40 protein-coding genes and 1 pseudogene are annotated in these 44,252 nt (G+C 41.4%); 28 read left to right on the top strand and 13 right to left on the bottom strand.

Annotated features, from left to right (window positions below; genetic code table 11):
* A pseudogene (locus AB4329_RS20425) lies at nt 1–313 on the top strand (UDP-4-amino-4,6-dideoxy-N-acetyl-beta-L-altrosamine N-acetyltransferase); the annotation flags it as partial.
* A complete protein-coding gene (gene pseI / locus AB4329_RS20420; RefSeq protein WP_372139166.1) occupies nt 306–1,355 on the top strand; it encodes a pseudaminic acid synthase in 1,050 nt (349 codons plus the stop codon). The pseudogene AB4329_RS20425 and the gene pseI, both read left to right, overlap by 8 nt.
* A gap of 4 nt (nt 1,356–1,359) precedes the next feature.
* Here pseI and AB4329_RS20415 read toward each other — a convergent pair whose 3' ends face one another.
* From AB4329_RS20415 to rfaD, 4 genes are all read right to left on the bottom strand, one after another.
* Nucleotides 1,360–2,460 carry a hypothetical protein gene (locus AB4329_RS20415; RefSeq protein ID WP_372139164.1) on the bottom strand — a complete coding sequence of 367 codons (1,101 nt, stop codon included), beginning with the start codon at nt 2,458–2,460 and terminating at the stop codon, nt 1,360–1,362.
* Complete coding sequence (locus AB4329_RS20410; protein WP_372125251.1) at nt 2,457–3,722, bottom strand: O-antigen ligase family protein; 1,266 nt, start codon at nt 3,720–3,722, stop codon at nt 2,457–2,459. Before AB4329_RS20410 ends, AB4329_RS20415 begins: the two co-directional genes overlap by 4 nt.
* A gap of 10 nt (nt 3,723–3,732) precedes the next feature.
* Nucleotides 3,733–4,689 (bottom strand): lauroyl-Kdo(2)-lipid IV(A) myristoyltransferase, encoded by a 957-nt coding sequence (gene lpxM / locus AB4329_RS20405; RefSeq protein WP_372139163.1) that lies wholly within the window; start codon nt 4,687–4,689, stop codon nt 3,733–3,735.
* Between the two features lie 134 nt (nt 4,690–4,823).
* The gene (rfaD, locus tag AB4329_RS20400) at nt 4,824–5,765 is read right to left on the bottom strand and encodes an ADP-glyceromanno-heptose 6-epimerase (RefSeq protein WP_010433822.1); all 942 of its coding nucleotides are present in this window, start codon (nt 5,763–5,765) and stop codon (nt 4,824–4,826) included.
* Nucleotides 5,766–5,917: 152 nt separating this feature from the next.
* Here rfaD and AB4329_RS20395 point away from each other — a divergent pair, with 152 nt between their 5' ends.
* Both AB4329_RS20395 and AB4329_RS20390 read left to right on the top strand, forming a co-directional pair.
* Nucleotides 5,918–7,081 (top strand): nucleotide sugar dehydrogenase, encoded by a 1,164-nt coding sequence (locus AB4329_RS20395; RefSeq protein WP_017071086.1) that lies wholly within the window; start codon nt 5,918–5,920, stop codon nt 7,079–7,081.
* A gap of 108 nt (nt 7,082–7,189) precedes the next feature.
* A complete protein-coding gene (locus AB4329_RS20390; protein ID WP_017063104.1) occupies nt 7,190–7,828 on the top strand; it encodes a TetR/AcrR family transcriptional regulator in 639 nt (212 codons plus the stop codon).
* A gap of 62 nt (nt 7,829–7,890) precedes the next feature.
* Here AB4329_RS20390 and AB4329_RS20385 read toward each other — a convergent pair whose 3' ends face one another.
* The 5 genes from AB4329_RS20385 to AB4329_RS20365 all read right to left on the bottom strand — a co-directional run bounded on the left by AB4329_RS20385 (nt 7,891) and on the right by AB4329_RS20365 (nt 12,247).
* Complete coding sequence (locus tag AB4329_RS20385) at nt 7,891–9,042, bottom strand: murein hydrolase activator EnvC (RefSeq protein ID WP_017066282.1); 1,152 nt, start codon at nt 9,040–9,042, stop codon at nt 7,891–7,893.
* A gap of 83 nt (nt 9,043–9,125) precedes the next feature.
* Nucleotides 9,126–9,947, bottom strand: a complete 822-nt coding sequence (gene cysE / locus AB4329_RS20380) for a serine O-acetyltransferase (protein WP_048612489.1) — start codon at nt 9,945–9,947, stop codon at nt 9,126–9,128.
* Nucleotides 9,948–9,994: 47 nt separating this feature from the next.
* A complete protein-coding gene (gene gpsA, locus AB4329_RS20375) occupies nt 9,995–11,059 on the bottom strand; it encodes an NAD(P)H-dependent glycerol-3-phosphate dehydrogenase (protein ID WP_372139161.1) in 1,065 nt (354 codons plus the stop codon).
* Nucleotides 11,060–11,238: 179 nt separating this feature from the next.
* Nucleotides 11,239–11,706 (bottom strand): protein-export chaperone SecB, encoded by a 468-nt coding sequence (gene secB / locus AB4329_RS20370; RefSeq protein ID WP_009847959.1) that lies wholly within the window; start codon nt 11,704–11,706, stop codon nt 11,239–11,241.
* A 106-nt stretch (nt 11,707–11,812) separates the two neighbouring features.
* The gene (locus AB4329_RS20365; protein WP_372139160.1) at nt 11,813–12,247 is read right to left on the bottom strand and encodes a rhodanese-like domain-containing protein; all 435 of its coding nucleotides are present in this window, start codon (nt 12,245–12,247) and stop codon (nt 11,813–11,815) included.
* A gap of 313 nt (nt 12,248–12,560) precedes the next feature.
* Here AB4329_RS20365 and manA point away from each other — a divergent pair, with 313 nt between their 5' ends.
* From manA to AB4329_RS20310, 11 genes are all read left to right on the top strand, one after another.
* Nucleotides 12,561–13,763, top strand: coding sequence for a mannose-6-phosphate isomerase, class I (gene manA / locus AB4329_RS20360; protein ID WP_371713990.1), 1,203 nt, complete (start codon nt 12,561–12,563; stop codon nt 13,761–13,763).
* A gap of 126 nt (nt 13,764–13,889) precedes the next feature.
* Nucleotides 13,890–15,290, top strand: coding sequence for a mannose-1-phosphate guanylyltransferase/mannose-6-phosphate isomerase (locus AB4329_RS20355; RefSeq protein ID WP_371713989.1), 1,401 nt, complete (start codon nt 13,890–13,892; stop codon nt 15,288–15,290).
* Nucleotides 15,290–16,669 (top strand): phosphomannomutase CpsG, encoded by a 1,380-nt coding sequence (cpsG, locus tag AB4329_RS20350; protein ID WP_372139159.1) that lies wholly within the window; start codon nt 15,290–15,292, stop codon nt 16,667–16,669. The genes AB4329_RS20355 and cpsG overlap by 1 nt, the downstream gene beginning before the upstream one ends.
* Nucleotides 16,670–16,768: 99 nt before the next feature.
* Nucleotides 16,769–17,563, top strand: a complete 795-nt coding sequence (locus AB4329_RS20345; protein WP_372139158.1) for an ABC transporter permease — start codon at nt 16,769–16,771, stop codon at nt 17,561–17,563.
* Nucleotides 17,560–18,783 carry an ABC transporter ATP-binding protein gene (locus tag AB4329_RS20340; protein WP_372139157.1) on the top strand — a complete coding sequence of 408 codons (1,224 nt, stop codon included), beginning with the start codon at nt 17,560–17,562 and terminating at the stop codon, nt 18,781–18,783. Before AB4329_RS20345 ends, AB4329_RS20340 begins: the two co-directional genes overlap by 4 nt.
* Nucleotides 18,780–19,709, top strand: coding sequence for an FkbM family methyltransferase (locus AB4329_RS20335; RefSeq protein ID WP_372139155.1), 930 nt, complete (start codon nt 18,780–18,782; stop codon nt 19,707–19,709). Before AB4329_RS20340 ends, AB4329_RS20335 begins: the two co-directional genes overlap by 4 nt.
* Before the next feature lies 1 nt (nt 19,710).
* A complete protein-coding gene (locus tag AB4329_RS20330; RefSeq protein ID WP_372139153.1) occupies nt 19,711–21,096 on the top strand; it encodes a glycosyltransferase in 1,386 nt (461 codons plus the stop codon).
* Complete coding sequence (locus AB4329_RS20325) at nt 21,096–22,286, top strand: hypothetical protein (RefSeq protein ID WP_372139151.1); 1,191 nt, start codon at nt 21,096–21,098, stop codon at nt 22,284–22,286. The genes AB4329_RS20330 and AB4329_RS20325 overlap by 1 nt, the downstream gene beginning before the upstream one ends.
* 145 nt (nt 22,287–22,431) lie before the next feature.
* Nucleotides 22,432–23,466, top strand: a complete 1,035-nt coding sequence (gmd, locus tag AB4329_RS20320) for a GDP-mannose 4,6-dehydratase (RefSeq protein WP_102540610.1) — start codon at nt 22,432–22,434, stop codon at nt 23,464–23,466.
* A 61-nt stretch (nt 23,467–23,527) separates the two neighbouring features.
* Nucleotides 23,528–24,412, top strand: coding sequence for a GDP-mannose 4,6-dehydratase (locus AB4329_RS20315; RefSeq protein ID WP_372139149.1), 885 nt, complete (start codon nt 23,528–23,530; stop codon nt 24,410–24,412).
* Nucleotides 24,402–25,592, top strand: a complete 1,191-nt coding sequence (locus tag AB4329_RS20310; RefSeq protein WP_372139147.1) for a glycosyltransferase family 4 protein — start codon at nt 24,402–24,404, stop codon at nt 25,590–25,592. The genes AB4329_RS20315 and AB4329_RS20310 overlap by 11 nt, the downstream gene beginning before the upstream one ends.
* A 1-nt stretch (nt 25,593) precedes the next feature.
* Here the strand turns inward: AB4329_RS20310 and AB4329_RS20305 are convergent, their stop codons facing one another.
* Together AB4329_RS20305 and AB4329_RS20300 are read right to left on the bottom strand one after the other, a co-directional pair.
* On the bottom strand, nt 25,594–26,715 hold the full coding sequence (locus AB4329_RS20305) for a glycosyltransferase family 4 protein (RefSeq protein WP_372139145.1): 1,122 nt from the start codon (nt 26,713–26,715) through the stop codon (nt 25,594–25,596).
* Nucleotides 26,716–26,730: 15 nt separating this feature from the next.
* Nucleotides 26,731–28,599: a polysaccharide biosynthesis protein gene (locus AB4329_RS20300; RefSeq protein ID WP_372139144.1), complete on the bottom strand. Its 1,869-nt coding sequence runs from the start codon at nt 28,597–28,599 to the stop codon at nt 26,731–26,733.
* A gap of 173 nt (nt 28,600–28,772) precedes the next feature.
* On the opposite strand from AB4329_RS20300, the gene AB4329_RS20295 reads away from it, so the two are divergent.
* The 9 genes from AB4329_RS20295 to AB4329_RS20255 all read left to right on the top strand — a co-directional run bounded on the left by AB4329_RS20295 (nt 28,773) and on the right by AB4329_RS20255 (nt 39,604).
* A complete protein-coding gene (locus tag AB4329_RS20295; RefSeq protein ID WP_372139143.1) occupies nt 28,773–29,717 on the top strand; it encodes a UDP-glucose 4-epimerase family protein in 945 nt (314 codons plus the stop codon).
* A 113-nt stretch (nt 29,718–29,830) separates the two neighbouring features.
* Nucleotides 29,831–30,379: a sugar transferase gene (locus AB4329_RS20290; RefSeq protein WP_372139170.1), complete on the top strand. Its 549-nt coding sequence runs from the start codon at nt 29,831–29,833 to the stop codon at nt 30,377–30,379.
* Nucleotides 30,380–30,647: 268 nt separating this feature from the next.
* On the top strand, nt 30,648–30,890 hold the full coding sequence (locus tag AB4329_RS20285; protein WP_372139141.1) for a hypothetical protein: 243 nt from the start codon (nt 30,648–30,650) through the stop codon (nt 30,888–30,890).
* A gap of 112 nt (nt 30,891–31,002) precedes the next feature.
* Nucleotides 31,003–31,707 carry a YjbF family lipoprotein gene (locus AB4329_RS20280; protein ID WP_372139140.1) on the top strand — a complete coding sequence of 235 codons (705 nt, stop codon included), beginning with the start codon at nt 31,003–31,005 and terminating at the stop codon, nt 31,705–31,707.
* 21 nt (nt 31,708–31,728) lie between these two features.
* Entirely contained in the window at nt 31,729–32,655 is a 927-nt protein-coding gene (locus tag AB4329_RS20275; protein WP_372139139.1) for a capsule biosynthesis GfcC family protein, read from the top strand.
* Nucleotides 32,655–34,919: a YjbH domain-containing protein gene (locus tag AB4329_RS20270; RefSeq protein WP_372139138.1), complete on the top strand. Its 2,265-nt coding sequence runs from the start codon at nt 32,655–32,657 to the stop codon at nt 34,917–34,919. The genes AB4329_RS20275 and AB4329_RS20270 overlap by 1 nt, the downstream gene beginning before the upstream one ends.
* A gap of 751 nt (nt 34,920–35,670) precedes the next feature.
* Nucleotides 35,671–36,804, top strand: a complete 1,134-nt coding sequence (locus AB4329_RS20265) for a polysaccharide export protein (protein ID WP_372139137.1) — start codon at nt 35,671–35,673, stop codon at nt 36,802–36,804.
* A gap of 72 nt (nt 36,805–36,876) precedes the next feature.
* Complete coding sequence (locus tag AB4329_RS20260; protein WP_372139135.1) at nt 36,877–37,317, top strand: low molecular weight protein-tyrosine-phosphatase; 441 nt, start codon at nt 36,877–36,879, stop codon at nt 37,315–37,317.
* 118 nt (nt 37,318–37,435) lie between these two features.
* Nucleotides 37,436–39,604 (top strand): polysaccharide biosynthesis tyrosine autokinase, encoded by a 2,169-nt coding sequence (locus AB4329_RS20255; RefSeq protein ID WP_372139134.1) that lies wholly within the window; start codon nt 37,436–37,438, stop codon nt 39,602–39,604.
* A gap of 439 nt (nt 39,605–40,043) precedes the next feature.
* Here the strand turns inward: AB4329_RS20255 and AB4329_RS20250 are convergent, their stop codons facing one another.
* Nucleotides 40,044–40,616: an N-acetylmuramoyl-L-alanine amidase gene (locus tag AB4329_RS20250; RefSeq protein ID WP_372129141.1), complete on the bottom strand. Its 573-nt coding sequence runs from the start codon at nt 40,614–40,616 to the stop codon at nt 40,044–40,046.
* Complete coding sequence (locus AB4329_RS20245; RefSeq protein WP_372139133.1) at nt 40,568–41,041, bottom strand: hypothetical protein; 474 nt, start codon at nt 41,039–41,041, stop codon at nt 40,568–40,570. The genes AB4329_RS20250 and AB4329_RS20245 overlap by 49 nt, the downstream gene beginning before the upstream one ends.
* Before the next feature lie 286 nt (nt 41,042–41,327).
* On the opposite strand from AB4329_RS20245, the gene AB4329_RS20240 reads away from it, so the two are divergent.
* From AB4329_RS20240 to AB4329_RS20225, 4 genes are all read left to right on the top strand, one after another.
* Entirely contained in the window at nt 41,328–42,503 is a 1,176-nt protein-coding gene (locus tag AB4329_RS20240) for a helix-turn-helix domain-containing protein (RefSeq protein ID WP_372139132.1), read from the top strand.
* Nucleotides 42,461–42,724, top strand: coding sequence for a hypothetical protein (locus tag AB4329_RS20235; protein WP_372139168.1), 264 nt, complete (start codon nt 42,461–42,463; stop codon nt 42,722–42,724). Before AB4329_RS20240 ends, AB4329_RS20235 begins: the two co-directional genes overlap by 43 nt.
* A gap of 375 nt (nt 42,725–43,099) precedes the next feature.
* The gene (gene pseB / locus AB4329_RS20230; protein ID WP_372139131.1) at nt 43,100–44,113 is read left to right on the top strand and encodes a UDP-N-acetylglucosamine 4,6-dehydratase (inverting); all 1,014 of its coding nucleotides are present in this window, start codon (nt 43,100–43,102) and stop codon (nt 44,111–44,113) included.
* Nucleotides 44,110–44,252, top strand: a 143-nt coding sequence (locus AB4329_RS20225) for a DegT/DnrJ/EryC1/StrS family aminotransferase (protein WP_372139167.1), incomplete at its 3' end; no start/stop codon positions are given. The genes pseB and AB4329_RS20225, both read left to right, overlap by 4 nt.

Genomic DNA, 44,252 nt, shown 5'->3' with positions numbered 1-44,252 from the left:
AAGTGTGCTCGCGCCCTGTGCGTCGCCCAACGCGGTAAGAGGCACCGGATCTTTGATGGAATATCGGGCCCTAGAGCATGCATTTACTGAATTAGATTTACACAAATTACGCTGTGAGGTTTTAGGCTTTAATCAACCAGTAGTGAAATTACACTCCAAATTTGGCTTTAAAGTTGAAGGTACTCATCGAGATGCTTTCTTCAATGGGACTGAATATCACGATGTAGTACATTTGGGTATCTTTTCACATGAGTGGAAAGATATTAGAAACCTTATGAAAGATAAATTGAGAGTATACGAAGAAAATGAATAAAAACATATACATCGATAATCGAGAAATTGGTCCTAATTGTCCTCCATATATTATTGCTGAGCTTTCTGCTAACCATAATGGTGATATAAACCGAGCTTTTCAGATTATGGAAGAAGCAAAAAAAGCAGGTGCTGATGCGATTAAACTTCAAACCTATACCCATGAAACTATCACTATGGATAGTGACTCGGAGGAGTTTCAAATTCATGGCGGTTTATGGGATGGCCAAACTCTGTATGAGTTGTATAAAGAAGCGCATATGCCTTGGGAATGGCACAAGCCTTTGTTTGAAAAAGCAAAAGAGTTAGGTATTACGATATTTAGTTCACCATTTGATTTTACCGCTGTAGATTTATTAGAGGAGCTAGACGCTCCCGCATACAAAATAGCATCTTTCGAAGTGGTTGATTTACCTCTGATTAAGCGTGTTGCTCAAACGGGTAAGCCGATGATTATTTCAACCGGAATGGCCAACGAGGAAGAGATTGCAGAAGCAATAAAAACAGCGCGAGATAATGGGTGTAAGGAATTGGTTGTATTGCATTGTGTAAGCGGTTATCCAGCCCCTGCAGAACAATATAACTTAAAGACGATTGCCGATATCGCAGAGCGGTTTGACGTTTTATCTGGCCTTTCTGATCACACTATCGACAATGCTACCGCCGTTGCTTCGGTTACTCTAGGCGCATGTTTGATTGAAAAACATGTCACAATGGATCGTAACGGGGGCGGTGCAGATGATAGCTTTTCTCTTGAGCCTCATGAATTAGCTGCATTATGTAAAGACACGAAAACGGCTTGGCAAGCGATGGGGCAAGTGAACTACGAAAGAACAGAAGCTGAAAAAGGTAATGTTAAGTTCCGTCGCTCTTTATATGTAGTAAAAGACATAGCGAAAGGTGAGTTATTGACGCCTGAAAATGTTCGTAGCATCCGACCTGGGTTTGGTTTAGCGCCAAGACACTACGAAGACGTTATAGGAAAAAGAGCTTTATCCAATATAGAAGCAGGAACCCCTTTAGCTTTTGGATTATTTAAATAAAATATTATGTCATTTTAGATAGCTGGATAGAGATTCTCTCTCGAAGGCTATCTTTGTTTATTTCTAATTTACTTATGATATCTACAAAGTTAGACACTTCGCTATCAGGAATTAACTTATATATGTTACAATACTCTTCCATACCGATACCCGCTGAAGAGTTAATTGATATTATGTTAACAGTGTCTGTACTAGATAGTAAATAAAGCTCTAAAGGCTGTTTGTTCGATAAGAAAGTTATCCCTCTTTCTTTGAAAGACAAATAATCTAATTCATTTTCTTTCGGATGTAATTTTAAAACTGGTTCAAATCCTTTACTTCTACTTTTCGATATTATCAAATCATAAATTTCATGAAAGAAACCGTTATCAATAAGCTTTCCCTTCAGTTTATTGAATGTTGGCTGCGTGGCAATAATTAGTGTTTTCCTATTTAAAATATGAGAACTATCAAACTTGAAGCAGCGGTGAATATTTAGAATATTCGTTTTGTTTTCAGATAAAACTAGTTTTTTACCTTTACTTATTACAGATCTAGGTAGTTTTTCTGGATGTATCGCATAAATATAATTACATTGTTTTCTCTCGCCAAACACATAGCGCTTCGGGTTTTTATTTGAGAGTAAGCGAAGGAGTTGTTTCGGTTTAGAGTCTATTTTGTGTTCAACATAATTGCCCATACCATCTTCAATCATTGAGTACGATGCCGATAGTAGTCTAAATAATCTAGACATTTTGTTATTGTCATTATATAGAAATAGGGTGTTGATTGTGCTATCAACATTCAAATTACCATCGTATTTTTTAAATAACATTATGAGGTAAGATTTTAAATTATCAGGTATGGACCAACCACGTAATGCACAGAATAAGAGGTATTTTCCTTTAAAACCACTTTCCTTCATATACATTACTAGCTGCTTTCTACTAACCAGGACTAGCTCAATATTATCTGGCAATTGTTCGCAACTTAAGCTTTTAGGGTCAACGTGTTGATAATCATAGAAAAAAATTATCATTGAAGATGTGGCACTACCTTGTGATTTATACAGACTAAAAAGTAGATGTCTTACGGTAGAGCAAATATATAGGTCCTTATTTTTCATCTTCCTCCCCTAACTTTACTAGACATAGCTGAACTCAAAATAATACTAGTCCAGACTAGATAAAAAATTGTTCCGGAATTGTGATTGAAAAAAGCTTGCGTGAGGCAATAACCAACCATAAGTATAACGCTTACTATTCCAAGTAGACTAAAGTTCTTAGCATTTTCACAAGACGATGAGCTGTTCAATATCTTAAAGAAAAGGAACAAGGGTACTAAAAATATAGCTATTAAAGCACTTAGTCCTATTATCCCTGTAACCGAAGCTGCCTCTAGAAATTGATTATGCTCATGGTAAGTCATTCGAGATACTTGCTTATCTATAATGCCAGCATCACCTAATGATTTTCTTTTTTCGAGTCTTCCATCAGTGCCAGCACCCACTAATGGGTTTTCTAAAAAAGTGATTGATGCACTTTTCCATAAGTTGAGTCGAATCCCCACTGAGGTAAAGGCATTGGTGCTTGAGTTGTACTGGCTGTAATCACTGATAGCTTCATTGACTCGAGAGGTAACAGTATCATTAGTACTAAGAGTAGCAACTGCAAGTGATATTGAAAAAAGAGTTAATAGGATAACTTTGATACGGAACAAGTTGAACTTGTAGTGGATAATTACAAGCGTAGCAACAGGAACGAGTAACCAAGAGCCTCTACTTTCAGATTGCAAACTGGCCCAAGATGCCAAGGCGAATGCAATCAAAGACATGATGGAGAATAGATAGTTCTTCTTTTTGATTTCCAATAACGCTATAGCTAGACTAGACATAGCAAATGTGGTGACCATGCCACCCGTCTGAATCTGCATGTAACCTTCAAACCAAAGGTTAGGAATACGCCCATCAAATGCTCTTAGTTCGGGATAATTTTGTAAAAAGTATAGGGCAACTACCGCTGAGCAAATTGAGGCTATATTTATCCCGACAGCGAGGCTCCTCCATGATGGTGGGTAGCGCAGTAGTGCAATAAAAATAGGAATAGTGAGCAGCGCTCTACTCGGCTTGTCTATAAAGCTCCACTTCTCACCATGGATAAGCTTTAATACGACAAAAGAGATGAAATAATAGCAAAGTGTATATAAAAAAAGCTTTTCCTCAGAGCTTAGTCGGGGTTTATGCCTTTTGAAACATAAGCTGGTAATACAAGCGAGCAGTAAGATAATACTGGAGTAGTTGTATCCCGAGCCATAAGCAATGCATATAACAGGAAAGCAAGCAGCAAAAAAGGGTACTGTTTTTGTCTTAGAAAAATGAGTAGAGGACATTGTATTGTGGTTAATTACTATAAGGGTTTACATTACTTTCAGGACGAGTCTTAAGCAGTCTTAAGATCCACATATATTGCTCAGGCTTTTTGCTTACGTAGTCTTCAATACATTGATTCATCATACGCGCGTCCTCCTCTTCGCCTCCTGTTGGGAATGGTAGAGCAGGGTAGAAGTCCAAGGTGTATTGGCCTGTACTGCTATCGTATTGAGCAAACAAGGGCACAATTTTAGCTTTACTCAGTTTTGATAGGCGACCAAGGCCTGAGATAGTTGCTTTTTGAGTCGCGAAAAAGTCAACGAAGACACTGTGCTCACGGCCAAGATCTTCATCAGGGAGGTAGTAACCCAGGTACCCATCACGTACCGACTTGATGAAAGGTTTGATACCACCACTGCGATCATAAACACGACCGCCGTATTGCACGCGTTGTCGGTGCATTAGCCAGTCACTGAGTTTGTTTTTTTGTGCTTTCGCCATCGCAGATACAGGTAAATTGCGTGAAGCTAATAATACCGCTGGGATATCGATAGCCCATGTGTGTGGCACCAGCAAGATCACATTCTCGCCACTGTCTGTAATATCGGTTAGATTGCTCAGGCCGTTTATCGAAGTATTATTCTCTAGCCAAGTTTTACTCTTGAGTGTCAGTGAAGCAAATCCCATCAAAAATGAGATGGAAGTAACGTATGACTGATAGAGAGTTTCTTCGCGCTCTTCGATAGATTGCTCAGGAAAGCACATCTCAAGGTTTACGCGAGCTCGGCGGTTAGCCTTATTCTTAATTTTTACAGCTTGCTTAGCCATAAACTTAGCTAATGCTAAACGAATGCTATTAGGTAAGAAGCAGACTAAAGACGATAACAAAACAGCAATCCAAGTTCCCCAGTATTTAGGTGCTAGAAAACCCCATTCAAACTCAGGATTGTAAGCTTTTGGATCAAAATCATTGCGTTGTGTGGTCATTCATTCACTACATTATTTAAATCAGAGAGTTAACTTAATATCGGTCACTCTGGGAATGATTATATTCGTTAGACATTCCCAATAATACACGCTAAAAGTAGGGTGTATTATTGGTCCTAATCTGAAATATACCGTTAAGCGTTTACGATCTTCATGTACTCAGCAACGCCATCGGCTACTGCTTTAAACTCGATATCGCAACCTGTACCGCGAAGCTTCGTTAGGTCTGCTTGAGTGAATTCTTGGTAAGCACCTTTTAAATGCTCAGGGAAAGGAATCGTTTCGATTTCGCCTTTACCATGGTGCTTGATAACTGCCTTGGCGACTTCTTCAAACGACTCAGCATTGCCAGTACCTAGATTAAAGAGGCCTGATACCCCATTCTCTAAGAACCACAAGTTTACAGCCGCAACATCACCTACATACACAAAATCACGCTTAAAGGTTTCGCTACCTGCGAACAATTTCGGGTTTTCACCGGCATTCATTTGGTTGTTTAGGTGGAAAGCGACAGAGGCCATGCTGCCTTTGTGTTGCTCGCGTGGACCATAAACATTGAAGTAACGAAACCCTACGATTTGCGAAAGCGTTTCGTTGTGTGCTGCTGCATCCGCGGTTAAGCGACGAACGTAGTTATCAAATTGTTGTTTTGAATAGCCGTAGACATTCAATGCACCTTCGTACTCTCGCTCTTCGATGAAAGTGTCGGTCTCACCGTAAGTTGCAGCTGAAGAGGCATACAAGAAAGGAATTTCACGCTCAACACAGTAATGAAGTAGCTCTTTTGAGTATTCATAGTTGTTGAGCATCATGTATTTGCCATCCCACTCAGTGGTAGCAGAGCATGCTCCTTCATGGAAAACAGCTTCAATATGACCAAAATCATCACCGGCCATGACTTGAGTTAGGAAGTCATCACGATCCATGTAATCCGTGATGTCTAGGTCTACAAGGTTCTTAAATTTCTTACCATCTTTTAAGTTGTCGACGACTAGAATATCGTTGTGGCCCGCTTCATTAAGCGCCTTAACAATATTGCTGCCAATCATGCCAGCACCACCCGTTACGATAATCATAATTTTCTAACTCTTTTGAATACAAAACTGTCACGAGTATAGCAAGGAATGGATAAAGCGGGCTAGTGGAATAATTCCCCAACCAGAGTATGATACGGCAAGCTAAGTTATAAATTATGTTGAGTTAATTACTCAAAACTATAGGTATTATCATGAAGATTGCAGTAGCCGGTACAGGGTATGTGGGTCTATCAAACGCTATGCTTTTGGCACAACATCATGAAGTCATTGCGGTAGATATCATCGATGAAAAAGTGGCAATGCTAAACAATAAGCAGTCACCGATTGTAGACAATGAGATTGAGCACTTTCTATCAAATAAGACGCTGAACTTCATGGCAACAACGGATAAAGCCGCTTACAAAAATGCTGAATTTGTCATCATTGCTACACCTACCGATTATGACCCTAAAAACAATTATTTTGATACCAGCTCTGTAGAATCTGTCATCAAAGACGTCATGGAGATCAATCCTGATGCGGTGATGGTTATTAAATCAACGGTGCCGGTTGGCTATACCGAGCGTATTAAGCAAGAGCTGAACTGCGAAAACGTCATGTTCTCACCGGAGTTTTTGCGTGAAGGCAAGGCCCTGTACGATAATCTACACCCATCACGTATTATCGTTGGTGAATGTTCTGAACGCGCTAAAGTGTTTGCGAATCTTCTTGTGGAAGGTGCGGAAAAAGAAAACATCGACGTACTGTTTACTCACTCAACGGAAGCAGAAGCAGTAAAGTTATTCTCAAATACTTATCTAGCGATGCGAGTTTCTTATTTCAATGAGCTTGATTCTTACGCGGAAGCGCATGGCTTGGATTCTCGTCAGATCATAGAAGGTGTTGGCTTAGACCCTCGTATCGGCAATCATTACAACAACCCTTCATTTGGTTACGGTGGTTACTGCTTACCAAAAGACACCAAGCAACTATTAGCAAACTATCAAGATGTACCAAACAACATTGTGGGTGCGATTGTTGATGCAAACCGTACCCGAAAAGACTTCATTGCGGATTCAATTATTAAGCGCTCGCCTAAAATTGTCGGTATTTATCGTTTGATCATGAAGGCGGGCTCTGACAATTTCCGTGCTTCTTCCATCCAAGGGATCATGAAGCGTTTAAAAGCCAAAGGCATCGAAGTCGTCGTGTTTGAACCGGTATTGAAAGAAGAGCACTTCTTTAACTCGAAAGTCTATTCTGATCTTGCTGAGTTCAAAGCGGTGTCCGATGTGATTGTTTCTAATCGAATGGTAGAAGAGATCGCAGACGTTGCAGATAAGGTGTACACACGAGATCTGTTTGGCAGTGATTGATTCGGCTCTATTTTAGCTAATGCTAATTAGACCAGATGTTAACAGCTCGATCTATCCGTTTAGTGGCGATATACTGAACCCCTAAACGGATAGGGATACTAATAACTAATGAAAACACGTGACAAGATTGTTTACGCTGCTCTAGAGCTTTTTAATGAGCACGGTGAGCGTAGTATTACGACCAATCATATTGCTGAGCATATCGAGATTAGCCCTGGTAACCTCTACTACCATTTCCGCAACAAGCAAGAAATTGTCCGTGACATCTTTACTCTCTATTCGACAGAGTTACTTGAAAGGTTCACACCGATTCAAGGCCAACAAGAAAGCCTGACGTTACTAAAGACTTACTTAGATTCTATCTTCACACTGATGTGGAAGTACCGATTCTTCTATGCGAATCTGCCTGAAATATTGTCACGTGATGAAAAACTCCACCTTGATTACATGGCCGTACAAGAAAAGCTGCAAACGAATCTTGTCGATATCATGCGAGCCTTCGTTGAGTTGAACCTGCTCAAAGCAACGGATACGGAAATGAAATCGATGGTCACTTCTCTTCACTTGATCGCATCGGGTTGGTTGGCGTATCAGTCTGCGATGTCTCCAAAAGCCCAAATTACCGAGCAAGTCGTTCATCAAGGAATGCTGCAGATGATAGCGACCGTTAAACCAATTGCGACCGCGCAAGGTTTTGAACAGCTGACATTATTAGAAGATGGTGTAAGGGCGTTGAACTCTAAATAGAAAGAGACGAGTAAGCGGTATACGGGATTCGAAGAAAGATACTCGCATCCCGTATCTGCTCTTTATCGAACTAACCAACTCTTCGGGTTTTGGGCTTGGCTGTTTCTGCGAATCTCAAAGTACAGTGAAGGGCGCGTTTGGCCGCCAGTGTCACCAGCAAGCGCAATCGCTTCGCCAGCTTTAACCTTGTCACCTTCTTTCTTTAAAAGTGCTTGGTTAAAGCCGTAGAGCGTCATATCACCTTTACCGTGGTCAAGTAGCACCACTAATCCATAGCCACGCAGATACTCTGCAAATACCACCGTGCCAGAGTAAACCGATTTTACCTGCTGACCGTACTTGGCGTTTATCACCATGCCTTTCCAGTTAATTTGCCCCGTTTGACGTGAACCGTAGTTATGTAGAACTTTATCTTTGATCGGCCAAGGCAGCTTACCTTTACGTTTTGCTAGGCCATCCATCGGGACTGCATTACGTCGTTCTCGAGCCGCTTTTTCTGCTTTCGCTATTTCAGCTTTGAGGCGTGTTTCATTTCGCTGAAGCTCTGCTAGGTAATTCTTGTCACCCGAGATGTTTTTCTTGATGCTGCCAACCGTTTTCTTACGCTGCGTTTGAGTTTTGGCTAACGTATCGCGCTTGGTGGTTTGCTGTTTTAGCAGTGTTGCTATCTGTTCTTGCTCAAGTTGACGCTGTTTGTGGCTTTCTTCTAATTCAAGTTGCGTCTGTTCAATCGTTTTAATGGTTGCGGAGCGAGCTTTGGCAAGGTGCTGGTAATAATGACTGATGCGATCTTCTTCTACACCGGTGTTGAGAATGTGAGAAGAAGCCTTAGCTCGACTCGTCATGTAGTAAGTCTGAATGAGCTGCTCTAACTTGTCTGTCTGGACTTTTTTCTGTGCAGTGAGCGCTTTAATCTTTGTGTCTAAATTAGCAATATTAGCATTAGCAGTATTGAGCTGCTTTTTACTGTCTAGAATCGCTTTTTCAAGTGAAGCGATGGACAGCTCCTGCTTCTTGAGGTTTGCCTGTAGGCTATCGAGTTTCTTTTGCTGGGAAGAGAGCGCTTTCTGTTGACGAGAGATTTCGCTTGATACGCCTTTCAGTTCACCTTGAGATGCAGCAAATGATGATGAAGACAAAAGAGCAACACCAAGGCTGGCAGATATCAAAAGAACAGTGCTCATTGATTGAACGGGTTTCATCATTATCGTCATTTTGCTCTTATTAATAATCAGCATCTGCTGCGAGTCTTTTCGCATCTCGGCTATCGGCTATTCGTCGGATCCCGAATCTGCTCTTAAATCCCATCACCATGGATGAAGTTCTGAGAGCGACCGTTAAACCCCTGATCCATGTCTAAAGATGGCTTATCAGTTTTCGGCTTTCCAACAATTTTTGCAGGAACACCAGCGACAGTCGTATGAGGCGGAACGGCTTGAAGAACCACTGAGCAAGAACCAATTTTCGCGCCTTCACCCACTTCAATATTGCCAAGTATTTTAGCGCCGGCACCGATCATTACACCTTCTCGGATTTTAGGGTGACGATCGCCACCTTCTTTACCCGTACCACCTAAAGTCACGTCTTGAAGGATAGATACATCATTTTCAACTACGGCTGTTTCACCAATCACGATACCGGTGGCGTGGTCGAGCATGATCGCTTTACCGATACGAGCGGCTGGGTGAATATCCACTTGGCAAGCAACCGAAATTTGGTTCTGTAGGTAAGTAGCAAGTGCAATACGCCCTTGCTTCCATAGCCAGTTAGCCACTCGGTAACCTTGCAAAGCATGGTAGCCTTTAAGGTAAAGTAGAGGCATTGAATACATCTCTACCGCCGGATCTCGTGTAACTGTTGCACAAATATCACAGGCAGCAGCATCAATAATCGATTGGTCCTGCTTGAATGCTTGTTCAACCACTTCACGCACTGCCATTGCTGGCATTGACGCCGTCTTTAGTTTATTTGCCAGGATATAACTGAGTGCAGCGCCTAAACTTTCGTGGTTGATAATTGTGGCATGGTAAAAACTCGCAAGCATAGGTTCTTGCTCCGACTGCTGTCGAGCTTCCTTCACAATGCATTGCCAAACTTTTTGTTGTTCACAGTGTTTCATTTTACCATCCATCTTATCTATTTTATCCCACGACTGAATACGCGATGTTATCGCTCTGACTTCTTGTCTCGTGCAAGTAGATCTTGTGCTGCTAAGTGTGCATCTTTCCCTTGATACAACACTTGATAAATTTGTTCAACAATTGGCATCTCAACGCCCATACGTTCTGATAGTAACCAAACTTCTTTGGTGTTGCGATAACCTTCGACCACTTGGCCAATTTCTTCTTGTGCGGTATCTACATCTTTGCCTGCGCCAAGTGCCAAACCAAAGCGACGGTTGCGTGATTGGTTATCAGTACAGGTTAGTACTAGGTCGCCTAATCCAGCCATGCCCATGAAGGTTTCTGGTTGCGCGCCAAGAGCTGCACCTAATCGGCTCATCTCAGCTAAGCCGCGAGTGATCAGTGCGGTACGTGCATTGGCACCAAAACCAATACCGTCCGACATACCAGCACCAATAGCGATGACATTTTTAACTGCACCGCCAAGTTGCATGCCAATGAAATCTGAGTTTGCGTATACGCGAAATGTTTTGCCACAGTGGATTTTTTCTTGAAGTTGTTCAAGGAACTCTTCATCAGGTGAAGCTACAGAGATCGCCGTTGGCATACCCATCGCTAACTCTTTGGCGAAAGTAGGCCCTGATAGAACCGCTAACGAGTACCCATCACCAAGCACATCGTGCGCGACATCTTTAAGCAAGCGTCCTGTTTCCGGTTCTAGGCCTTTGGTCGCCCAACAGATTCGAGAGTCTGAGGCTAAGTAAGGTTTAACACTATTAAGCACAACGCCGAATACGTGGCTCGGGACTACAAGTAAAAGGTCTCGGCTTGAAGTCACTGCTTTTTCTAAGTCTGATTCAATGATCAGGCTTTCTGGGAATTCTATATTTGGTAGAAACTCATTATTAGCGCGCTCAGATTCAAGGCGAGCCATATGAGCAGGGTCATGCCCCCAAAGAACAACGTTTGCACCGTTACGCGCTAGAGAGATAGCTAAAGAGGTTCCGTAAGAACCTGCACCAATGACAGTCATGGCGATCTCTTTGCCGTAAGCGCTGTCTTTACCGTAAGCGTCTGTCGTGTTAGTCGGGCGAGTTGTGTCTGTCATGCTTCCACCTAAAAATATTGAGGGAAATCGAAGAATTCTGGAAAAGCTTTCCACTAAAATAAGCAGAGCTTTCAATCTTAGTACAGTGTAAAGAAAAAATGCACATCGCAGAAGTTGCGATGTGCATTTTAAAGCTAACTAGCGCTTGAATCGTTAGAGTTAAGTTCTACTTTTGAGACTTAAGCCTGTTCGCCTTCAGCTTGCTGTGCTTGGTTCTGTAGGTAGTTCATGAACAAAGCATCAAAGTTTACTGGTGCTAGGTTCAGTTGTGGGAACGTACCTTTAACTACTAGGCTAGAAATTGTTTCACGAGCGTACGGGAATAGGATGTTCGGGCAGAATGCACCTAGGCAATGTGCAAGTTGACCAGCTTCCATTTCGCTTGCAGAGAAGATACCGCCTTGCTGAACTTCACAAAGGAATGCAGTGTCTTCTGCGTTCTTAACGGTAACAGTTAGACGTAGGATTACTTCGTAAACGCCTTCGCCAAGTTCACGGCTTTGAGTGTCTAGGTCCAGTTTTACATCTGGGTTCCACTCTTTTTGAAACATGTCTGGAGAGTTTGGCGCTTCGAAAGATACGTCTTTTAGGAAGATACGTTGGATTGCGAAGTTTTGTTGTGCGTCTTGTTGTGCTGCTTCAGCCATTTTCTTGTCCTTAAAAATTTAAATTAGGTTTTGTTCGCCATATCTGCCGGACAAAACCTTAAAGTCATATTCGTTGAATCAGGTCAGCTTACTTCTTGCCTTTAACCTATTTTTTACCTTTAACTAAAGGTAGATTCGCTTCGCTCCAAGCCACTAAGCCACTTTTCAGTACGCTTACGTTTTCGAAACCTGCTTTAACCATTAGGTTAGCGCTTTCTTGAGCAGTTTGACCTGTCTTGCATACTACGATGATTGGGTCTGCTTTGCGGCTTTCAAGGCTACCAAAGCTATTTGCTTTGATGTCTGACGGCAAAATGTGAACTGCGTCCGTAATATGGCCCTTTTTGAACTCATCCTTAGTACGAATATCAACCACAACACCGTTTTCACGGTTAATCATGTGTGTGGTTTGCGCTGCCGTGATCTCTTTGTAGGCTGCGTTTGATGTCTTGATAACGTTCGCAATGATGGCAACAACCAAGCCGATCCATACGATGGCTAAAATCATATTCTCTTGAACAAATGGAACTAACTCTTGCATATCTTGAACTCTTATTCGTTATTGGGCGAAAAACTCTAGGTCAGGAGTATAGCGAGTTTTGGGGTTTGGTGTATAGGGCGATTGACAAGACTTACAAGCTGAAATTAATTCACATTGGTTGCTTATTGAGATCAATGTCAGAGGGGGAAGAAGCAGCAAAAAATTTTGCTTCCTAAAGTTACATTAGGGATAATGTTTGGAATTATAAGCCTTCATTTTTATGCGTAGTGTGATTTCGCCCCAACATCAAAGGGCGGTAGCATGCTTGTTTTTCTGAGATGGCTATCAGTTTAAAGTGTTTGGAGTTAATTAAATGTTTGATGCTGCTAAAGAAAAATGTTTTTTTGAAATGGATAATACCATTCAAAATTTTGCTTGGGGTAGTAAGTCTTCGTTCAATCAGTTATTTGATATCGATAATTTTAATAATGAGCCGCAAGCAGAAATGTGGATGGGCGCTCACCCAAATGGATGCTCGAAAGTTAAAAGTGGCGATTCTACAGTATTATTGTCTCGCTTGATTGAATCTCATAAAGAGGAATTCTTATCTGCGCAGATAAGCGAGAGATTTGGAGAGTTGCCATATTTATTTAAAATTCTTGCGGCTGAAAATGCCCTGTCTGTTCAAGTTCATCCAAGCAAAGAGGAAGCTGAGCTTGGTTTCCAGAAAGAAGAGCAAGCTGAGGTTCCTCTTTCTGCTCCTTACCGAAATTATAGAGATTCAAATCATAAGCCTGAACTTGTATATGCGCTAACTCCTTATTTGGCTATGAATGGTTTTCGAGCAGTTCCTGAGATCATTTCACTATTTTCAAATGTTGGAATCCCACAGTTAAGTGAGATGCTTGAACTCCTAAATGCTAATCCTTCTTCTGAGGGGCTTCGTGAATTTTTTGTAGGTATCCTCTCGTTGGAAGGAGAAAACAAAGTTGAAGCAGTCGACTCGTTAATCTCTAAAGTTAAAGATAATGTAACCCAAGAACTGTCTTCACTAATTTTAACCCTGTCAGAGCAGTATCCCGGTGATATTGGGTTGTTTACCCCATTAATGCTTAATGTCATTACTTTAGAGCCTGGAGAGGCAATGTATTTAGATGCCAGAACGCCTCATGCTTATCTAAAGGGAACTGCATTAGAAGTTATGGCCAATTCTGATAATGTACTTAGAGCAGGTTTAACACCTAAACATATTGATGTTCAAGAGCTTGCTAGTTGTACTCTTTTTGAAGAGAAGCCATTTGATACGCTAAAGTTAGCACCTTCAGTTAATAACGGTGTTTTAACTTACCCAATTCCAGTTCCTGATTTCAGGTTCTCGGTTTATAAAAAACCAAATAATGAGCGTATTAAACCTGAAAGTGCCGAAATTTTGCTGCCGTTGGACGCTGAATTGACGTTAACTCATGACTCTGGTGAGGTTGTGACGTTGAAAAAAGGAAAGTCAGTTTTCATACCAGCTTATGTCGATGAGTATCGTATATCTTCGAAAGGAAATGTAGCTAAAGCTCACTGTTAACCCTGCGTATAACAACCAAATGTTAAGTGGTTTGGCGCTGGTTTGAAACTATTTATTCTTGTCCCCTTGCTTTACTACAAAATAGGGGGGACCAAAGTATTGATTATAAATTAAAGAAGAAAAATTATGTTTATACCTGTCATTATGGCTGGGGGTTCTGGCTCTCGTTTATGGCCCCTGTCGCGTTCAGCGTTCCCAAAGCAATTTTTAGCGCTAGATAATCACAATTCATTAACGATGTTGCAGTCCACCTTAGATCGAATTAGTGGTATGTCGGCTTCTGAAGCAATCATTATTTCTAATGAAGACCATCGTTTTGTGGTTGCTGAGCAGCTTCGTACTTTTGGTCAGGAAGCTCGTATTATATTGGAACCTGCAGGGCGAAATACTGCTCCGGCTATTGCATTGGCTGCAATGCAAGCGATAGCGCATGGCGATGATCCTGTGATGCTAGTTTTAGCCGCTGACCATATAGTGCAAGATACGGAAGCGTTCCAAGACTCAATTCGTAAAGCTCAAGTTGTCGCTGATGCTGGTAAGTTAGCAACCTTCGGTATAGTACCAACTGCACCAGAAACGGGTTATGGCTATATTAAGCGAGGCTCTCAAGAAGGCGATTCGGCTTACGTTGTAGAGCAATTTGTTGAAAAGCCTCAATTGGAAGTCGCGGAGCAATATGTAGCAAGTGGAGAGTACTACTGGAATAGCGGATGCTTTATGTTCAAAGCGAGTGTCTTTCTAGAAGAGCTTAAGAAATACTCACCAGAAATTCATGAGTGTTGTTCAAAAGCAACGAATGGCACAACAGAAGATATGGACTTTATTCGCGTCGATAAAAGCGAGTTCTTAAAGTGCCCAGATGACTCTGTTGATTATGCTGTAATGGAGCGCACCGACAAGACTGTAGTTGTACCTATGGATGCTGGTTGGAGCGACGTTGGTTCATGGTCCGCGTTATGGGAAGTTTCAGAGAAAGATAGCTCTGGAAACGTAATTCATGGAGATGCGATAACAGAGGATACTGAAGGGTGTTATATTTACGCTCCGAATAAGCTGGTAGCTTCGGTTGGAGTAAAAGACATCGTTGTCGTTGAAACTAAAGATGCAGTCTTGGTCGCACACAAAGATAATGTTCAACAAGTGAAGAAAATTGTTGAGCATTTAAAGGCTGAAAATCGGGCTGAATTCAGAGAGCATAGAGAGGTTTATCGTCCTTGGGGTAAATCTGATGCAATTGATGGCGGTGAGCGCTACAAGGTAAATCGTATTACCGTACAGCCAGGTAAAAAACAATCACTCCAAATGCACTATCATCGAGCTGAGCACTGGGTCGTAGTTTCAGGTACCGCCAAAGTAAGTAGCAATGGCAAAGAGCAAATTATCTCTGAAAATCAATCACTCTACATTCCAGTTGGTGTAAGCCATATGGTTGAAAATCCCGGTAAAATACCACTCGAGCTTATAGAAATACAATCAGGTTCATACCTAAACGAAGACGACGTAGTACGTTTAGAGGAAAGTAAATAATGACAAAGTTAACATGCTTCAAAGCTTATGATATTCGCGGTCAACTAGGCTCAGAACTCGATAATGACATCGCGTACCGAATCGGCCGAGCTTACGGTCAGTTTTTAAAAAGTGAAAGCGCAGATGAAAAAACCATTGTTGTTGGCGGAGATGTTCGTCTAACAAGTGAAGAACTGAAACTCTCTTTAGCTAACGGTTTGATGGATGCGGGTGTTCACGTTTTGGATATTGGCTTATCTGGCACGGAAGAAATCTATTTTGCTACTTTTCATTTAGGCGTTGATGGCGGTGTAGAGGTTACAGCGAGTCATAATCCGATGGACTACAATGGTATGAAGCTTGTTCGTGAAGGAGCAAGACCAATTAGCGGTGATACCGGGTTACGAGATATTCAAACGTTAGCAGAAAACAATGATTTTATTGACGTTGATGTTAAAGGTACCTACAAGCAAATTAATGTTTTGAAAGAGTACACTGATCATTTGATGGGCTACATTACGCCAGCGAATATTAAACCGATGAAATTGGTGATCAACTCTGGTAATGGCGCTGCAGGCCACGTGATTGATGCTCTTGAAGAGCGTTTTCAAGCTCTGAATATACCATTGGAGCTTATCAAAGTTCACCATGAGGAAAACGGCAACTTTCCTAACGGAATCCCAAATCCACTATTGCCAGAATGTCGTGCAGATACTGCAAATGCGGTAAAAGAACATAAGGCTGATATGGGGATTGCCTTTGATGGTGATTTTGATCGCTGCTTTTTGTTTGATGAAAATGGCGATTTTATCGAAGGTTACTACATTGTCGGCTTACTAGCGGAAGCCTTTTTGCAAAAAGAAAAAGGCGCGAAAATCATTCATGACCCACGCTTATCTTGGAACACGATTGACGTAGTTACTAAAGCCGGCGGTATTCCTGTTATGTCGAAAACAGGTCACGCTTTTATCAAAGAGCGTATGCGTAAAGAGGATGCCATTTATGGCGGCGAGATGAGTGCACATCACTATTTTCGTGATTTTGCCTACTGTGATTCAGGTATGATTCCTTGGTTGCTAGTAACTGAGTTATTGTCAGTTAAAAGCATGAAGTTATCCGAAACGGTTTCAGAACGTATTAGTGCATACCCTTCATCTGGTGAAATTAACTCTAAGCTACAAAATCCAAAAGAATCAATTTCTAAGGTTTTAGAGTCATACCAGCCAGATGCCTTAGTTTTTGATGAAACGGACGGTATTAGCTTAGAGTTTGATGATTGGCGCTTTAACTTGCGCTCTTCAAATACTGAGCCGGTGGTTAGATTGAACGTGGAATCACGTGGGAATATCGCCTTAATGGAAGAGAAGACACAATCAATCCTAGCTATTTTGCGCGGCTAACGTTTATCTAGCATAAGCCTCAGATAACAGCTCTGAGGCTTATGTGACTAACTTGACCTATGAATTATCTCTAGGTTGAAAACTTTAAAGGCTTTTTAAATGAAAAGAGTATTACTTCCTCTGTGGGCGTATCGATACTTCATACTTTCATCAATTCGTACTGAATTTCGCTCTCGTTTTGCTCGAAGTAAACTTGGCGGCTTATGGATGGTTCTAAATCCTCTCGCGATGGTACTGGTTTATGCGTTGATTTTATCGCAAATAATGACGGCAAAATTGCCGGAAGTATCTACACAATATGCATATCCAATTTACTTACTTTCTGGTGTGATTGGTTGGACATTGTTTTCCGAAGTACTAGGTCGTTGCCTTACTATATTTATTGATAATGGCAATTTACTTAAAAAGATGTCGTTTCCTAAGCTTGCTCTACCTTTAATTGTTATAGGTAGCGGTCTAGTAAACTTTACTTTGATGTTTATTGCTATGTTTTCAGTTTTTGGAGTACTAGGGCATATTCCTTTTCAAGCTCTTTATTGGATTCCTATATTGGTTCTAATAACGTTAGGTTTAGCCGTAGGGATCGGTTTGCTTTTCGGAGTTCTTAATGTGTTTATGCGTGATGTAGGTCAGATTATGAATGTTGTCTTGCAGTTTTGGTTCTGGTTAACTCCTATCGTATATATGTTAACTATCGTTCCTGCTAAGTATATATGGATAATGAAACTCAACCCTATGACTGGTCTGATTATGGGATACCATAATGTCTTACTTTACGATAAGTCACCTGATGTTAATTTGCTAGTTTACCCTAGTGTGTTTGCATTTATAACGCTTTCATTAGCAGTGATTATGTTTAATAAAGCAAGTGAAGAAATGGCGGATGTCCTATGAGTAAAGTATTAGAGGTTAGAGGTGTTGGGAAGTCGTTTTTAGAGTATAAATCAGAGTTCCAAAGAATAGCCTCTTGGTTTGGTTTTAATACTGAACCAGCTCACAAACAAAAAATATTGGAAGGAATTGATTTTTCACTTGCTGCAGGTGAAGCTGTTGGAATCGTAGGTAGGAATGGAGCAGGTAAAAGTACATTGTTAAAAATGATCACTGGAACCTTAAAGCCCTCTATAGGGAGTGTTCATGTTTCGGGCCGGATTTCCGCAATACTTGAATTGGGGATGGGGTTTCACCCCGATCTTACGGGGCGACAGAATGTTTATCATTCCGCCGGCCTTATGGGATTTACGCATGAGCAAATTGATGCGGTAATCGATGAACTAGAAGCTTTTGCTGAAGTAGGAGAGTACTTCGATCAACCAGTAAGAACTTATTCGAGTGGTATGCAAATGCGTGTTGCATTTTCTGTTGTTACAGCCTATCGCCCAGAAATTCTCATAGTGGATGAGGCACTATCTGTTGGAGATGCATATTTTCAACATAAAAGCTTAAACCGAATACGAGAATTTCAAAAGCAAGGCACTACACTGTTGTTCGTATCTCACGATAGAGGCGCCATTCAAGCTGTTTGTGACAGAGCTATCTTATTAGAAAAAGGCGTAATTCTTAAAGATGGGGATCCAGAGGAAGTAATGGACTTCTACAATGCGCTTATAGCAAAGAAAGAAAGCGACATTGTTGAACAGATAACCCAAGATGATGGTAAGGTTCAAACGATCTCTGGTAGTAAGGAAGCAACAGTTCAAGATGTGAGAATGTTTAATACTGATGGACGAAGTATAGACAGTATTGGTGTGGGCGATATCGTAGATCTTAGGATTAGAGCAAAAGTTCATAAGCATATTGAATCTCTAGTCCTTGGCTATGGGATTAAAGACCGGTTGGGACAAGTCATGTATGGAACAAATACTTGGCATACAAAACAAATAATAAATAACCCTAAAGTGGGTTCTAGTTATGAGTTTTCTATTCGTTTCCCTGTAAATTTAGGACCAGGCACTTATTCCATTCAAACAGCCTTAGTCGATAGTGACAACCATCTTACAAATAACTATGAATGGCGTGATTTGGCAACTGTTTTTACAGTAGTAAATATAGATAAGACCGAGTTTATTGGTTGTAACTGGAATGAACCAGTAATAGAGGTTGAATTATTATGAGTATAATTTCATATTCTCAGAATTTGGAAGATGTGATGTTATGGAGAGCACTAAAAAATATTGAACATGGTTTCTATATTGATATCGGAGCCAATCATCCTTCAATAGATTCTGTAACTAAATTATTTTACAGTATGGGATGGAATGGGATTAATGTAGAGCCAGAAGATGAATATTACCACCTCTTAGAGAGTGAGCGAAATAAAGATATAAATGTTAATGTTGCTATTAACTCTTCTGGTGAACCAATAGAGTTTTACGTAAGTGATGTCAGAGGGTGGTCGACTACGGACGAAGAAGGTTTGTTTAACCTAGAAAGAAAGCACTCGCTAAAAAACAAAATAACAGTACCAGGTTTGACTCTAGATGAACTATGCATGAAATATGTTTCGAGCGATGTTCACTTTTTAAAGATTGATGTCGAAGGTGCTGAGAAAGATGTGTTGGAGAGTTTTTCATTCGATAGTGTTAGACCTTGGATTATCGTAATTGAAGCAACAAAACCTACAACCCAAATTGACGTTTCTCATGAATGGGAATCCATTTTATTTGAAAATCAATATGGCTTTGTATATTTTGATGGTCTTAACAAGTTTTATGTCGCCGATGAACATAAAGAAATAGGGGATAAGCTTCGTATTCCTCCAAATGTTTTTGATGACTATCTATTGTCTTCACAGCATGAAGCTATGATTGAACGAGATATTGAAGCTGAAAAGAATAAATTAGCTGAAAGCTGTTTAGTTGATGCTAAAAATAAGCTTCAACAGTTTGAGGTTATCCTAGATGAAGCAGTAGCTCGAGCACAAATAGCAGAGTCAAAACTTAAGTCAATTCAGAACCAAGTCAGTGATATCCAAAACTCTGTTAGCTGGAAGGCAACTGCCCCATTACGCTATATATCTAAAAAATTAAAGAAGCAGTGATATGAGTAAAAGTAGAATAGTTATTGATATAACAACCTTACAAAAATGGCGTAGATTTCCTGTGGGTATAGTGCGAACTCAATTAGAGTTCACTAAATATTGTATAGTTAATATTAGTAATTGCGGCTTTGTAGCTTTTGATGATTCGAAATCTGTGTTGAAAAATGTAGAGCGCAATGAAGTATTATCTTTACTAAAAGACTATGAGTTGGAATCTTGGCAGGCGGTTGAAACTAACTCACCTACACTTGATAAAGTAGGCATGTTGACTTACCTAAAAATAGTATTTAGTTTAATTAGAAAAAAAGAGTACATGCAATTAACTAAATCTATTTATAGAAAAACCCCTACTAGAGTGAGAGGTATTTTAAGGAAGTATTTGGAGCCTATATTTAGAAGTAGAATTGAAATTTCATCAAATAAAAAAGGCAGTATATCAAGCTCACTTTTCAGTCCTGAAAGTCATTTAGCGCTTCAGAACGAAAAATTATTAGATAAAAATGATATATTGATCTGTATGGGACTTGATTGGGACTTTTCAAACTACAGCCTATTATACGAAATGAAAAAAAACTCTAACTTCCAGGTTGTCACATGTTTTTACGACTCAATTCCCATCTCCTATCCAGAGTTAGTACATTCAGATTACTTCGGGAAAGTTTTCTTTTCTCATATGTATAAATTAAATTACCTAAGTGATAAAGTATTTTGCATTTCTGACTTTTCAAAGAAATCGTATGAAAATATAGCAAAAGAAACCCATTTCTCCTCTATTCCTAATTTAAGAACTATTTACTTAGGTGATGACATTAACAAGGTGGATTTAATTGATAATGGGAATAAAGATAAAGGACATATATTGTACGTTAGTACAATAGAAGCTAGGAAGAATCATATCCTTCTCTTAAATGTTTGGAATATGTTGATATCTAAATACGGAGAAAAAACCCCTAAACTTATTCTTGTCGGTATGAAAGGTTGGGGAGTCGACGATTTTTATGAATTGTACTCCCATGATGAAAATCTTAAAAAGTACGTAGATATTCGTTCAAATGTTAGTGACTATCAGCTATCACTGCTCTATAAAAACAGTCAGTTTTGTGTGTTTCCTTCAATAGTCGAAGGGTGGGGCTTAGGAGCTGCAGAATCTTTGAGCTATGGAAAAGCATGCTTGGTTTCCGATTGTGAGGCTCTTAGTGAAGCAACGCAGAGTCTTATGCCAGCTTTGCCAAATGATAGTCAGGCTTGGTTTGATCAAATTACAAAACTAATTGATGAACCTGAGAACCTAATCGAACTTCAGGAAAAAGTTGAGAAAAACTTCAAGCCTCGCTCTTGGAATGACTTCTGCACTGATTTCCATAACTATATTTTGGAAGCTAAATAATGAACGTATTGCAAATATCTACTTACCCTATAGTAAGACCCTTGCATGGTGGGCAAATTAGAGTGAAAGAGATTCGAGAAGAGCTGGCTAATCTCGGGCATGAAATTAGAAGCATTTCTTTTTCCGAGTTTTCGCATCAATACTATGATGACGAATTAGACTTTAAGTTAAGCGATACCGTTCTGAATCGAATTGTAAAAACTCCATTTTCTAATGATTTAGCTACAGCATTAGAAAGTGAAAAGAATAAAGGGATGCACAATTTCTTAAAAAAGAACTTACTAGAATTTAAACCAGACTATATTTTTCTAGAACAGCCATGGTTATGGCCTTTAGTTAAAAAATTTTTTGAAGAAGGTCTTTTAGTAAATACTAAATTAGTCTATTCATCTCAAAATATTGAATATTTGACTAAAAAATCGATTTTTGAATCTAATAAAATCGTCGACACTTGCGAAGTTATTAATTCTATAAAAAAACTAGAGTCCGATCTGTGTAACCATGCAAGTGTCGTGATTGGTTGTACTCAAACAGATTTAGATGAGTTTGCAAAGCTTGGGGCGAAAAAGTTAGTGTTATGTCCTAATGGTATTACAACTAATACCCCCACCACAACTGCGATTAATAAAATTAAACATTTAATTGGAAAGCGGGAGTATGCCTTATTCGTTGGCAGCGCTTATCCGCCAAATGCACAAGGCTTTTGGGCTATGCTTGGAAATTCAATGGCGTGGTTAAATCCAGATCAAATGATCATTGCTGTTGGAGGCTGTTCTCTGATTTTAGAAGATTTTGCCCCTGAACAAAGTCGGATTTATGATTTTGTGAACTTTGATAGAATTAAGAGACTTGGCTTTGTCGAAAATGATGAGTTAGCAGCATTGATAGATGGTGCCAAAATGTTAATTCTACCGATAACCTCTGGAGGAGGTTCAAACCTTAAAACAGCTGAAGCAATTATGTCGTGTAAGCCTGTTATAGCTACTGAAAAGGCTTGTCGTGGCTTTAATTTAACAAATAAGTTATCTAACTTTGAGATTTGTTATGAACAATCTGAGTTTATAGACGGAATAAAAAAGGCGTTTGACAATCCTTGTTCTTCTATCGGTACTGAAGAGTTGGTTTTAAGGGAATCGGTTCTTTGGAAAAATACCCTAGCACGATTAGAAGCTGTGTTTGATATGAAGTGATATATTTACAGTATACTAATAGTAGATGAAATTTTCGATTCAAGAGTGACAAATTTATACAATTGAATTTGTTAATTTATCAGTAGAATTATTTATTTAATATGGCATCATGTGCCAACAATCAATATCGTATAAAAGGTAATTTATGAAAACAGCAGTAATTACAGGTATTACAGGCCAAGATGCAGCTTATCTTGCAGAATTGTTACTAGAAAAAGGTTACAAAGTATACGGTACATACCGTCGTACAAGCTCTGTGAACTTTTGGCGTATCGAAGAGTTAGGTATTGAGAATCATCCTAATCTTGAGCTTGTTGAATATGATCTAACGGATCTTTCTAGCAGTATTCGTTTACTACAAAATACTGGTGCAGATGAAGTATATAATCTTGCTGCACTTAGTTTTGTGGGCGTATCATTTGATCAACCACTTACTACTGCAGAAATTACAGGTATCGGTCCGGTTAATCTTTTAGAAGCTATTCGTATTGTGAATCCTAAGATTCGTTTTTACCAAGCATCGACTTCAGAAATGTTTGGTAAGGTACAAGAAATCCCTCAACGTGAATCTACGCCATTTTACCCACGTAGCCCATACGGTGTTGCAAAACTGTATGCTCACTGGATGGTGATTAACTACCGTGAGTCATACGACATTTTTGCTACTAGTGGCATTTTGTTTAACCATGAATCACCGTTGCGTGGTCAAGAATTCGTTACACGTAAAATCACTGATTCTGTAGCGAAAATCAAGCTAGGTAAGCTAGATGTGCTTGAGCTTGGTAACATGGATGCGAAGCGTGACTGGGGCTTCGCTAAAGACTATGTAGAAGGCATGTGGCGTATGCTTCAAGTAGACAAGCCTGATACTTATGTGCTTGCTACAAACCGCACTGAAACAGTTCGTGATTTTGTTACGATGGCATTCAAAGCTGCTGACATTGAACTAGAGTGGAATGGTTCTGAAGAGAACGAAACAGCAACAGATAAAGCGACTGGTAAAGTGGTTATGAGAATTAACCCTAAATTCTACCGTCCTGCTGAAGTTGAACTGTTGATCGGTAACCCAGAAAAAGCGAAGAAAGAGCTTGGTTGGGAACCTACAACGACACTTGAAGAATTGTGTGCAATGATGGTTGAAGCTGATCTTCGTCGTAATGAGCAAGGTTTCTCATTCTAGTATTTGACGTTTTTGTAAAATGGCAGCAGTTTTCTGTTGCCATTTTTTTTGAGATTAAATTATGAAAAAAGTATTGTTAACTGGCGCTGATGGTTTCACTGGCAAGTATGTTGAAAGTGAACTGTTCTCAAGAGGCTACTCAGTGGTTGGGCTCGTTTACCGCGAAGCTAAAGAGGGTCAGGTTGCTTGTGATCTAACTGATCGTAAAGCGGTGGTGAAGTGTCTCAAAGAAGTAAAGCCTGATTATATTATCCACCTTGCAGCACTATCTTTTGTTGGTCATGCAGACCAAAAAGCATTTTATGATGTTAATGTTTTTGGTGCTTTGAATTTGCTAGAAGCCGCAAAAGAACTTGGGCTAGAATTAAAGAAAGTGGTACTTGCAAGCAGTGCAAACATATACGGTAATCCAGAGAATGTAACACGTATATCTGAATCGATTACGCCTTCGCCAGTAAATCATTACGCAATGAGCAAACTTGCGATGGAGCATATGGCGAGGTTATGGTTCAGCCAGTACCCAATGATCATTACTAGACCATTCAACTACACCGGCCCTGGTCAGGCTGGGCAGTTTTTGATCCCGAAAATTGTGTCTCACTTTCAAAAAAAGGCTTCTGAAATTGAATTAGGTAATACCGATGTGTCTAGGGACTTTAGCGATGTTCGTGATATAGCATTAGCCTATGCGAACCTTTTGGAATCTGATGCTCAATCTGAAATCGTGAACTTGTGTTCTGGTCAAGTGACTTCACTACAATCGATTATCTCGATGATGGAAGATATTGCTGGTTACAGTATCAAGGTTCGAGTTAATCCAGACTTCGTACGCGAGAATGAGATTAAAGTATTGGGTGGTGATAATGCTAAGCTTACATCATTAACAGGCAAGGCTCCCTCGATCATGATCGAGAAAACTCTGGCTGACATGTATCATGCAAAATAAGTTGTTGATCAACGTATCACCAATTAGAGAGCCATTGACGGGTATAGGCTACTATACCCTTAATATCCTTAGTGAATTACTCTCGTGTGATGTGGATGTTATTGGTATAAAGAATGGTAAGTTGTTAACCCCAGAAGAACTGCTTGAACTTGCCTCTCAATTTCAAAATCCGACGCCTAATGATAAGTCTCCAAAAAACAAGAAACGATTGGTCGTGGAATTTTTAAGAGCGATTCCAGGTGTTTATCAACTTAAGAACTATTTGTTGTCTTTGCGAGCACAAAAGCGATTAAAAGGTTTGGCAAATCAAGGGTATGTCTATTTTGAACCAAGCTTCATACCCTTTGATTACGAAGGAGTAACAATTACTACTGTCCATGATTTGTCGTTCCTGTCTCATCCTAGTTTCCATCCTGCAACAAGAGTTTCATACCTAACGAATAAAATGCAGGGCTCAATTTCTAAATCTGATCATATAGTTGTAGATTCTGATTTTATTTTGAAAGAGCTTCATGACTTCTTTCCTGACAGCAAGGATAAGAGTTCCACGTTGTATTTGGGAGTAGCCGATGGTTTTAGGCCTTATGTAAAAGGCGAGTGTGATGGGTTACTTCGTTCACTGAAAATAAAGCATAATCACTTTGTTCTGAGCGTGGCAACGTTAGAGCCTAGGAAAAATTTAAGCAAGCTGATTGATGCTTATAAGCTGTTACCCATATCGATTCGTAATCAGTGCCCTTTAGTCTTGGTTGGAGATCAAGGTTGGAAAAATACAGAGCTTATGAATAATGCGAAAGATTTGGTTGAGCGTGGTCAAATAATTTTTACAGGTTACGTAGCTGATGATGACTTAAAGCGTTTGTATGCATCGACCGCTGCTTTTGTTTACCCGTCATTATATGAAGGCTTTGGATTACCTGTTATTGAAGCGATGGCTTCCGGGGCTCCGGTGATTACGTCTGATATTGGCGCGACAGCTGAGGTGGCTGCAAGTGGAGCTATTCTTGTCGACCCTTGTGATGAAGTTGCTATTTCTGATGCGCTTGTAAAGCTTATTCATCATCCTATAGATAAAGTGAAGCTGGCACAGAGTGGTATTAACAGAGCTTCAAAATTTAAATGGTCAAATACGGTTGAGCAACTCCTTGAGATAGCGTCTGTTACCTCAAGAAGTCCATAACTTACTTCCTTGTCAGTTTATGCGATGCAATGAGTTGGTTATATAGCGCTATGTAACTATCCGCATAGCGTTTCGCTGTAAATTCATTTTCAAAACGTTGGCGTGCTTTTTGTCCGAGCCTTTGGCATAGCTGCTCATCATTGTCCAACGCCTGCATAGCCTCTGAAAATGCTGAACCATCTGCAGGTAGAACTGTGAGCCCTGTTTCTCCATTTGCATTCACATAAGAAGAGCCGGTTCCTATATCGGCACTTACAATAGGCTTACCAAACATCTGCGCTTCTACTAATGAAATCCCGAATGCTTCAGAGCGCAAGTGCGAGGGAAAGACAAAGGCTTTTGACAAAGAGTGAAGTGCGACTTTATCTTCTTCAGAAATGAATCCAACGAGTCTCACATTCGTGAGTGAGTGCTCTTTGATATACGCTTCTAGATTATCCCTTTCTGGACCATCACCAGCAATTACAATAGGTAATCCATTTAATTTAGCCGCCTCAAGAAGGTATTGCAGTCCTTTATAGTATCGAAGTACACCTACAAACAAGAAAAAACCTCTACCAACGCGGTTCTCCCACTTTTTCAGTTCGTTTTCATTTACAGTTGGATAAGTAGATTCATCGATTGCAAGAGGAATAACATCGACTTTATTCGCATATTTGATCAGGTTTTCGCTTGTCTGCGCATATTGAGGTGAACTGGCAATGATTCGGTCAACTTTAGTCAGGAAATGTTGCTCAAGGGGCTGGTAAATTTTCTTTAGTAACTTTTGTTTAACTATGTCGGACTGATAGCTTACTAAACATGGTTTTTTAGGTGCGACGAGGCTGAGCAAATCACCAGTAGGCCAAGGATATTGATAATGGATTATATCGTGTTGCTTACTTAACTTTCTAAAACGGCGAATTAGACTAAATGAAAACCCGTTAGACGAGATCTCGAAATCTTTTTTGACGACAATGATTCGACTACCTTCAAAGTCATACTCTTTATTCTCTGAGCCTAAAGTTAGGATGGTATTTTTGATGCCTTGCTCACTGCTACCTTTACAAATATAACGAATTGCTTGCTCTAAGCCTCCTTTTGTTTCTGGGTAACAAGTGCGGTAAACATGTAGTACTTTCATTAGGTTCTTAATCCATCAACTTAAATTAGGTTTATATCCAGTTGGAGCTTCTAACAATATTTGAATAATGCATTCTTCATCAAAGTTATGGCAACACCCGTCGAGTTGTTCCAAAAGAGGTTGCATCTCATTCCAATGTAGCATCTGCTCTTTGGCCGTCATGATTTTTTGATGGCCGCTTCCCTCCACATTATCTCCAATCAAAAGCTCTTCATAAAGCTTTTCTCCTGGGCGTAATCCGGTGAACTTTATAGATATATCGCCTTCTTGAGAATCCCCGTCGACATGCTCTTGCATACCCATCAAATGAATCATGCGTTTTGCAAGGTCTAGAATCTTGACGGGTTCCCCCATATCAAGAACAAATACTTGTCCGTTGTGACCCATGGCGCCAGCTTGGATAACCAGCTGAGCTGCCTCAGGTATAAGCATAAAGTAGCGAATGATATCTGGATGAGTGACGGTTACAGGGCCGCCACATTTTATTTGCTTTTTAAACAGTGGAACAACAGACCCTGAAGAGCCCAAAACATTACCAAAGCGTACCATTGTGAAATTGGTGGTGTTTTGCTTATCTGCCAACGCTTGAAGAACCAACTCAGCCATGCGCTTGGTTGCCCCCATTACGTTAGTTGGTCTCACTGCTTTATCTGTTGAGATTAGAGTGAAGTTTTTTACCCCTGTTTGGATCGCAGCTTCAGCGCAGGCAAGCGTGCCGAAAACGTTGTTGCGAACACCCTCAACAATGTTATCTTCAACTAACGGAACATGTTTATAGGCTGCAGCATGGTAAACAGTTTCAACTCCATGCGCTGTCATCAGTTTTTCTAAGCGGTTTTGTCTCTGAACGGAGCCAAGAGCTGCAACGATTCGAGTTTCGCTTTTTAAGTTTATCTTTGTTGAATTGAGCTCCTGGTCGATTTTGTAAAGGTTGTATTCATTGAGCTCAAATAGAACGAGTGTTTTGGGTTTTTGTGACATAATTTGTCGACATAACTCAGAGCCGATGGAGCCACCAGCGCCAGTAACCATAACATTCTTATTGTAAATGTTTTGCGCTAGCAGCGCCTTGTCTGGGTCAACCGCGGCTCTACCAAGTAGATCTGCAACATCAAGATCTTTCACTTCAGTTGCTGTCGCTTTACCCGCAGCTATATCTTCTACTGATGGCACTGATTGAACTGCGATCGGCCAGTGTGACAATTTTTCCACTAGTCTGAGTCGTTCGCCTTTATTGATCCCATTTATGGCTAAAAGTAGTTTCACGGGTTGATAAAGTGATTGGAGGTGTTCAAATTCACTTGGGTGGTGGACCTTAAGCCCAAATAATATTTGCCCCGATTTTGTTGGATCATCATCAAGTAATACTACTGGGTTGTATTCGTCTCCCTGAATTAGGGCATATGTTAGATCGCGACCAGTTGCTCCCGCGCCATAAATAAATACATTGGGCTTCTTACGTTTAAACCAGTGATAATAAATTGAACGGATGAGGATTCTGGGGCCACCTAAAGTCAGCGTTGCCAAACCTGCATAGATAAATGGAACACTTCTAGGGATGAACGAGTGGAAAAAAAAGCCGCTCATAATTAAAGCTAAGGTGGAAATTATTACGCCAAAGAAGATGTTGCCAACTGCGGGCAACATCATATAACGTAAAACTGCTCGGTACATCCCTAGCTTAACAAAGCTATAAATAGTGATCGATACAGTAACAAATAGTGTTATTAGTTCTTCGACTTCTACTTCAAAAAATGCGTTTCCAAGTCGTAAGGCAATCGCCAAATAGAGTGAAATAACGATAGCAAAAATATCATAGCCAATACTGATGAAACGCTTATGCTTGCGTTTAGCATTTAGCAAAATGTGTATTGGTCTGATCATGATATTCCTTAACGTGTCACTGAGCGTCTTGAGTTTGATTGTTGTTAGTTTTTAGCGTGTATTTTAATGTTCTTAAGTGCGGTAAGCTAGATGTAATTGGTTGTTATGTGTTACCTAATCAGTTTACTGTTTATTTTGTTTGTTATTTGTTCGATTGTTGAGCGGTTTGTTTTATGAAACTTTTGGTTACAGGTAGTACGGGGTTTGTTGGTGCTCGAGTGGTGGAGTTAGCAAAAGAGCGTGATTGCACTGTTGTGCCTGTTGTGCGTAAAAGCATCGAACTATCGCCTAACGGCTTTTTGGTTTCGTCTATCGGTGCTGAAACTGACTGGTCTGGTGCATTTGACGGTGTGGATTGCGTTGTTCACTGTGCTGCTCGAGTGCATCAAATGAATGAGAGTGAGCAAGGTGCTTTAACTGCCTATCGAGATATCAACACCCTTGGCACTTTGAACCTAGCGAAGCAAGCCGCTGAAGCGGGCGTTAAAAGGTTTGTATTTGTCAGCTCTATTAAAGTTAACGGTGAATTCAGTAAGCCAAATTTACCCTTTGAACCGAATTTAAAGAATACTCCGCAAGACCCTTATGGTTTGAGCAAGTATGAAGCTGAAGTTGAGTTGGCTAAGCTTTCAAAAGAGACAGGGCTAGAAGTGGTTATCATTAGGCCTCCATTAGTTTATGGGCCTGGCGTCAAAGCAAATTTCTTATCTATGATGCGTTTGATTGATAAAGGCATTCCGTTACCGTTTGGTGCTATAAAGAACCAGAGAAGCTTGGTTTATTTGGATAATTTGTCCGATTTGATACTAACTTGTTGCGAGCACCCTTCAGCTCCGGGCTATACCTTCTTAGCTTCTGATGATCAGGATGTATCGACAACTCAATTGATGCAAACCATCGCTCATGCTATGGGGAAATCACCGCGATTAATTCCAATCCCAATGTCTTGGATACAAGCTGGATCGTCAGTTTTAAATAGACAGCACATAGCGCAAAGAATATGCGGCAACCTCCAAGTGGATATAGGTTTGACGAAAGAGATATTGGGATGGAACCCCCCTGTAAGTTTTGAACAAGGGATCAAAAGAACCGTAGAAGCTTACTTGAAGTCGCATTGATGCGTTTTAGGTAGTTTATGGCTTTCTTGTCCATAAATTTTTCAGGTATCCTTTATTGATTAGTGGTGCTTATAGTGCCCCCACGTTTTCAATCCGAATTTGATAGGACACATATTTTGATTCGTTTGTTCGATTTTATTTTTGCTTTCTTTGGCTTGTTGTTCCTTTGGCCTGTATTTGTTGTTATTTGTCTCCTCGGCTATTTTGATACGGGTTCTCCTGTCTTTTTTCAGACCCGAGTTGGTCGCAACAAAAAGCCATTCACTTTAGTTAAATTCCGCACTATGCCAGTGGAAACAAAATCTGTTGCCACTCATTTAGTTGGCGCTAGCTCTGTCACCAAATTAGGTGGGTTCCTGCGTAAAACGAAACTGGATGAACTACCACAGTTATACAACGTCCTGAAAGGTGAAATGAGTTTGGTTGGTCCGCGACCATGCTTATTCAATCAGCAAGAGCTCATCAATGAAAGAGAGTCGAGAGGAGTGTTGTCGGTTAGGCCTGGCGTAACCGGACTAGCTCAAATCAATGATATCGACATGTCGACACCGGAAAAACTCGCGGAGTGGGATCAACGCATGATTCACACGTTGAATACTAAATTGTACTTCCAATACATCATTCAAACAGTATTAGGTAAAGGCTCGGGCGACAGGGTTTAGTTAGATATGGTTTACGCTCTCTTATGATCATAGGTACTGGCTTCTGCGTTATACAAACATAGCTTTGTTGACCTCCACAGTCTCTAAGGCCATTTTTATGTGACGCTATTTCCTAAATAATGCTTTATAAGGTATTGCTTATGATTTATCCATTTACTTGATTGTGGTTATTATCTATCATGATCAATCAGTTGTTTAAGCTGAGCAACTGTTTGAGGGTGTGAAAATCATCTTCTACATATAAACGTTTATATTAATGGAAATCATTATGAAAAAGATGGCTCTAGCAGCTGCATTAGCAGTTAGCTTCTCAGGTGCTGCATTTGCAGCTGAAACTACAGCAGCGGGTACTGGTTCAGGTACTGGTGCAGCAGCAGGCGCTGGTGCATCTGCAGCAGCAGCTGGCACAGCAACAACAGTTGCAGTAGCGACAGCAGCAGTAGCGGCTGCAGCAGCAGTAGCGGTTGCTTCTAACGATGGCGGCGCAACAGTAACGACAACAACTAACTAGTTTTTTGTTGTCGGGCGTATAAACCATTTTATGTGAAAGCATAAAGTGGTTTTTTTATATCAGATTTTTATATTGGAATCAGCAACCAGATTGCTAGGAAGCAGAACTCGTCATGCTTAAACCTCTAATCATATCCCTTGGTCTTTTTCTTGCTGGTTGTTCTCAGCAGTTTCAAGACGTTAACTCTACTTTTGATGAAGCCTTTTTTGGAAGCTCCGATGTTGAGCTATCCAAGGAATACATTCAAACGTTACCTTATTCCAGCATTTATGCCGAAGTGAATGACCAAGGTAAGATCTTCATGGTCTTAGCGTACGTCGGTGAAAACCCGCAAACGGGCGCAGAGCAGTTAAAGTGGATGTCTTCTGACAAAGCGATGATCGTCACTGAAAATGGACGTATTGTACAAACGCTATTGCTTCCTTACGAAAACCTATCTGGTTTGGCATTCCAACCGTTGAATGCATTCTCTTCTGCAAACAGCTCGTCGCCAGACTCTGCTTATGCGTTTGATGTGTCAGCTAACCCCGGTGCCCAAAAGTGGCAAGCGGTTTACGACTGGCAACCCAACTATCGATTTGGCTACAAAGCAAACATCACCCGGACGTATGCGGGGAATCAAACGGTAGAAACACCGTTAGCGTCTATCGATACCAAGAAGTTCCAAGAAAAAATTCAATTCCCAATATTAGAACAAGACATCACCAACGAATATTGGGTCGACAGCGAAGGCAAAGTGGTAAAAACCATACAGTATTTAGGCCCTGATATGACAAGGCTTGAGTTAACCGTCCTTAAGCATTATCAAAGCAATTAACGAACAGGGTAATGAACTAAAATGATGAATTATATGAGTCATACATCAAAAATGATGGGACGTCGGTTGCCATTGGTGAGAACTTTATTAACGATGAGAGCTCTGTTAATGATGAGCGCTTTGTTTGCTTTGAGCTCCGCTTCTTCGGCTTCTGATCTTGTTACGCCTGAACGCTCTTCGTCGATTAAAACAACAATCGAGCTTCCTCTTCAAGGTGTGACGCTTGAGTATCAAACTAACGTTCGACTGCTTCGTGTATTAGACGACGCAAACGCGAATGCGAGCTCTAACGCTAACGGTACTATTGGTTACTTCCCCCTTTCGGCTCAACTGTTTGATATAACCAATACTGAAGCGACTGCAGTTACTGGATTTAAAGAAGCTAACCAAGCTATCGAAGCCAAAAAGCGCAATGTACTGAACCAGCTTGAAGCTTTCGCAGTAGAAGAGCCAGAAGCAAACTTAGTGCGCCAACAATTAGCCTCTTTCCAATATCTCAATCGAGTTTTTATTGAGCTAGACCGAAATGCGGTTATCTCGCAACCAGATAAGAACCCACTGCTTGTTTCAAGTTCTCATACTAACAAGCCGTCAGACAGCCAAACTCAAGCCTTTTCTCTGTACTTACCACAACGACCAGTGTCAATTCAGTTGATGGGTGCAATGAAAGAGTCGGTAACAATGAATCTGATTGAGCATGGTACGTTGAATGATTACCTCGATGCATTACCGAATGGCTTTATTGGTGAATCTGCAGATAAAAGTGTGGCGTATGTTGTTCAGCCAGATGGCGTGGTGCAAACCATTCAATATGCGTACTGGAACGAGCAGCCGGTTTACTTAGCACCAGGTGCCATCGTATTTATGGCGTTCTACTCTTTGCCATCGGAATACTCAACGTTGAACCAAGATATTGTCGATTTGCTACGTCATAAGGTTGGCCTGTAATGCTGAAACAGAAATCATTCCCTCTATCGGCAGTGTGCACATCGGTTACTTGTGCTTTATTAATGACCAATAGCATGTCGATTCGAGCAGAGACAGTCATTGATTCCTCTTCGATTCGAGCAGAAAAATCACCATTCGACGACACAGAATACAGAACGTCGCAAATGAACTTTGGTGGTGTTGGCTTAATGCAAATGCCAACAGGCCGAATGGCACCAGAAGGTGAGTTCAACTTTAGTGCTTCGTTTAACAATGAATACTACTTTTATAACGTGAGCTTGCAGGTGATGCCTTGGCTTGAAACCACCATTCGTTATACACAAGTACAAGATCTCTTTTATAGCGGTGGTGGCAATCAAGATTGCTCTCAAAACTCATTCAGTGGTTGTACTAAATACACAGATAAAGGCATCGACTTTAAACTGCGTTTAATCGAAGAAGGGTACTATTTACCGGAAGTATCGGTCGGTATGCGTGATTTTGGTGGTACCGGTTTATTTGATGGGGAATTTGTCGCGGCTACTAAACGCTTCGGCCCTGTTGATTTTACCTTGGGTATGGCTTGGGGATACATGGGCACCAGTGGCAACTTCACCAACCCATTGTGTAAAGCCAGTGACAAGTATTGTGATCGCCCTTCAGATACTAAGGGCAATGGTGGCAGTGTTGACTTTGAACGCTGGTTTAAAGGCGATGCAGCGGTTTATGGCGGCTTTGAATATCAAACCCCTTATAAGCCTTTGACCCTGAAGCTTGAATACGATGGCAATGATTATTCTCAAGACTTCCCAGTAGTACGCGGTGGTGTCGACATGACACAGCACACGCCATGGAATGTGGGTGCTGTGTACCGTTTCACTGATTGGGGTTCAGCTAAAGTGAGTTACGAGCGAGGTGATACTTTAACCCTTGGCTTCGACCTCTCGACCAACTTTAATGAAATGTATTCCGTGTGGAGAGATACCGAAACAGCAGAGTTGCGCCCAAGTGGTGTCGAGACTGTTGATGACATTGATATGGCGGCCCTTGCAGGCCAACTTGAAACGATCGCTGGCTATGAACAAGCGCAGATCTTGGTCGACGATAACAGCATTGTAGTAAAGGGCACTCAGGTTAAATACCGAGACAGAGGTATCGCCGTTGAACGCGGTGCTACAGTAATCGCGAATGAGGTGCCACGTTACATTGATACTTACAAAATAATTGAAAATGATAAATCGTTGGAACTCACCGAGACAACGGTAGATGCACAAGCATTCAAAGCGGCGGCAAACAACCGTTACCTTAATGCTCAAACCAGTGATGCAACAAACACTCACGAACTAAAGCGTAAGAAATCCGTTATTTATCACGATGGGCGAGAGCGATTCGATGTGTCGATTACACCGCACCTTGCCCAGTCGTTTGGTTCATCTGAAAACTTCTACCTATACAGTTTGGGTTTATACACCAATGCTTCGTTCTGGGCGTCAAATAGTATCGAATTGTCCGGTTCTCTGTATGTGAATTTGATAGATAACTATGACAAGTTTAATTACGAAATTCCAACAGATGGCACAGCTCAAACCGCACGAGTAAGAACACTTTTCCGTTCATATGCAGACGAAGCCATTCGCTTAGATCGCTTACAACTGACTTGGTTTGAGGATTACGGTCACGGTATCTACACCCAAGCCTACGGTGGTTACCTAGAGAGTATGTTTGCTGGCGTCGGCGGTGAAATTCTGTATCGACCATTTAACCAAAACTGGGCGATTGGTGCAGACATGACGGCGATCAGCCAGCGAGATCCAGAAAGCTGGTTTGGTACGTTTGATGAAGAACTGCAATACCATGAAAAAGATCAGGCTTACTACAAGGTGATTGATAAAGGCACAACTGGCTTTATTACCGGCTACTACACCCCACAATGGGATTTCTTGAGCGATACCTTACTCAAAGTGGGGGTCGGTAAATTCCTTGCTGGTGATGTCGGGACTCGTGTCGACTTCTCTAAGCAGTTCAAGAGTGGCGTTATTGCCGGTGCGTTTGTAAGCTTAACCGACATGACAACCGAAGAGTACGGTGAAGGCAGTTATACCAAAGGCTTCTACGTGTCGATTCCGTTTGATCTCGTTACCGTGAAACCAAGCTCAAGCCGCGCTGGTTTTACCTGGTTACCGATCACGCGTGACGGCGGCCAAGTGCTGAACAAGCAGTACAACTTGTTCGATCAAACCGATGCGCGCTCACCTTGGTTCCAAAGGCCGAGTAGCGTTAAGTAGATCGAAAGCAGATGCGGGTAACGAGTAAGCGGGATACGAAGAGCCGGGAAAGGGCTGTAACGAGGTTTGGGTAACCGAGTTTTGAAGAGCTTTAAAGCAGGTGAGAGTAATTAAGCCTGCGACGAGCCTAGCTTTTGGTTCTCCCCCTTGAACGCCGTTCGTTTTTGATCGGTGATGTTCATCAAAGGGGGAGTTAGAGGGGGATATTAATCTATGTGTTACCAACCCCTCCCAGTCTCCCCTTATGTTGGTATTTTCTGCCAAGCAACAGTTGTGATAAAGGGGAGGAGCTAAAAGCATCCCGACACGGCTTTAGGCTCTTCGTTTATTTGTATCTCGCTACTCTCATCTGCCCTTTAGCTTTTCGCATCTAGTTCACTCGCATCCCGCATCTGCTCTTAAGCTATTTAACCTTAAGACCATTCAACTAGGTTGATAATAACCACAGATTGTGGATAATGCTTACGGATTAAACTAACCGAAGCAAGCGCTCTTTTTTTTGCTACGTTTTAGATGAAATTCGCCTATGCAAGTTCAATATTGCTAGGGGCACATTAACTACGCAGTGTGATCTCGCGGAATATCAAGGGGCGGTAGCGTCCCTATTTTGATGTTAAGTGGAAGCGAAGTCACAATAGTAGCCTTCCTTAACTCTATTAAATCCTGCGTAGCTGATAAAATTATTCGCTCTAACTTCTTTGGGTGTCCTTTGGGATATCACGACACACTCCGTTTCTATGACTTGGTTAACATGAAGATTAATAAAAACCGTCTCCTTATAGCGCTCCTTCCTGCATTGCTCGCAGGTTGTACGACTCCAGGAACTCACCTTTCAACTGACAATAAGACTGTAATTCAGCCGTCAGAGGAACAGCAAGAGTCTGATGTTTCTGACGTGGTTAACCTTTACCCACTCACGGCTCAATCGGTATCAAGCTATCGAAGTGAACCTCTATCAGCTTCTCAAGCTAATCCTTCATTAGATATTGAAATTGCAAAATATGAATACCAAGTGGGTGTCGGTGATATTCTAAATATTACCATTTGGGATCACCCTGAATTGACCATTCCAGCAGGTTCGTACCGTAGCGCTGAAGAGGCGGGTAATTGGGTTCGTTCAAACGGCACTATCTTTTACCCATACATTGGTAGTGTTAATGTTTTAGGCAAGACGGTAGATGAGATTCGAACTGACGTTGCTAAACGTCTCTCGCAATATATTGAAAGTCCGCAAGTCGATGTCAATGTCGCGGGTTTTCGTTCTCAAAGAACTTACATTACAGGGGAAGTTGATTCTCCAGGGCAACAAGCGATTACTAATATCCCTTTAACATTACTGGATGCAGTAAATCGTTCAGGTGGTTTGGCTGAAGAGGCTGATTGGCGAAATGTTTCATTAACCCGTAATGGTGCGCAAGAATATGTTTCTTTATATGCGCTAATGCAAAAGGGTGATTTGACTCAAAATAGATTACTTCAAGCCGGTGATATTGTTCACGTTCCTCGCAATGATGCTCAAAAAATATTTGTTATGGGTGAAGTGAACAATCCTAAATTGTTGAAGATTGACCGTGCAGGTATGAGCTTAACAGAAGCTTTGAGTAATGTCGGTGGTATTGATCAGCTGGCAGCCGATGCTACAGGTGTATTTGTTATTCGTACTTCAGATGATAAATCGGAACGTATGGCGGATATCTACCAACTGAATATGGAAGATGTCTCGGCATTGGTGATAGGCACCGAATTTGATTTAAAGTCATATGATATCGTTTATGTTACTGCTGCACCTGTTATCCGTTGGAACCGAGTGATAAGTCAGTTGCTCCCAACCATTTCCGGCTTTAATGAACTGTCTGAATCTGTATTGCGCGTTCGTGATTGGTAATGAGCTCAGGTTACATTTAACGTGTAACCTGATTTTTCATGTTTATAAGTTCATTAAAGTTAGAAATCAGTTATGTTTAGTAAAATTTTAGTTGTGTGTGTCGGAAATATCTGCCGCTCACCGACGGGAGAGCGTGTTCTACAAAAAATGCTCCCAAATAAAGAAGTAGCTTCTGCTGGTATCGCTGCTGAAAAGAGTCGTTTAATCGGCAAGCCAGCAGACGACACGGCGATTTTAATTGCCGCTGAAAATGGTGTCGATGTTGAAAATCATCAGTCGCAGCAAGTTACACCGCAGCTTTGTGCCCAGTATGATTTGATATTGGTTATGGAGAAGGGCCATATGGAAGCGCTCACTCAAATATCACCGGAAGCGCGTGGTAAAACCATGCTGTTTGGTCAGTGGATTGGCCAAACAGACATTCCCGACCCGTATCGTCAAAGTCGTGAAGCTTTTGAATATGCCTATAAGCTTATTGACGAAGCAGCACAATCTTGGTCGAAAAAATTGTAATTAAGGTCTAGAATAGAACCGCTTAGTTATACCACCATCAATGAATCACACAGAGATAAGGGCACATAAACTGTATGTCGCGCCTCTTTAAAGTACTAGTTTAGGAAGTAGTAACCTGATGACAACCCAACCATCTCAGCAACCGTCTTCAAATAGTCCTGATGTAATAGATTTAGGCAAATTGCTTGGTATCCTGCTGGATGCTAAGTGGTTAATCATGCTCACCACATTTGCTTTTACGATGTTTGGTATTGCATTTGCTCTGCTTTCAACGCCGATATACAAAGCGGATTCGCTGATTCAAATAGAAAAAAAGAGCTCTGGTGGTATTTCATCCATGGTGGGTGATATGGGAGACATGTTCTCTCAGGAGTCTTCTGTGACGGCGGAAATTGAGATCATTAGATCTCGTATGATCTTGGGCGAAACCGTTGACAGATTCAATTTGACCACCGTTACCTCACCTATCTACATGCCTTATGTTGGCAAAGGTGTTGCGCGTTTAAAAGGTGACATCAACCACATTGAAGTCAGCCGTTTTGTACTTCCTCTATATACAACGGGTGCCCACAAAATTAAAATTTTAGATGCAGAGCAAGGTACTTACCAACTGATTCGTGACAATGAGCGCGTTATTTTGAAAGGCCAAGTAGGTGAACTTGCAACTGCAGGCGATTACAGTTTATTTGTGACAGGCTTTGAATCGACAAATGGTTTTGAGTTTTCTATTGGAAAACGTAGTCGCCTTGCGGCCATTGGGTGGTTAAAGGCATCCTTATCTTTGTCTGAACAAGGTAGACAAACCGGTATTCTTAATTTGAGTTTTGCAGGTGAGAACAAACAACAAATTTCTGAAATACTCAACCACATTAGTCAAACCTATTTTTTACAAAACGTTCAGCGTAATTCGGCGGAAGCAGAGAAGAGCCTTTCTTTTTTAAAAAGCCACCTGCCTGGGATTAAGTCTCAATTAAACAGTTACGAAGATACGTTAAATAGCTACCGTCAAAAAAATGACTCCATTGATTTAGGTTTAGAAGCGCAGACAACATTGAGGCTGGTGGTTGGGCTAGAGGCGCAATTGAATGAGTTAACGTTTAAAGAAAGTGAAATCAGCCAGCGTTTTACTAAGGATCACCCTACGTACAAATCTTTATTGGACAAAAGAAATATTCTTCTTGAAGAAAAAGAACGTTTAAATAAACAAGTTCAAAAGTTACCTAAAACACAGCGTGAAATACTACGTATGACGCGCGATGTTGAAGTAAACCAACAGATCTACATTCAGCTTTTAAATAAGGTTCAAGAGTTGAGTATTATCAAAGCTGGGACTGTAGGTAACGTTCGTATCTTAGATGATGCACAAGCGTATGCGGGTGCGATAAAGCCGAAGAAGTCACTGATTGTTGTATTAGCGACGTTACTGGGTGGCATACTAAGTGTGGCGTTTGTGTTGGTGAAAGCAGCGTTTCACCGTGGTGTTGAAAGCCCCGATCAAATTGAACAAATCGGCCTACCTGTTTATGCAGCGGTACCAAAATCTGATTTACAGATTGAGCTATCCAATCGCTTTAAATCAAAGAAGCGACAAACTAAGGGGGCCGAAGCTCTGCTTGCCGAATCTAATCCTGCTGACCTCTCGGTTGAAGCACTGCGTGGCCTTCGTACCAGCTTACACTTTGCAATGCTCGAAGCGAAAAACAACATCTTGATGATTTCTGGCCCTGCGCCGGGCATTGGTAAATCATTCATCTCGACTAACTTTGCCGCAGTAGCCGCAAAAACAGGCCAAAAGGTATTGTTGATTGATGCCGATATGCGTAAAGGTTACCTACAACAAAGCTTTGGTGTGAACTGGGACAATGGTCTTTCTGATGTGCTGAGCGGCAAGCAAGAGTTCGCTCAATCAGTGAAAACCACACCGGTAGAGAACCTAGATATTATTACTCGCGGCCAAGTGCCACCGAACCCATCAGAGCTGCTGATGCACCCACGCTTTGCAGAACTAATGGAATGGGCATCGAAAGAGTATGATTTGGTGATTGTTGATACCCCGCCCGTACTTGCGGTAACCGACCCAAGTATTGTTGGCGCCTTCGCTGGCACCACATTAATGGTCGCGCGTTACGGTCAAAACACCATTAAAGAGATAGAAGTGGCTCGCAACCGCTTCGAACAATCGGGCATCGAAGTGAAAGGCGTTATCTTCAACGCCATCGAGAAGAAAGCATCTAGCTCTTACGGCTACGGTTATTACAACTACGCGTATTCGAGCGACAAGAAATAAAGTTAAAGAGCAGTAACGAGATGCGAGTAACCGGGTAAACGAAGAGCTAAAGACAGTAACGGGTGACGGGTAAACGAGATACGAAAAGCGCATCTCGAATCCGTTCTTCATCTCTTGTTACTCGTTTACCCGCTGCTCGAATCTGCTCTTTTAGCTCTTCGAATCCCGTCTACCCGCCACCCGTATCTATTCTTTATCCAATCTTCAAATTATTCGAAGACTTAGCTTTTGGTTCTCCCCCTTGAACACCGGACTATTGTGAGTGGTGATGTTAATAAAAGGGGGAGTTAGAGGGGGTTGCTAGCTAATGCCTAACCAACCCCTCCCAGCCTCCCCTTATATTGATATTTTCTGCCAAGTAACAGTCGTGATAAAGGGGAGGAGCTAAAAGCACCACTCTCACTTTATTTTCCTCACTTTTCGAATCCCGCACCTACTCTTAAGCTTTTATCTTCAAAACAGGACACGCCTTATTCACGCCCCAATCTTTATGCCCCTTAACATTCTCATCTGAAATCAAGAACTGCTCTTGCAGTGCAGCCATCAAACCAAACAGTGCCTTGCGCTGCGCAAGTGTGAAGTTATCTTCTGGTTGCAGCTCGGCATTACAACCGCCAACCAAACAAACCCCAATATTGCCCTTGTTGTGTCCTTTCACATGCGCGCCGGTTTGCGACAGCGGCCTGCCGAGTTCGACATCCCCATTGCGACGAATAACAAAGTGATACCCTACATCGCGCCAGCCTTTCTTTTTATGCCATCGACGAATCTCGGCTACGTCTACATCTTGCTGTGGTGGCGTGGCGCTGCAATGCACCGTAATAAATGAGAATGCCGGGCAATGAGGCAAACGGAGTAAAACCGAAACCAGGCTGAAGGAATAGGGCGCGAGTGAAAAACAAGGCTCTAACGAAGGACTTCGCTCTTCCGAGTCAGCCAGTTTTTGTGAATCAGCAGACGCTTCTAACGGCTGATTTGGAACTCGATCAGTTGCTGGTGGAGTGTTTGACAAAATAAATCCTCGTGTTGTTGTAAATAGGCGATTAAAGACGTTGATAGCGATTCATTTAAATCAGGGTGCAATGCGATGTGTTGTCGCAGACTGGTGGCTACGGTTTTTTCATAGCCGGGGTGGTGGCTGACATAACGTAAATACATCACGTAATAACCCAGAGGCGATTCACGCCGCGATCGGCTGATCATCCAGCAAATATCGTCATAGCTGGGGGCGTCACCGCATTCATCCTCATTAAAATAACAACCTTCCAAATGGCTTTCTTTATAACCGTCAACTTCATAGCTCAGTACTTGGCCAAACCCATCACTATCACTAAAAAATAACGGTTGGCGCGATTGAATTAGGGAGTTAGCACGGCATTCGATGCTCGCCATGCCGGGTTGATACGCTGAAATAAAAAGAGAAACTATCGCCTTCATTAAGCACCTTATTGCTGCATGGGGAAGGCAATGTACTTCAACATTCTTGATTGGGGTTGGCGGGAATAACACGAAAACAGAGGAATACAGAAAAATGAGAGGTGCTTCGAAAAGCCATTGCTTAATAAGGTTGATGTTGCATATCTATCCGAGGCGATTAACCAAACATCTTTTCTTACAACTTATCTCATGGGCCTTTCGCCCCTAAAGCGCCAAAAAGTGTTGTTAATGCTCTGTATATCAATGGATTTCTGTACGAATGACTAATTAACAAGGAGCGTTAACCATGTGTGTTTCTCTAATTCTTTCTTTCATCCCCTTAAAAACCGGCTCGCCAATAAGCAAGTTAGTGCTATTGAAATTAGCCGATAACGCAGACGCGCGCGGCGTGTGTTTTCCTTCCCTCAATTACTTGGCGCAATATTGTGAAGTGTCGGTAAGAACCGTTAAACGACACGTTAACGAGCTCGAAAAACAAGGGTTTGTGAAGCGGATAAAGCGCTTTGATGATTCAGGACGCCAGCGCAGCAACATATACCAGTTGCACCTACCCGACGGACACCACATTCAGCAGAGCGATCTCGATGAAACGGCCAACTACTTGGATAAAGCCGATAGATACCTAGATAAAAGTGACAGCTGTCTAGAAAAAACCGATAAGAGCCTAGACATAGCCGATAAAGATAAAGCGAATCGAGGCCAAACCAACAAAACTGAGTCGGATTTAGAGGAGGTTGACTTAAACAACGCCAGAGCAGAACAAACAAGCTCATTGCCAGTCTCGCCAGTACATGCACAGAAAACAGAACATTCAGACACTCACCTAGGTGACTCAAGATCCAACACGGAGAGTGATCTTCCGGCACACATAATCTTTCATAAAGAACATAAAACAGATATTCCTTGTGAAGAGCCCAGTTATGGTAAAGGCAAAAAAAGCGGCACATCCCAGACGGGAAGTGCCAAGCAAGGATGCTTAAAGAGTGAAGCCGTGATTGAACTGCTCACCAAAGAGGGCAGCGCACCGATCTATCGCGAGTTCTACGACATATTAAAACGCACCTACCCAAAGCTAGATGTGCTGCAAGAACTGCATGCCATGCAAGCTTGGCTGTACATCAACCCCGATAAACGCAAACCCTTTGAGCACATCGGCCACTTTGTGAACGACTGGCTAAGAAGAAGTGCCAAAGCCAAGACTAAGCATGCAAATGCGCCTAAGCCAAAAGGGGCCAATAAATCCACACAAGCAGCTAAATCAATAACCAAGCCTAAACAAACGATAGAGTTCGAAAAAACAATATCCGCGGCCGAGCCAACGGCCTCTCAACATCCCACGCTTGTTACTCAAGCCCTCACAAAATTCCAAGCCAATAGCAAAACCAACCCGTTTGAGGCGCGGATCAAGGCCCTCATTCAATCCAAGTCGCCCGGGTTGAAGGGCGCATTGGCGAGTTTTTGAAACTGCTTGTTAATCACTACCCACAAGGGCTAACACGTACTGAAATTAAAGCGTTGCTGGCGGTAAACAACAACCAAAGCTTTGTGTCGCTGTACCGCAACGGCAATATATTTATTGATATAGAAAAGCGCTACTGCGACGCAGCACAAGAAAATCGGTACCACATAGGACCCCGGTTTTTACAAGACGTACGATGCTACCGTTGGCTGAATGCATGGTGAGTGGTTTGCCATAACTTAGTGAATTTCAAACTGGTTAATATGCACTTACTTTGCTAGAATGCGCGCATATTTTAAAACCGTATGAAAACCGCATAAAGCGAACAAACTGTAATTATTGCCTTTAGGAGCCAAACCTAAGGGCGGTAGCGTACCCAAATGCAAGAGTGGCAAGTAAGTCGTTGGCAAGTGAAAAGCGCTACAAGCCTAAAAGGCTGTTTTTGGCTGCCTATTGGGGCGGTTTTTACAAAGGTAGTAAAATCTAGTTTTTTTTAAGGGATGGTTGAAAATAGACTGTCTCAAAATGAATAAAAAGTGTCTCAGTGGATTTTGAATGACTGAGATAAAAAGAAGATAAAATTCTAATTGGACAGAAGAATGCTTAATAATAAAACAGTTTTAATTACTGGTGGCACTGGTTCATTTGGTAAACAGTTCATTAAAACAATTCTAGAACGTTACCAAGATGTAAAAAAAATCATTATATTTTCTCGTGATGAGCTGAAGCAGTTTGAAATCAAACAGCAATATCCGCATAAGGATTTTCCTCAATTACGTTTCTTTATCGGCGATGTTCGTGATCGTAACCGTATGATTCAAGCGTGTGAAGATGTTGATGTTATCATCCATGCCGCTGCGATCAAACAAGTAGACACTGCTGAGTACAATCCGACTGAATGTATTCGCACAAATATTGATGGCGCAGAGAATGTGATTAGTGCGGCTCTTGCGTGTGGTGTGAAAGATGTCGTTGCTCTTTCGACCGATAAAGCATGTGCACCAATTAACTTATATGGTGCTACAAAGCTTGCTTCTGATAAGCTTTTTGCTGCTGCAAACAATATTAAAGGTTCAAAAGATATTCGTTTCAGTGTCGTACGTTACGGAAACGTAATGGGCTCTCGTGGTTCGGTTATTCCATTCTTTATGCAGAAAAAAGAAGAGGGCTTACTACCAATCACACACGAAGAGATGACGCGCTTTAATATTTCTCTTCAAGATGGCGTGAATATGGTCATGTATGCAATTGAAAACCATTTGGGGGGTGAGATCTTTATTCCTAAGATTCCTTCATACAAAATTCTAGACATCGCTGAAGCTATTGCGCCAGGCATGGCAACTAAGGTTGTAGGTATTCGCCCTGGTGAAAAGCTCCATGAAGAAATGATCACTGACACCGATTCTCTTAATACGATTGATCTAGGACGTTATTACGCGATCCTTCCTTCTGTATCTTTTACGTACACAGAAGATGAATATATGAATCATCACAAAGCTGAAAAAGTCCCATTTGGTTTTAAGTATAACTCAGGTACCAATACTGAATGGGAAACCATTGAAGGTCTACGTGACCTAATCAAAGAGCATGTTGACCCTAAATTTACAGTGTGAGTAGAACAGTGATTCCATACGGCAAGCAAGATATCAGTCAGCAAGACATTGATAGTGTAGTTGATGTCCTTAAATCTGATTTTCTAACTCAGGGGCCACAAGTTCCTGCGTTTGAAAAAGCGTTAACAGAACATACTGG

Source organism: Vibrio sp. 10N.261.54.A5 (assembly GCF_041471145.1).
GTDB classification, from domain to species: Bacteria; Pseudomonadota; Gammaproteobacteria; order Enterobacterales; family Vibrionaceae; genus Vibrio; species Vibrio crassostreae_C.
Note: the sequence above shows the minus strand (reverse complement) of the source record. Positions and strands in the feature narration are given on the sequence as shown.

Coding starts and splice junctions, on each gene's coding strand:
- AB4329_RS20335 (WP_372139155.1), top strand. CDS start 18,780: ATGAGTATAATTTCATATTCTCAGAATTTGGAAGATGTGATGTTATGG.
- AB4329_RS20330 (WP_372139153.1), top strand. CDS start 19,711: ATGAGTAAAAGTAGAATAGTTATTGATATAACAACCTTACAAAAATGG.
- AB4329_RS20265 (WP_372139137.1), top strand. CDS start 35,671: ATGAAGATTAATAAAAACCGTCTCCTTATAGCGCTCCTTCCTGCATTG.
- AB4329_RS20275 (WP_372139139.1), top strand. CDS start 31,729: ATGATGAATTATATGAGTCATACATCAAAAATGATGGGACGTCGGTTG.
- pseI (WP_372139166.1), top strand. CDS start 306: ATGAATAAAAACATATACATCGATAATCGAGAAATTGGTCCTAATTGT.
- AB4329_RS20270 (WP_372139138.1), top strand. CDS start 32,655: ATGCTGAAACAGAAATCATTCCCTCTATCGGCAGTGTGCACATCGGTT.
- AB4329_RS20240 (WP_372139132.1), top strand. CDS start 41,328: ATGTGTGTTTCTCTAATTCTTTCTTTCATCCCCTTAAAAACCGGCTCG.
- AB4329_RS20340 (WP_372139157.1), top strand. CDS start 17,560: ATGAGTAAAGTATTAGAGGTTAGAGGTGTTGGGAAGTCGTTTTTAGAG.
- AB4329_RS20395 (WP_017071086.1), top strand. CDS start 5,918: ATGAAGATTGCAGTAGCCGGTACAGGGTATGTGGGTCTATCAAACGCT.
- gpsA (WP_372139161.1), bottom strand. CDS start 11,059: ATGACAGACACAACTCGCCCGACTAACACGACAGACGCTTACGGTAAA.
- AB4329_RS20260 (WP_372139135.1), top strand. CDS start 36,877: ATGTTTAGTAAAATTTTAGTTGTGTGTGTCGGAAATATCTGCCGCTCA.
- cysE (WP_048612489.1), bottom strand. CDS start 9,947: ATGAAACACTGTGAACAACAAAAAGTTTGGCAATGCATTGTGAAGGAA.
- AB4329_RS20305 (WP_372139145.1), bottom strand. CDS start 26,715: ATGAAAGTACTACATGTTTACCGCACTTGTTACCCAGAAACAAAAGGA.
- AB4329_RS20385 (WP_017066282.1), bottom strand. CDS start 9,042: ATGACGATAATGATGAAACCCGTTCAATCAATGAGCACTGTTCTTTTG.
- secB (WP_009847959.1), bottom strand. CDS start 11,706: ATGGCTGAAGCAGCACAACAAGACGCACAACAAAACTTCGCAATCCAA.
- AB4329_RS20280 (WP_372139140.1), top strand. CDS start 31,003: ATGCTTAAACCTCTAATCATATCCCTTGGTCTTTTTCTTGCTGGTTGT.
- AB4329_RS20415 (WP_372139164.1), bottom strand. CDS start 2,460: ATGAAAAATAAGGACCTATATATTTGCTCTACCGTAAGACATCTACTT.
- AB4329_RS20245 (WP_372139133.1), bottom strand. CDS start 41,041: ATGAAGGCGATAGTTTCTCTTTTTATTTCAGCGTATCAACCCGGCATG.
- AB4329_RS20355 (WP_371713989.1), top strand. CDS start 13,890: ATGTTTATACCTGTCATTATGGCTGGGGGTTCTGGCTCTCGTTTATGG.
- AB4329_RS20345 (WP_372139158.1), top strand. CDS start 16,769: ATGAAAAGAGTATTACTTCCTCTGTGGGCGTATCGATACTTCATACTT.
- AB4329_RS20310 (WP_372139147.1), top strand. CDS start 24,402: ATGCAAAATAAGTTGTTGATCAACGTATCACCAATTAGAGAGCCATTG.
- pseB (WP_372139131.1), top strand. CDS start 43,100: ATGCTTAATAATAAAACAGTTTTAATTACTGGTGGCACTGGTTCATTT.
- manA (WP_371713990.1), top strand. CDS start 12,561: ATGTTTGATGCTGCTAAAGAAAAATGTTTTTTTGAAATGGATAATACC.
- AB4329_RS20365 (WP_372139160.1), bottom strand. CDS start 12,247: ATGCAAGAGTTAGTTCCATTTGTTCAAGAGAATATGATTTTAGCCATC.
- AB4329_RS20325 (WP_372139151.1), top strand. CDS start 21,096: ATGAACGTATTGCAAATATCTACTTACCCTATAGTAAGACCCTTGCAT.
- AB4329_RS20285 (WP_372139141.1), top strand. CDS start 30,648: ATGAAAAAGATGGCTCTAGCAGCTGCATTAGCAGTTAGCTTCTCAGGT.
- AB4329_RS20295 (WP_372139143.1), top strand. CDS start 28,773: ATGAAACTTTTGGTTACAGGTAGTACGGGGTTTGTTGGTGCTCGAGTG.
- AB4329_RS20300 (WP_372139144.1), bottom strand. CDS start 28,599: ATGATCAGACCAATACACATTTTGCTAAATGCTAAACGCAAGCATAAG.
- cpsG (WP_372139159.1), top strand. CDS start 15,290: ATGACAAAGTTAACATGCTTCAAAGCTTATGATATTCGCGGTCAACTA.
- AB4329_RS20390 (WP_017063104.1), top strand. CDS start 7,190: ATGAAAACACGTGACAAGATTGTTTACGCTGCTCTAGAGCTTTTTAAT.
- AB4329_RS20410 (WP_372125251.1), bottom strand. CDS start 3,722: ATGTCCTCTACTCATTTTTCTAAGACAAAAACAGTACCCTTTTTTGCT.
- lpxM (WP_372139163.1), bottom strand. CDS start 4,689: ATGACCACACAACGCAATGATTTTGATCCAAAAGCTTACAATCCTGAG.
- rfaD (WP_010433822.1), bottom strand. CDS start 5,765: ATGATTATCGTAACGGGTGGTGCTGGCATGATTGGCAGCAATATTGTT.
- AB4329_RS20315 (WP_372139149.1), top strand. CDS start 23,528: ATGAAAAAAGTATTGTTAACTGGCGCTGATGGTTTCACTGGCAAGTAT.
- gmd (WP_102540610.1), top strand. CDS start 22,432: ATGAAAACAGCAGTAATTACAGGTATTACAGGCCAAGATGCAGCTTAT.
- AB4329_RS20255 (WP_372139134.1), top strand. CDS start 37,436: ATGACAACCCAACCATCTCAGCAACCGTCTTCAAATAGTCCTGATGTA.